36 protein-coding genes (2 of these 36 cut by a window edge) are annotated in these 57671 nt (G+C 60.5%); 24 read left to right on the forward strand and 12 right to left on the reverse strand.

Translation table 11 applies throughout. The annotated features are described in order from the left end of the window. The 3 genes in view from HII33_RS00750 to HII33_RS00760 are tightly spaced (at most 31 nt apart) and all read left to right on the forward strand, a layout consistent with a single transcriptional unit that may run on beyond the window. Positions 1-1310: the 3' portion of a glycosyltransferase gene (locus tag HII33_RS00750; protein ID WP_179393887.1), read on the forward strand. Its footprint begins 283 nt before the window's first position; 1310 of the gene's 1593 nt are visible here — the last part of the coding sequence; its start codon lies off the left edge, out of view; its stop codon occupies positions 1308-1310. A 12-nt stretch (positions 1311-1322) separates the two neighbouring features. Beyond that, entirely contained in the window at positions 1323-2837 is a 1515-nt protein-coding gene (locus HII33_RS00755) for a glycosyltransferase (RefSeq protein WP_179393888.1), read from the forward strand. Positions 2838-2868: 31 nt separating this feature from the next. Continuing rightward, positions 2869-9336 carry a KxYKxGKxW signal peptide domain-containing protein gene (locus HII33_RS00760; RefSeq protein WP_179393889.1) on the forward strand — a complete coding sequence of 2156 codons (6468 nt, stop codon included), beginning with the start codon at positions 2869-2871 and terminating at the stop codon, positions 9334-9336. A 594-nt stretch (positions 9337-9930) separates the two neighbouring features. Here HII33_RS00760 and HII33_RS00765 read toward each other — a convergent pair. Next, complete coding sequence (locus HII33_RS00765) at positions 9931-16365, reverse strand: Ig-like domain-containing protein (protein ID WP_179393890.1); 6435 nt, start codon at positions 16363-16365, stop codon at positions 9931-9933. Between the two features lie 458 nt (positions 16366-16823). Here HII33_RS00765 and HII33_RS00770 point away from each other — a divergent pair, with 458 nt between their 5' ends. The 5 genes from HII33_RS00770 to HII33_RS00790 all read left to right on the forward strand — a co-directional run bounded on the left by HII33_RS00770 (position 16824) and on the right by HII33_RS00790 (position 23573). Next, positions 16824-18680, forward strand: a complete 1857-nt coding sequence (locus HII33_RS00770; protein WP_179393891.1) for a coiled-coil domain-containing protein — start codon at positions 16824-16826, stop codon at positions 18678-18680. A gap of 15 nt (positions 18681-18695) precedes the next feature. Beyond that, the gene (locus tag HII33_RS00775) at positions 18696-19832 is read left to right on the forward strand and encodes a helix-turn-helix domain-containing protein (RefSeq protein ID WP_179393892.1); all 1137 of its coding nucleotides are present in this window, start codon (positions 18696-18698) and stop codon (positions 19830-19832) included. A gap of 257 nt (positions 19833-20089) precedes the next feature. Next, positions 20090-21571 carry an AbiH family protein gene (locus tag HII33_RS00780; RefSeq protein WP_179393893.1) on the forward strand — a complete coding sequence of 494 codons (1482 nt, stop codon included), beginning with the start codon at positions 20090-20092 and terminating at the stop codon, positions 21569-21571. A 317-nt stretch (positions 21572-21888) separates the two neighbouring features. Next, positions 21889-22800 (forward strand): ABC transporter ATP-binding protein, encoded by a 912-nt coding sequence (locus HII33_RS00785; protein ID WP_179393894.1) that lies wholly within the window; start codon positions 21889-21891, stop codon positions 22798-22800. A 2-nt stretch (positions 22801-22802) separates the two neighbouring features. Beyond that, positions 22803-23573, forward strand: coding sequence for an ABC transporter permease (locus tag HII33_RS00790; RefSeq protein ID WP_179393895.1), 771 nt, complete (start codon positions 22803-22805; stop codon positions 23571-23573). A 300-nt stretch (positions 23574-23873) separates the two neighbouring features. Here the strand turns inward: HII33_RS00790 and HII33_RS00795 are convergent, their stop codons facing one another. Genes HII33_RS00795 through HII33_RS00825 form a run of 7 tightly spaced genes read right to left on the reverse strand, consistent with a single transcriptional unit; the run spans position 23874 to position 29002 of the window. After that, positions 23874-24755: a YitT family protein gene (locus HII33_RS00795; protein WP_179393896.1), complete on the reverse strand. Its 882-nt coding sequence runs from the start codon at positions 24753-24755 to the stop codon at positions 23874-23876. Positions 24756-24770: 15 nt separating this feature from the next. Beyond that, positions 24771-25868, reverse strand: a complete 1098-nt coding sequence (locus HII33_RS00800) for an SIS domain-containing protein (protein WP_179393897.1) — start codon at positions 25866-25868, stop codon at positions 24771-24773. A gap of 17 nt (positions 25869-25885) precedes the next feature. Continuing rightward, entirely contained in the window at positions 25886-26506 is a 621-nt protein-coding gene (locus HII33_RS00805; protein ID WP_179393898.1) for a hypothetical protein, read from the reverse strand. 18 nt (positions 26507-26524) lie between these two features. Next, positions 26525-27343, reverse strand: coding sequence for a PTS system mannose/fructose/sorbose family transporter subunit IID (locus tag HII33_RS00810; protein WP_179393899.1), 819 nt, complete (start codon positions 27341-27343; stop codon positions 26525-26527). Next, positions 27343-28083: a PTS mannose/fructose/sorbose/N-acetylgalactosamine transporter subunit IIC gene (locus HII33_RS00815; RefSeq protein WP_179393900.1), complete on the reverse strand. Its 741-nt coding sequence runs from the start codon at positions 28081-28083 to the stop codon at positions 27343-27345. Before HII33_RS00815 ends, HII33_RS00810 begins: the two co-directional genes overlap by 1 nt. Before the next feature lie 11 nt (positions 28084-28094). After that, entirely contained in the window at positions 28095-28589 is a 495-nt protein-coding gene (locus HII33_RS00820; RefSeq protein WP_179393901.1) for a PTS sugar transporter subunit IIB, read from the reverse strand. Next, on the reverse strand, positions 28586-29002 hold the full coding sequence (locus tag HII33_RS00825; protein ID WP_179393902.1) for a PTS sugar transporter subunit IIA: 417 nt from the start codon (positions 29000-29002) through the stop codon (positions 28586-28588). The genes HII33_RS00820 and HII33_RS00825 overlap by 4 nt, the downstream gene beginning before the upstream one ends. A gap of 189 nt (positions 29003-29191) precedes the next feature. Here HII33_RS00825 and HII33_RS00830 point away from each other — a divergent pair, with 189 nt between their 5' ends. The 4 genes from HII33_RS00830 to HII33_RS00845 all read left to right on the forward strand — a co-directional run bounded on the left by HII33_RS00830 (position 29192) and on the right by HII33_RS00845 (position 34092). Continuing rightward, positions 29192-29908, forward strand: coding sequence for a GntR family transcriptional regulator (locus HII33_RS00830; RefSeq protein ID WP_179393903.1), 717 nt, complete (start codon positions 29192-29194; stop codon positions 29906-29908). Positions 29909-30646: 738 nt separating this feature from the next. Next, on the forward strand, positions 30647-32467 hold the full coding sequence (locus tag HII33_RS00835) for an EndoS/ChiA family endoglycosidase (RefSeq protein ID WP_179393904.1): 1821 nt from the start codon (positions 30647-30649) through the stop codon (positions 32465-32467). A gap of 159 nt (positions 32468-32626) precedes the next feature. Continuing rightward, positions 32627-32968, forward strand: coding sequence for a sigma factor-like helix-turn-helix DNA-binding protein (locus HII33_RS00840; RefSeq protein ID WP_179393905.1), 342 nt, complete (start codon positions 32627-32629; stop codon positions 32966-32968). Positions 32969-33213: 245 nt separating this feature from the next. After that, positions 33214-34092 carry a DUF4767 domain-containing protein gene (locus HII33_RS00845; RefSeq protein ID WP_179393906.1) on the forward strand — a complete coding sequence of 293 codons (879 nt, stop codon included), beginning with the start codon at positions 33214-33216 and terminating at the stop codon, positions 34090-34092. Positions 34093-34224: 132 nt separating this feature from the next. Here the strand turns inward: HII33_RS00845 and HII33_RS00850 are convergent, their stop codons facing one another. The 4 genes from HII33_RS00850 to HII33_RS00865 are packed head-to-tail and all read right to left on the reverse strand — an operon-like array spanning position 34225 to position 37127. Continuing rightward, a complete protein-coding gene (locus HII33_RS00850; protein WP_179393907.1) occupies positions 34225-35055 on the reverse strand; it encodes a transporter substrate-binding domain-containing protein in 831 nt (276 codons plus the stop codon). Positions 35056-35067: 12 nt separating this feature from the next. Continuing rightward, positions 35068-35805, reverse strand: a complete 738-nt coding sequence (locus tag HII33_RS00855; RefSeq protein WP_179393908.1) for an amino acid ABC transporter ATP-binding protein — start codon at positions 35803-35805, stop codon at positions 35068-35070. Then, on the reverse strand, positions 35798-36487 hold the full coding sequence (locus HII33_RS00860) for an amino acid ABC transporter permease (protein WP_179393909.1): 690 nt from the start codon (positions 36485-36487) through the stop codon (positions 35798-35800). The genes HII33_RS00855 and HII33_RS00860 overlap by 8 nt, the downstream gene beginning before the upstream one ends. After that, a complete protein-coding gene (locus tag HII33_RS00865) occupies positions 36468-37127 on the reverse strand; it encodes an amino acid ABC transporter permease (protein ID WP_179393910.1) in 660 nt (219 codons plus the stop codon). The genes HII33_RS00860 and HII33_RS00865 overlap by 20 nt, the downstream gene beginning before the upstream one ends. 669 nt (positions 37128-37796) lie before the next feature. On the opposite strand from HII33_RS00865, the gene HII33_RS00870 reads away from it, so the two are divergent. The 12 genes from HII33_RS00870 to HII33_RS00925 all read left to right on the forward strand — a co-directional run. After that, entirely contained in the window at positions 37797-39254 is a 1458-nt protein-coding gene (locus HII33_RS00870; protein WP_179393911.1) for an amino acid ABC transporter substrate-binding protein/permease, read from the forward strand. Continuing rightward, positions 39254-39994 carry an amino acid ABC transporter ATP-binding protein gene (locus tag HII33_RS00875; RefSeq protein WP_179393912.1) on the forward strand — a complete coding sequence of 247 codons (741 nt, stop codon included), beginning with the start codon at positions 39254-39256 and terminating at the stop codon, positions 39992-39994. Before HII33_RS00870 ends, HII33_RS00875 begins: the two co-directional genes overlap by 1 nt. Positions 39995-40555: 561 nt before the next feature. Next, positions 40556-43078 carry a prealbumin-like fold domain-containing protein gene (locus HII33_RS00880; RefSeq protein ID WP_179393913.1) on the forward strand — a complete coding sequence of 841 codons (2523 nt, stop codon included), beginning with the start codon at positions 40556-40558 and terminating at the stop codon, positions 43076-43078. Between the two features lie 321 nt (positions 43079-43399). After that, the gene (locus tag HII33_RS00885; RefSeq protein WP_179393914.1) at positions 43400-45691 is read left to right on the forward strand and encodes a SpaA isopeptide-forming pilin-related protein; all 2292 of its coding nucleotides are present in this window, start codon (positions 43400-43402) and stop codon (positions 45689-45691) included. Beyond that, complete coding sequence (locus tag HII33_RS00890) at positions 45691-46821, forward strand: pilin N-terminal domain-containing protein (RefSeq protein WP_179393915.1); 1131 nt, start codon at positions 45691-45693, stop codon at positions 46819-46821. The genes HII33_RS00885 and HII33_RS00890 overlap by 1 nt, the downstream gene beginning before the upstream one ends. Continuing rightward, positions 46811-48382, forward strand: a complete 1572-nt coding sequence (locus HII33_RS00895) for a SpaH/EbpB family LPXTG-anchored major pilin (RefSeq protein WP_179393916.1) — start codon at positions 46811-46813, stop codon at positions 48380-48382. Before HII33_RS00890 ends, HII33_RS00895 begins: the two co-directional genes overlap by 11 nt. A gap of 78 nt (positions 48383-48460) precedes the next feature. Beyond that, positions 48461-49618, forward strand: coding sequence for a class C sortase (locus HII33_RS00900; protein WP_179393917.1), 1158 nt, complete (start codon positions 48461-48463; stop codon positions 49616-49618). A gap of 570 nt (positions 49619-50188) precedes the next feature. Continuing rightward, entirely contained in the window at positions 50189-52444 is a 2256-nt protein-coding gene (locus HII33_RS00905; RefSeq protein ID WP_179393918.1) for a lectin-like domain-containing protein, read from the forward strand. Next, positions 52441-53892 carry a SpaH/EbpB family LPXTG-anchored major pilin gene (locus HII33_RS00910; RefSeq protein WP_179393919.1) on the forward strand — a complete coding sequence of 484 codons (1452 nt, stop codon included), beginning with the start codon at positions 52441-52443 and terminating at the stop codon, positions 53890-53892. The genes HII33_RS00905 and HII33_RS00910 overlap by 4 nt, the downstream gene beginning before the upstream one ends. A gap of 20 nt (positions 53893-53912) precedes the next feature. Next, a complete protein-coding gene (locus HII33_RS00915) occupies positions 53913-55016 on the forward strand; it encodes a pilin N-terminal domain-containing protein (RefSeq protein WP_179393920.1) in 1104 nt (367 codons plus the stop codon). A gap of 60 nt (positions 55017-55076) precedes the next feature. Then, positions 55077-56156, forward strand: coding sequence for a class C sortase (locus HII33_RS00920; protein WP_179393921.1), 1080 nt, complete (start codon positions 55077-55079; stop codon positions 56154-56156). Between the two features lie 204 nt (positions 56157-56360). Next, a protein-coding gene (locus HII33_RS00925) for a lectin-like domain-containing protein (protein ID WP_179393922.1) crosses the window boundary here: on the forward strand, positions 56361-57671 show its start. Its footprint extends 1662 nt past the window's final position; 1311 of the gene's 2973 nt are visible here — the first part of the coding sequence; the start codon lies at positions 56361-56363; the stop codon falls past the right edge of the window.

Consider the following 57671-nt stretch of genomic DNA (forward strand, 5'->3'; position numbering starts at 1 on the left):
AAGCGAACCATCGCTCGCTGGTCTACGATGCGGACAATAAGCTGGTTGCACGGGTGAACTACTTCAACGAAACGACGACGGTTCGCTCGGTCGAGCTCTTCGACAGCTACCTCAACTTGTACCGGGTGGATAACTATGACGAACGCGGCTTCGTGTCGCTGTCGCAGCATTACACCCCAGATAACAACATCGGGACCGAAACGTGGTACACGCCCAACGGCGACCCGGTCCTGGAGACGTTTAACCGGGACAACATGGCCAAAAACTTCGGCAAGACGGGCTGGTTCCTGCGCGACTGGCACGGGCAGGACTTCGTGTTCGACTCGATCGAAGAGCTGACGAAGCACTTCTTCGATGACCTGAACGAGGACAACTGGTCGGAGGCGCACCCGAATGTCTTCATCTTGGATCGGTCACACCTCGGAGACTGGGGCCTGACCGACTTGAAGCTGCCGGCGTACACCGTGATGCATCTGCACAACTCGCACACGGGGGACGCGCAAGACCCAGAGACCGCCACGCTGAACAACCACTACGAGTACGCGATCAATGCGATCGACGACTACGATGCGGTCGTTTCGGCGACCCAGCGGCAGACCGACGACGTGCGCCGGCGTTTTGCCCCGCGCGCCGAGCTGTTCACCATCCCCGTTGGGGTCGTGCCGGACGCCGTGCTCAACGAACCGCGGGTCCCTGTGGCCGAGCGCCAGTTCGGCAAGGTCGTGGCCTTTGCCCGAATCGCCTGGGAAAAACGGCTCGAGGACTTGGTCAAGGCCGTAGGGATCGCGCGGCAGACGGTCCCAGAGCTGACCCTCGACTTGTACGGCTACGCGGATAGCAGCGACAACTACAAGGCGCGCCGGGCAGTCGAAGACGCCATCCAAGCGTACGGCCTGGAAGACGTCGTGCAGCTGAAGGGTTACACGACCGACGTGGCGAAGATCGAGCGCGAAGCGATGGTCTTTGGCCTGACCTCACGCATGGAAGGGTTCAACCTGGCGATCCTTGAAGGGATCTCCCACGGGTTGATCGGGCTCACCTACGACGTGAACTACGGCCCTAACGAGATCGTGCAGGACGGCCACAACGGGCGCGTCGTGCCGTTCGGCGACAATGAGGCCCTGGCGCATGCGCTTGTGACCATCATGCAGTCGCGCCAGCTCGCCCAAGAATATTCGACCGGCGCCTACGATTCGGCGGAGCGTTACTCCGAAGCGAATGTGTGGGCAGCCTGGCAGTCGTTACTCGATGACGCAGACAAGCGCTGGCCAGTGAAGCTGGCTGCTGCTCGTCTGACCACGACCCGCTAAAGGAGGCCAATGATGATCTACTCAATTCTTGAAAACGTCTTTACCTTTAACTCCGGCACGGAGCACGGCGCGATCCGGCGCACGCTGGCCCTGACGCAGACGGGCACGCCTGCCAAGCTCTTGCTCCGCAACTACAACCGCTTCTTGGCGCGCGACGCGGCCGCGGTATCGCTGAAGGCGGCCGACGTGGTCAATATGTACGATTTTTTCCAGGGCACACAAGACGTCGAGCGCGAAGAAGTCGAGCTGCGCCTGCTGCCGCAGCTGCCGCTTGAGACCTACCACATCGTCAGCATCGACGCCAACGTGTCGCGGCTGCTGCGCCACGGCAACGAGATCGGCCGGATCACGGTGATGCCCGGCACGGTCGGGCTGGTCAACGAGATCATCTACACCGACCGCTACGGCAACCGGACGGTCCGCGAGAACTATGACTGGCGTGGGTTCAAGTCGTCCATCGACTACTTCCACCCGGACGGCCAGCTGGCGCGCCAGTACTTCCTCAACCGGGAAGGCGAGATCGTCCTCGAGATCACCCACATGTTCATCGGGGACCAGGTCCGCCCGACCATGTGGAAGCTGCACCACTACCGCGGCCGGGATTACCGCTTCAACACGGAAGACCAGCTGTTCTTGTTTTTCCTGAATGAGTACCTGAAGGGCCAGTCGGAGGTCACATTGATCTCCGATCGGCGCAACCTGGACCATGTCGTCGCCGCCGTGACCGGGGCTGAGGCGAAGTACGCCTACTTCCATGACACGCACCTGGACCTCGGGCGCAACCGCGTCCTGTCGGCTTACCAGCCGGTGCTCAAGGAGCTGGCCGCCAAGTTCGACGGGATCCTCGTCGGGACCGCCGGGCAGCGGCGTGCGCTGCGCAATCAGTACCCGCAGCTGAACGTGGCCGTCATGGCCGATAGCTTCGTGCCGCTGGCGAACCGTGCCGTCCAGGAGACGCCTCTGGCGGTACGCGACCACCGGATCGTCATGGTGGGGCGGATCGCCGCCGATCGCCGGCCGGCGGATGCCGTTCGCGCGATGGAAAAAGTGCTCGCGCAGGTCCCGGATGCGCACCTGGATTTTTACGGGTACGCCGAGTCACCGGAGATGCGCGAGCGCATCGAGCAGTTGATCGCCAAACACGGGCTGACAGACGCCGTGACGATCAACGACTACCAGTCCGTGACAGAACTCGCGGCGCAATACGCGAACGCCCGCGTGCTGCTATCGCCAGCGGCGCATGAGGGGCTGGGGATGACCCTCCTCGATGCGATGGGCACCGGCACGCCGGTGGTGGCGTACGACGCCCCGTACGGCCCGCAGGAGCTGATCCGCCCGGGTGAGAACGGATACCTGGTGCGTTCGGGCCAGGTGGCTGCGCTCGCGGAGCGCCTCGTCAAGCTCCTGACGAATGATCAGCTCTGGCAACAATTCCACGACGAAGCGATCGCGACTGCCGCTGCGTACACGGAAGACGCGATGGCAGCATCAGTTAAGGAGGTGGTGGCCCGCCCAGTTCATCAGTAACACGGAATAGAATTAAAAGGAGACCAAAACGATGATGAAATTAATTAATCTCAGGCGCGCGCGGGGCAGTAAGAATACCGGGTTCCGTATGTACAAATCCGGTAAGAACTGGATCTTCGCGTCCCTGCTGATTGCGGGCGGGCTAGCAATGGGTGGACAAGCCCTTGGGTTGCCGCTCCTGAGTGAGCCTGGGGTGGCCGTTGCGGCCGCCGTCGACTCACCGGCCGTTAGCGCCGAAGACGCAGCAGCCACAGCGGCCGAGTACGGATCGTTGGCGACCAGTTACGCCGCGCAGGCGGGGGACAAGGCGAGCGCACAAGCCGCGAGTCAAGCCACATCGGCCGCCGTGGCGGCGCAGGACCAAGCGAGCTTGGCCGCGTATTACACGGACCTGGCCACCCGCAATTCGGCGGCTGGCAACGCGAGTGCGGCTAGCGACAATCTGTCGCAGGCCGCCGTGGCGACCAGCACTGCCGTGTCGCTGGCCTCTGTCGCCAGCGTTGCGACGCAGAATACATTGAAGACCGCGGGCAGCGCGTTCGTCACCCAGGCGAATGGGCTGTACACCGAGGGGATCACCACTAGCCAGACGGCGAAGCGCTACGCCACTGATGCGAGCGCGCAGGCCGCCGATGCTTACAACTCGACGCAGTATAACGCCGCGAACACCACGGCGTTCGCCTCGTATCAAGATGCGAGTGCGGCTGCCGTGCAGGCCGAGACTGCCGCGAGCGCGGCTACGCAGCTGGCCAGCGAGCTCGCGACCCAAAGCGTGGTCGCGAGCTCTGCTGCGGCCAACGGTGACTATGCCGCCGCGGCCGCTGCGCTCGCAAAGGCTGAGAGCCTGAGCGCGGCACTCGCCGATCAGGCGACGGCGGCATCGACCGCCGATTCCACGGCGACGTCTGCCGCCGCCGTGGCGTCTTCGCTGATCCGTCAGGACCTGGCGGACACCGCCGCAGACAGCTTGGCGGCGGCGAACTCAGCGGCCGCGGCCGCACAGTCCTCTGCCGCGGCCTTGGGCCAGCAGGGGAAGAACTCACAGGCGACCGCGTACGCGAGCCAGGCTCAGTCTGGTGCGAGCACCGCGGCCAGTGCCGCGGCCCAGGCGAATAGCTACGATATCACCGGGGCGCTGACCGTTGCGAGCGCCTCATCACTGGCGTCGCAAGCGGCGTCCGATGCGGCCGTTGCGCTGAGTGCCGCCAGTGTGGCGAACTCCAATGCTTCGCTCGCGACGATCCTGAACACCGCGGCGCAGGCGACGAACCAGCAGACGGGCCAGAGTTTAGCTAACCTGACGCTCGCCGTCGCCCCAGACGCGACGACCCTAGGGAGCGCCGTGGCGTTGACGGCGACTGTCGGCTCGCTGGGCAGCGAACTACTCGGGAGTTACTCAGTCGACGCGACGAAGACGACGTATGCGTGGTACTACTCCACCGACGGGATCAACTGGCAGAGCGCAAGCACGCTGGCCGGCTTCACCGCGAACGCCAACGGCACCGCGACCTTCAACTCGACCTACTCTGGGACCTACTACTTCCAGGCGGTCGTGACGGGGCAAAAAACGGCGCCCCTCTTTGAACGGAAGGACTTCAAGGCCGCTTCCAACGTGATCCTGGCTGTGTTCCAGAATCCGAGTGGCAGCTACCCGAGCCAGGCGTCGAGCGCCGCCACGAAGGCGTCCTCCGCGGCGTCTGCAGCCTCTAGTTCAGCCAGCCAGGCAAGCTCTGCGATCACCCAGATGCAGACGATCGGGAACATGACCGGGACCACGGCGTCCTTTGCGGCGAGCCAAGCGGTCGTGGCACGGGATCAGGCCAACACCCAGAGCAGCCTGGCAGCCAGCCAGGCAACCGCCGCCTCAACCGCGTCTTCCAACGCGACATCGGCTAACGCGCTCGGGAACTACTCGGCCGCGTCCAGTTACGCCGCTGTGGCTTCGGCGGCAGCTAGCGCCGGCCTTCTGGCGCAATCCAGCGCCTTAGTCGCCGCTGCTGCAGCGCTGAGCTACGCGAACCAGGCGCTGAACAACGCAGAGGTCGAGAACCCAACGGCGTCTAACGCCGCGTACCTGGCCAGCAGCGCCGCTGCGCAGGCGGCGATCTCGACGTCGCAAGCGAGCGTCGCCGCCAGTCTGGCGACCTCGCAAGCGGCGAACGTCTCGAATGCGTTCGTCCAGCTTGATCCAGCGTTCACCTCGGCAGCCGCGACTTACTCGTCGGCGGCCCGATCCGCGGCGTCGTCCGCGCGGTCGCTGGCCAGCGAGGCGTCTTCAGCTGCCTCTGCGGCGCAGGCGACCGGTAACTACCAGTCGGCCGCGTACTATGCGACCCTGGCGCAGACCAAGGCCAGCCAAGCGGTCGAGGCACAATCCGCCGCTAACGTGGCCGAATCGACTGCGATGCAGATCGTGATCGATGCGCGCTCGGCCGCAGCCGCTCAGCAGACGCAGGCCGGCACGGTCGGCGCGACCTCTGCGGTCAGCGTGGCCGCCAGCGTCGCGACGATCACCAGCTCCGCGGCCGCTTTAGGTGGGAACACCAGTCTGGGGACGCTGTACACGTCCCAAGCGAACGCCGCCGTTGCGGATGCGCGGAACTACGCGGCCCTGGCCCAGGCGAACGCCGTGAAGGCCAGTGAGCAGACCTCGCTGGCGATCGCGGCGACCAAGGTGAACAACCTGACGGCCGCGAGCTCCTACGCGAACGCTGCGAGCCTGGCGGCGTCGCTTTCCGCTCAGCAAGGCTCGACCGCCCTGTCGGTGGCCCAAACAGCCGCGAGCCTGGCAGAAGACGTCAAGTCCTACTCTGAGGACACGACGAAGAACCAAGGCACCCCAGATGGTGACGCCGCCGTGACCGGGTTTTATACCTGGTGGGGCGGGAACCGTACGCAGCCTCAGGACACCTCCACTTCTGTTGGCGGTAAGACGGTCAGCCTGTCCGGGAGTTGGTACCAGGACAGTAACGTCGGGGTCAATACCGGTGTCGGCGTGGCCTGGTACGTGCAGGTGAACAGCGTCTGGATGACGGTGGACGCGGCCCAGAAGCTAGGGTACATCGCGAACGTCAACGTCGTGAACACCCAAGATGGTGGGGTGTTCGGGACCCAAAAGCGTTACACCACCCTGACATTCACCACGACGAACTACGCCGGCGCGATCCGCTTCCAGATCAACTACACGCCGTTCCTAGCAAGCAAATTCTCTCAAGTCGCGACCGTGAACATCTACAAGGATGACATCAAGGCGACCGACTTGCAGATCGATGGTGCGGATTATCTGGTCGCTGGCGGCAATGCGTCGTACAAGGCAGTGACCAACCCAGATAATGCGACCGGAACGGTCACCTGGACGAGCAGCAACCCAGCCGTCGCGACCGTTGACGCCGGGGGCAATATCACCGCGCTGACCAACGGCGTGACGACCATCACCGCGACGATCACGAACGCGGACGGGACGACCGCCACGGATACCCAGCTGCTGACCGTCGGGAACGGGCTGGTCGATCAGACCAGCAACGTCGGCGACAGCCTGAGCTGGGCGCCTAAGGGGGCAGACCTGACAGCGCTGAGTGGGGCGACCTACCAGTGGTACAAGGGTACCTCTGCGACGGACACCAACGGGACCGCGATCGCGGGCCAGACCGGCCAGACCCTTGACCTTGCCAGCGTTGCGACCACCGATGCGGGGTACTACTACCTGAAGGTCACTGCGACGGCGAACAGTCAGGCGCAGACGCTAACGTTTGGCCCGGCCAAACTGACCGTCACGAGCGCCTATGGGATCGCGGCTAGCCAAGCGGCGTCCGAAGCCTCTAATGCGGCGCAAGCGGCGAGCTCCTTTGCGGGCGTGGCCGATGACTACGCCAGCCTGGCGACCGCAACACCAACGCCGACGCCATACCAGCAGGATCTGATCGATCAAGTTGGGAGCGCGGCAGCGGCGGCATCGAGCGCAGCCGTTGCGGCGAGCGAAGCAGCCACCGTGGCCTCCAGCGCGGCCAGCCAAGCGATCGCATACGAAAACGCGGGGAACAACACCCTGGCGTCTTCGTACGCCGCGATGGCGTCGTCTGCCGCGGCAGACGCATTGACCGCCCTGTCGACCGCGTCGAGCGCGGCCTCCGATGCCGCCAAGCTGATGTTCGATCTGAATAAGGACATCTCTAGCTACGCGATCGCGGCTGGCAGCTACGCAAGTGATGCGACCAGCTCGGCCGATGCTGCCTCAAGTTCCGCAGACCTCGCGCAGAGCAATGCGGATAAGTACCCGGATGCGACCGACGTCAGCGATGCGGCTTCGACTGCGTCCAGTGCAGCGGCTGTTGCGTCGAGTGCGGCCAGCGTGGCCTCCAGTGCGGCGGCGGCAGCCTCCAGCGCCGTTTCCCACGGTGATGAAAGTGCCGCCAGTGAAGCGGAAAGCATCGCGAGCGAAGCAGCCTCGACGGCCTCGAGTGCAGCGAGTGTCGCCTCGAGCGCCGTCACCGATGCGAACAGCCTGGCGGATAGCCTGGCTTCCAGCGCCGCTGCTAGTGAAGCATCGAGCGCCGCGTCTAGCGCGGCTTCTGAATCGGCAACGAATGCAGGGAGCTACGCCAGCGACGCCGCCAACTCGGCAAGTGAAGCTTCGGACGCGGCAGCAGCTGCCAGCAGCAGCGCCAGCCAGTACCCAGAGAACTCTGAAGTGAGCGAAGCGGCCACCACGGCGTCTAGCGCAGCGGAAGCGGCCTCGAGTGCAGCTGAAGTGGCTGAAAGTGCAGCGATCGCAGCATCGAGTGCGGCCGCCGCAGGCGACGTCAGTGGTGCGAGTGAAGCAGAAAGCATCGCAAGTGATGCGGCTTCGACGGCCTCGAGTGCGGCTAGTGTTGCCTCGAGTGCAGCGAGTGTCGCAAGCAGCGTTGCGGATAGCTTAGCAGCGAGTGAAGCTTCCAGTGCCGCATCTAGTGCGGCCTCGACGGCCGCCTCTGAATCGGCAACGAATGCAGGGAGCTACGCCAGCGACGCCGCCAACTCGGCGAGTGAAGCTTCGGACGCGGCAGCAGCTGCCAGCAGCAGCGCCAGCCAGTACCCAGAGAACTCTGAAGTGAGCGAAGCGGCCACCACGGCGTCTAGCGCAGCGGAAGCGGCCTCGAGTGCAGCTGAAGTGGCTGAAAGTGCAGCGATCGCAGCATCGAGTGCGGCCGCCGCAGGCGACGTCAGTGGTGCGAGTGAAGCAGAAAGCATCGCAAGTGATGCGGCCTCCACGGCCTCGAGTGCGGCTAGTGTTGCCTCGAGTGCAGCGAGTGTCGCAAGCAGTGTTGCGGATAGCTTAGCAGCGAGTGAAGCTTCCAGTGCCGCATCTAGTGCGGCCTCGACGGCCGCCTCTGAATCGGCAACGAATGCAGGGAGCTACGCCAGCGACGCCGCCAACTCGGCAAGTGAAGCTTCGGACGCGGCAGCAGCTGCCAGCAGCAGCGCCAGCCAGTACCCAGAGAACTCTGAAGTGAGCGAAGCGGCCACCACGGCGTCTAGCGCAGCTGAAGTGGCCTCGAGTGCAGCTGAAGTGGCTGAAAGTGCAGCGATCGCAGCATCGAGTGCGGCCGCCGCAGGCGACGTCAGTGGTGCGAGTGAAGCAGAAAGCATCGCAAGTGATGCGGCTTCGACGGCTTCGAGTGCGGCTAGTGTTGCCTCGAGTGCAGCGAGTGTCGCAAGCAGTGTTGCGGATAGCTTAGCAGCGAGTGAAGCTTCCAGTGCCGCATCTAGCGCGGCCTCGGAGTCGGCATCGAACGCCGGGAGCTATGCGAGTGATGCGTCTAGCTCGGCCAGTGAAGCCTCGAATGCGGCAGAAACTGCGAACAGCAACGCCAGCCAGTACCCAGAGAACTCTGAAGTGAGCGAGGCGGCCTCCACGGCGTCGAGCGCCGCATCAGTGGCCTCGAGTGCAGCAAGCGTCGCTGAGAGTGCGGCGAGCGCAGCCTCTAGCGCGGCCGCTGAGGGTAACTCGAGTGCGGCCAGTGAAGCGGAAAGCATCGCGAGTGAAGCCGCCTCGATTGCTTCCAGTGCAGCATCGGAAGCATCTAGCGCTACGAGCGTTGCCACAAGTATTGCGGATAGCTTAGCTTCCAGTGCGGCGCAGTCTCAAGGGTCATCTAGCGGTTCGTCTGCCGGCTCCTCGGCTGGGTCTTCCGCTGGGTCGTCTGCTGGTTCCTCGGCAGGCTCTTCCGCCGGTTCCTCAGCTGGCTCCTCAGCTGGGTCAACTGCCACGAGCTCCAGCAGTGTGACGAGTGACGCGACCTCTTCCAGCGCTACCGGTAGCCAGTCCGCCACGAAGGGGACTGACAAGGCACCGACGACCGTTGTTCGGTCAGGGGCCTTACCACAGACCGGTGACGCAGATAGCACAGGGCTTGCCGCCATGGGGATCATCCTTCTGAGCTTAGCGGAAGGTGGCATGCTGTGGGCAGCAAAGAAGAAGCGTGATGATGAGGAAGAATCGGATTCCGATAACTCATTGTAAACGCGACTCAAGTCGGTTCTAGGCCCTTGGCCTTAAGCCGTCGAAATTAAGAAAGGTGCGTTGAGAGAACCCTCTCAGCGCACCTTTTTTGCGACCGCGAAGCCAACGATCGCTGGGGGCTCAAGCATAGCGCAGCGATAAGGCCGGCTGACAGCGCGCTGGAGGGCTTCAAACCTGGTTGCGCCAATCCCTCTGGGCCATCGCCAAAGCGGCGCATATCGCCACGCAAAGGCAAGCAAGCGGGCACCGCTGCCGACGTGCTAGCGGCCTTGGGTGACTCGCTGGGGAAAAGGACCGGGATCGCGGTCCCTAAGACCCGTCAGCGGGCTCACAGTGCGGTTACGGGCTGCGGTTCGCCGCTTCGTCTGGCAAACCCCGGTGGCTGATCGTTGAGCTTCGGGTGTGCCATACGGGCGCATCTGGCCACACATTTAGAACGCAAAGCGTGGGCTCACCGTGTTTGGCAACGCTAGCCGACCCGCCAAGCCCACGGACCCTGCGCTTTGGGGAACAAAAAAACAGCATGAGCTTGTTAGGAGTCAAGCTCATGCTGCGATATGAGGATCTCGGGGTCAGACTAGGGGAAAGTCAAACTCAGAGGAAGCGGCGACGGCTTTCGAAGCCGAGGAGGCCGATGAGACCAAGGACGATCGTCCCTGCAAGGGCCATCTGGGCGTTGATGCTGTCACCAGTCTGTGGCAGGGAACGGCCGGAACCGTTGCTGGAACCGTTAGAGCTGCCGGTCACGTTCGAAAGGTTCTTCGTCGTCCCAGTAGACCCGTTGCCAGCGTTGGTCGAGTTACCGTTGCCAGATCCGTTCCCATTGGCACCGTTGTGACCACCGTTGCCGTTGTTCCCGGAATTGCCATTGCTACCGTTGTTGCCGGAGTTACCGTTATTACCAGAGTTCCCGTTGTTGCCGTTATTACCGTTGTTCCCGCCATTCGTCGAGGCCTTAGGGACCGTGACGGTGGCTGGACGGCTCGCGACACCATCGGTGATCTGAACGGCGCTCAGCTTATCACCAGGAAGCATCGTGCCAGTTGGGACCTTCAGGGTGAATTTCCCATCAGTGCCAACTTGCGCTTCGCCGACGAACTTACCATTGCCGTCAGCAACGACGACGGTGGAAGCAGGCGTCCCCTGACCGGAGATGGTGATGTTCTTGCCATCGTTGGTGATCGTCAGGCCGGCCGGCGTTTTGGCCGGAACGGTGACTGCGATCGGGTCACTATCGACGCCATTCGCGGTCTGGGTGACGGCCACCTTGGTCCCAGGCTTGAGGGTGCTATCCGTGAGCGTCAGGGAGAACTTCCCGTCGGACCCAACAGTGGCACTGCCAAGCTTGTTACCCGCGGCGTCCGTCGCGGTGATCGTGGCGCCTGCAACGCCGGTCCCGGCGATGGTGGTGCCTTGGGCGTCGTTAGAGACCACGATGTCCTTCGGTGCTGGTGCCGGTACGATGATGCCCATTGGGACACTGAACCCGCCGTCGGTCGCCTGAACGAGGACCACTTTGGTGCCCGGCTTGGAGCTCGCGGCCGGCAGCGTGATATCGAACTTGCCGTCGGTCCCGACCTTACCCGTTGCGATCGAATCGCCGGTTGGGCTCATCACGTAGACGGTCGAGCCTGGAGTCCCAGTCCCGGTCACGTGTGCGCGGTCGCTACTATCGAAGGTGACACCGACGTTGGTCGGCTGGGTCCCTGGAATCAGCACCGATGCCGCGGCACTGCGCTTACCATTCTTCGACTGGATCACGGAGACTTTATCGCCAGCCTTCGCGCTATCCTTAGACAGCGTGATGCTGAACTTGCCGTCAGTCCCGACCGTGCCGGTCGCAAGCGTCTTGCCTGCGGTGTCCGCGATCGTGACGGTGGCGCCTGCGATCCCGTTACCGGTGATCGTGGTGGACCCGTCCGTGTTGCGCGTCGCAACCAGCGAGGTCAGCGCCGCGAGGCTACCCGCAGCGGCTTCAGAGCTTGCGAGGCTGTTGGCCGTGCTGTTAGCGGTGCTTGCAACGATTGCGGAGCTAGACGCATCCTTAGCCGCAGATTCAGCGAGGGAAGCGGCACTCGAGGCCTTGGCTTCATCGCCAGCCTTGGCTGCGTCGGACGCTACGCTTGCGGCGCTCTTGGCGACGTCGGCGGAGCTGGACGCATCCTTGGCGGCGGAATCAGCGATCGAAGCAGCGTCGGAGATTGCAGAGTTATCCGGGTACTGCGAGCGAAGGTCGTCAGCGTTGCTTGCGGCGCTACTTGCGAGGCTTGCAGAGCTCGAGGCGTTGCTTGCCGAAGTGTCAGCGTTGTTTGCGTAGCTGGATCCCTTGCCGTTGGCGTCAGATGCCAGCGTTTCCGCCTGAGAGGCAGCGACTTGCGCAGCACTCTTAGCGACTTCAGCGGCAGAGGAAGCAACGACGGCAGCGGAGGAGGCGAGGGCGGCAGCGGAGCTAGCCCCGGCCTTGTCGCCGTTCTTAGCTGCTTCAGAAGCAGCGGTGGCGGCAGAGGACGCTTCCTTAGCTGCGCTAGCAGCTTCGGCAGACGCACTCTTCGCACGGTCGTTGGCTTCAGAGATCACCTTATCGTTCGGGTACTGGGAAGCCTTGTCCTTCGTCACGTCAGCGGCAGAAGATGCGACCTTCGCAGAGCTTTCAGCGTTTTCAGCGTACTTGCCGGCGTCTGTCGCAAAGCTGCTGGCTGCTTGGGAGTCGGTTTGACCACCGGACGACCCGTTGTTGCCGTTGTTAGCCAGGGAGTCTGCCTGAGAGGCAGCGACTTGCGCAGCGCTCTTAGCGACTTCAGCGGCAGAGGAGGCAACGACGGCAGCGGAGTAGGCGAGGGCGGCAGCGGAGCTAGCCCCGGCCTTGTCGCCGTTCTTAGCTGCTTCAGAAGCAGCGGTGGCGGCAGAGGACGCTTCCTTAGCTGCGCTAGCAGCTTCGGCAGACGCACTCTTCGCACGGTCGTTGGCTTCAGAGATCACCTTATCGTTCGGGTACTGGGAAGCCTTGTCCTTCGTCACGTCAGCGGCAGAAGATGCGACCTTCGCAGAGCTTTCAGCGTTTTCAGCGTACTTGCCGGCGTCTGTCGCAAAGCTGCTGGCTGCTTGGGAGTCGGTTTGACCACCGGACGACCCGTTGTTGCCGTTGTTCCCTTCAGAGGCCAGGGAGTCCGCGGTGCTCTGCGCGTCACTGGTGGCAGAAGAAGCCACAGAGGCAGCAGAGGAGGCGACAGAGGCAGCAGTGGACGCTTCCTTGACTGCGGAGCTGGCGGCGGAGTTATCACCCTCGGCTGCGTAGCTCGACGCGGCGTCGGCGGCACTGGAGGCATCCTTGGCGGCACTGGAGGCATCCTTGGCGGCACTTTCAGCGATACTGTTCGCGTTCGAGATCGCAGAGTTATCTGGGTACTGGCTGGCCAGGCTACCGGACTTATCCGCAGAGGAGGACGCCTTGTCAGCGGAGCTAGACGCGTTGTCGGCGTAGCTCTTGGCATCGGAGGTGTCGTATGGGTCGGCCGGAGTGGTGACGGTGATGGCCGTCCCTTTCTTGCCGTCCTTGGTCGGCGTCACAGTCAGCGGCTTTTCAGCGCCAACGCTGCCAGAGACCTTCACGGCGTAGTTCCCGTTCGCATCGATCACGCCGGTCCCGACAGCCTTGCCGGTCCCGTCGGTGATCGTCACGGTCGCGCCAGGGGTCCCTTGACCAGAGACGGTGTAGCCCTTGAGCGAGGTCCCAGCCACTTCAGGCGTCCGGGAAAGCTCGACCCCACCGATCGTAACGAAGACGGTCCCGATGTCGTACTGGGAAGCATCCTGCTTGGCGCGACCGTCGCTGTAACCATCACCATCGGTGTCGATCATCAGTGGGTTCGTGCCGCGCAGCTTCTCTTCCCCGTCGAGCAGGTTGTCGCCGTCGGTATCCGGGTTGGTCGGGTTGGTCCCGTCCTTGACTTCTTGGCCGTCGGAGACGCCATCGAGGTCGGTGTCGGCCTTCAGCGGGTTGGTCCCGTATTGCTTTTCGGCAAAATCATCGAGGCCATCGCCGTCGGTATCGGCCTTGTTCGGGTCGGTCCCGTCTTTGAGCTCGACGCTGTCAGGCACGCCGTCGCTATCGCTGTCGACTTGCCCGACCCAGGTCGCGTCGCCGCCAAGCGGTTCGGTGTCCTTGCCGTCAGGGATCCCGTCGCCATCGGTGTCGACCATCAGCGGGTTGGTCCCGGCGGTGATCTCCTGGCTATCGGTCAGACCATCGCCGTCGGTATCCTTGTTCGTCGGGCTGGTGTGGTACTTGGTGACCTCATCGAAGTCACTGAGCCCGTCACCATCGGTATCCTGAGCCTGCTTCAGCGAAGCCTCATTGCCAGGGACCCGGTCGTTCGGGGTCCCGGCGTTGGTCCCGTACTGCTTCTCTTGCAGGTCGGTCAGCCCGTCGGCATCGGTATCCTTACCGTGCTCGTTGGTGTGATCGATGTACATTTCGATGAAGTCAGAGACGCCGTCGCCATCGGAATCGATATCGATCTTATCCGGTGAGTTGGCGTTCAACGGGTCATCGTCGACGTACTTGTCGGCGCTGAGATCTTGCAGGACCAAGCGTGCGGCGGTCCCGGTCGCGCTCATCTTTTCCTCGTCGGTCAAAGACGCGTACTGATCGGCCAGGTGAGTCTTGTTGACCCGCTGGTAGATCACGGACGTCTCGATCGGCGTGGTCGGGCTCACCCCATAGAAGGACGGGGTGGAGGTGAAGACGAGCTGAGCGAAGTCACCGACACCAAGGGTCGCTAACTGCTCAGAGCCGTCTGTCGCCTTCTGGGCGGAGAAGTCCGGGTCGGTCCAGCTGACCGGCAGGATCACCTTCTGGGTCCCACTGATCGCCAAGTCGGCGACTTGACCAAGCGCCTGACCGACGGTGTCGGCGAGGAAGTTGGTCACGGCCTTGAAGGCATCCTGGACTTTGTTGTTCAGGGTGTCTGTCAGCCCTTGCAGCAGGCCACCGACGATTGGGATCCCACCCAGGGCCGTGTTCCCACCGTTGACGGATTCGTTCGACATCCCGATCAGAGAAGCGATCATGTCGTACGCGTCGACGAACCAGGTGTTCACGGCGGACTGCAGGTAGTTGGTGACGGATTCGGTCAGCGACGAGTTGTTCGTCACGACGTAGGTCCCGTCAGCCTGCTTGGTCGCCTGAGCGATCTTCGTGATCGCGATCGAGCTGCCGCCTAAGGCTGCCAGTGCAGCCTGGTCATCCTTAACTTTCTGGACGGAAGCCTTCAGTCCAGCATAGTAGGAGGAATCTGCGACACCAGGCACGATGCTGATGATGTTCGCCAGCGTGTCTGGGATCAAGGCGACGACCCCACCGGCACTCAAGATCCCGGTGATGCCAGCGGTGAAGATCCCGAACAGGTCCTTGATCGCGCCGCCGGTGTAAGTGGTCTGGACAACGGCGTAGTTGCTCAGCTTGTCGCCAGCCTGCAGCCCGCTGTCGCCGAACAGGACATTGGAAGTGGAGGACGCATCAGTGATCTGGAACGTCTCACCCGTCTGGTCGTTCTTCAGGATCGCCCCGGCGCGGTTGGCGCTCATAACGGTCCAGTCGCCGACGGACAGGGTGTTGTTGATCCGGTTATCGAAACCGAACGTTGCGCCATTGGTGGTGGAACCGATCAGCTTCGCGGACAACCCTGGGTTCTCGGCTGCGGCGATGATGTCCGCGTAGCGCGTCTTGAGGTTGTTCGGATCGGCGCTGATCGCGCCTTGGTCGTTGAAGAAGTCGATCACAAGCGAGGAGACCTTGTCGGCACCGGAGACATAGGACTTGCCCCCGAACCGAACGTCATCGTCGTAGTTATCGTTGTTGTCATTAGAAGACGAGTTGGTCGGGCTGAGCACAGTCCCCGTCATGTCGGTGATCCGACCGGAGTCCTGCTTCTGCTGGTTCGCCTGGTTGGCCTTCTTGACCATATCCGCAACCGCTTCGGTCTCGCCAAGCTGTGCGGTGGCGGTGTTGTCCAGCGCGTAACCTGGTTCGCCGAAGATCTGGCCTTCCAACAGCCCAGTCTTGTTCTTCGCGGAGGTGTCGGTGGTGTTGTTCTTCAGCACCATCAGCTGTGCCGCGGAGGTGACGCCGTCTTTGGCGACAGTCACGGCGACCTGGGTGCCGGAGGTGATCCCGGTCAGCACCGCCGTGAAGGTCCCGTTGGCGGCCGTGTTCACGCCGACGATGGTCTCACCCGTCGTCGTGCTGAAGGTCACCCGGGAACCGGCCGTTGCGGTCCCGGTCACGGTGAAGGTATTGTCCGTCTTGTTGTAAGTCTGCGTCGGCGTGGACGTAAGCCCGACGCTGGCAGCTGCAACAGGTGCTTCAGACGCGGCGCTGCTGGTCGCAGTCGTCGTGGTGGTGGCTGCCGCGCTGCTGTCCGCCGTGGTGGTCGCAGCGGAAGCGACCGTGGTCGCCTCGGCACTATCGAGGTCGGCGGACGTCGTCTCTGCGGTCGCTTCAGGTTCTACGACGCTGTAAGCGATCCGGGCGGCCGTCAACGAGGCCGTCTCGCTGGAGACGCCGTTGCGTGTGGCCACAGCGGTGATGGCGACGTCACTAGCCGTCTGGGATACACCGGTATCTACAGAGAAGGCACCGGTCGCGGAAGCGATGGTGGTGAAAGTCTGGCCGTTAGCGGTCACCGTGACGGTCGCGTTCGGCGTCGCGGTACCGGAGACCCGGACCGTCGCGTCGTCCAAAAGCGTGTTGGTGAGGCTGTCGATCGTTGGCGCATCTTCAACGGCAGACGTTGCGACGGACGTGTCCGTCAGCGTGTCATCAGTCGTGGCGTCATCGGCCGTCGCGGTCGCAGTCGCGTCATCGGTCGTGTCCGCCTGAACGGTGTTGCCTTGCCACATCGGTAACGTGACGAAGAAGGTGGTCAACAGGCCAGCGTAGACCCATCGTTTACCTGACTTGTACATTTTGTAGCGCTGTTTAGTCTCGGTGGTGACTCGTTCGGTTGAACGTGTACCCTGGTATTTCATTGCTCTACCCCCTGGTTTGATTTGCACGAACAGAATTTGGCAACCGCAGCATTGAATCTAGACTGCGCCCCTGGTTCAAGGCCGGTTGCTTATGGGTAAGTCTACCGACTTTTATTCCGGGTGAGCGTCAAAGAATACAAATTTCGCAGGAACTTGGTCGAATTGGTATAGTTTTTGCGAATCAAAAAAATAAAAAAGTTTAGTAATGGATAAAATAAATTAAGATAATCATGCATGGTCACAAAAAGTCAGTGACAAGAAATTATGTCGGTTACAATCGATTTATATATTTTGACGCCGGCCGCGTCGTCATCCATGATATTTTGTTAGCCATAAGACAAGTGAACGTGTTCGTACCTGTTGCGTCTGTTGGGTTACCCACTGATTGCCGATGCGTTGCACGCGCACTCGAAACACGCGCAATCTGTGCACGGCCACATGGAATAGGAGGAAGCAATATGGGTTTTTTTAATCGTGGACGCAAGGCGACGGCACCGGAGGAATCGACCGACACGCCGATCATCGAGGCGCCTATCGCGCAGGCCGACCCCCAAGAACGGCGAATTGGTCCGGCTCGTTCGCTAGAGGAATTGGTGACCGATCTCGCTCAGGCGGCGACCGCATATAACCGGGCGCGCCAGGGGCTGCAGTCCCACCTGATCGACCAGGTGGACATTCAGCGCAAGGAGCGGATGACCCTGGCTGAGGAGTGGACGGCAGCTAAGACCGAGCAGGAAGCCGTCTTGGCCCAGCTGGAGGAGCTTGAGACGCAGACGGATGAGTCGCTAGCCACGACGCAGGCAGACCTGGGTGAGCGGCAGGCCGCGCTGATGGCGACGCGCCGGCAGCAGGAGGCGCAGTTGGACGCCGTGACGGCGCAGATCACCGGGGTGGCCAAGACGGCGGCCGCGGAGGCGGCGGCGCGCGACGAGATCCAGGCTCAGGTGGATGCCCAGCTGGCCGCGATCCGGGAGGAGACCGACCCGCTGAAGTTAGTCGCCCACGCGGCCGCGGCCCAGTCCAGCTTGGAAAAGTTCGGCCGGCAGCTCCAGCAGATCGAGAAGCGCTACGACCGAGCAGTCGCTGAGCGCACGGCGCTTGAGCACGACCAGACCGTGGCTGAGCAGGCGCTGGCGGAGTCGACGACCCGCCTCGCTGAACTCGATCAAGCGCTGCAGCAGGCCGCTGCGGACATGAACGCCCGACAGGTCCAGCGCAAGGTGCAGCGGGAGAAGCTGATGGCGGAGAACACCCGCCTGACCGCTAAGCAAAAGCAGCTGAGTCGCCTCCTGGACCAGGTCCACGGGACGATCGACACGGGTGAGCGTCAGCTGAAGGACTGGTTCGGGACGTCGCACCATGTCAGCGGGCTGCAGGTGGCCGCGGGGCCGACCTATGTCATCGTGATCGACTCCTTCCTGCCCGACGACAGCGATCTGATGGCGGCGATCGTCGGCCGCATCCTGGAAGCAGGGGCCGCCTCCGTCGGGCTGTACTCGGAGTATTTTGACATCAACCTAGCAGACGAGGTGGCGCTGTGGATCACCGAACACCACCTGCCGATGAACCGGATCAAGATCTACAACCCGCTGCACATGCTTCAGTCGCAGGGGCAGCCGGCCGGCGCGGCGATCCAGCTCCCGACGAACCTCACGACCACCGGCTGGACGGACGATCACCTCACGCAGACGCTTGCGCTCAAAGACAGCGCGCGGGTGCTGCGGGTCACGTACCGCGAGGCGAACGCGAAGTCGATCCGCGACATCGCCTACCTAGAAGATGGCCTGTTGACCAAGCGCAGCTTCTTCAACACGGAGGGGCGGCTGTCCGCCAACGCCTTGTTCGATGAGACCGGGGAGCTCGCGCAGGAGGTCTTCTACCGCCAAGACGGCTTGACGGCCTATACGGTGCAGTACGCCGAGGGAGCGGTGTGGCGCCTCGATCTGTTCGACGACCACGGGATCTTGACGGACAGCTTCGCCAGTGTCGCCGCAATGACCGACTGGTGGCGGGCGCAGCAGTTCAATGACGGCTTCGCGTTCGTCGGCCAGCTCGATGATGCGAAGTACCGCGAGTTCGTCCAGGCGCATGAACTGACGGCGGTGCCGGTCGTGACCGCTAAAGCGGGGGCGCAGATCGCCGATTTGAACTGGCAGATGACCACTGAGGTGGCCCGCTTCTTCGTCAGCACCCAGCAGGTCGCCCAGGCCCTGATCCAGGCGACGCCGGTCGACCTGGAGATCCTGGAATTGAATCAGACCTATTTGCCCGGAAACATCGAAGCACCGCTTTTGCCTGCCGGGGAGGCCAAGTAACAGGAGGGAATCATCGTGCAATTCGAACGAGACTTTCTGGAGAAAAAGGATTTTCTCGAGTTCCAACTCTATGTCCAGCTCGAGGCGCATCAGTTCAAGAACGTGTCGATCAAGCAGTTGAACGACGAGCTCGGCTGGAAGTATCAGTCCGCGTACCGGACGTTCAACGACCTGGTCGACGACATCGGCCAGATGACCCACCGCGTCCGCAACACGGTCAAGACCCAGCTCAAAAAAAGCGGGCGTGCGCTCGTCACCCAGGAGGAGTTGCGCTCGCACCTGCTACGCAGGAGTCTGATCTACCGCTTGCTCGACTACCTCGTGAAGACGCCGAACCCGCAGATCCACCGCTTCTGTGAGATGAACTTCGTGAGCGTCTCGACGACGACGCGGCGCGTGCGGCAGCTAAACGTCTTGCTCAAGCAGTTCGACATTCGGTTGCGCATGCAGCCGCTGGCCTTGGTCGGGGATGAGCTGCACTGCCGCTTCTTCTTGTTCATGCTCTACTGGCAGGCGCAGCACGAGTACTTCTGGCCGTTCGAGGAGGCGCCGACATCGACCGAGGACCTGCAGACGCAGATGTTCGAGAAGATCTCCCACCTGCGGCGCGGTCAGCGGCGGCCGATCACCCCGAACCGCCGCCTGGAGGTGTTCGGGGACAAGGCGATGCGGATGGGGTTCGCCCCCCAGCACCGCTTCAAGTCCGGGCCGTTCTGGGAGAGCTCAGCGTTCGCCTTCTTTCAGATGAGCCGTGTTCAGCTCGACCAGCCCGTTGGCACCTTTCAGGACCGGCTGGCCATCGAGCTCGTGCTATCGACGCCGGAGACCTACCAGATCACCGAGCCGCTGCGCGAGCTGTGCCTACGCGACGCGCGGCTCGAGTGGACGGATGAGCTGGACCTGGACGTGTTCCGGATCCTGTCGAACTACGCGATCATGGGCAGCGCCGTCGGCCAGTCCGAGCTCTATTTTTCGGACGTGCAGCCCGATCCTGAGCTGATGGTGAGCCTGACTCGGCTTCTGGAAGAACTCCCGCGGACGCCGAACTTCATGCTCTTCCACCGCCGGCCGCAGCCGGTCGTGCAGCTGCTGGCGACGCGGATCGCGATGGCGAGCGACACCTTATGCCTTGAGGCGCGCAAGGCGGAGTGACCGGGGCGGTGTTTCACGTGAAACTGATTTAAGCCGGCAATCATTGATTGATCGGCTTTTGCTGTGTTCTGGCACAAAACCGGCGCACTCTGGTGAGGTTCATGCTTGCCTGTCTCGCAAAAGTTACACCGACAGCGGAGGGTCTGTTGAATGGTAGAACGCGGATGATTATTGCGACGACATGCACCGGATCGTGGCTGATTTTTGGTATAATCAGTTAACAACTTATCTTCATTCTCGCATTGGGAGGTGCCAACATGCTCGACATGACTGACTTTCGCTATCGACCGGTCACATCTAAGCTTGATATCACGTTACTCGTTGGGAATGGGTTTGATATCCGGATGCTCAATCGCTTCCGCCGGCCTGCCACAACGTTCAGTGCATTCTTGGACTACGAGCGCATGGTCCTGAATCGAAAAATCGATGACGATCCGATCCTTGCGCATCTCAGCAAGGGGCTTGCAGCCAAGCGAGATCAAGACACCGTGTCGACTGAGCCACCTGCACCGGATGACCCGATCCACTGGGCTGACGTCGAAGCTGCGATATTAGCCTGCATTCAGGAGGTCGAAGACCAAGTCGCGCCCAACGATGACGCCCAACGTGAGCAACTGGTCGACCTCCTGAACCGGGTGGAAATGCTCCGTGCTGACTTCAGCGACTACCTCGGCGAGATCGTGACGGCCCCACTGCTCCGCAGCATCAACCATTGGGCCAACCAGCGGCCCGATAACCAAGAAGATCTGACTTCTGCGGTGCTCAATCAATCGCGTGGCGGTGGGGTACGCGCACCCAAGGATGCGTCTAGTAACCTCAATACCTTGCGCTGCTTCAACCGGGATTTGCGCACACTGGCCCCTGAGGCATACGCCCACTTCCGGTTTGATTCGCTCGCCAACTACTACGACATCATGGCGGTAACGGTATTCAATTTTAATTACACAACGCTCCTTGATAACTACTTGGCGATGACTAAGGCGAACTTTGACCCCCATATTTTCCCTCAGGCGCCCACAAACTTTGTTTACCAGGTCCCCGCCCAAACTAAAGGCGGCCACTGGAAGACTTACCATGATTACTTGATCACCACAGTCATCCACCCCCACGGGCTTGCGGCCGTACCATCTAGTATGATGTTCGGGATCGACAACATCGATCAGCTGAATCGTCACGTGGCGCTCAGCGAGATAGATCGCCACGCTGGGTTAGCCGGTATCGAGCAACTGTTCGCCAAACCATACCTCGTTCAAGATGAACTCAATTACCGTCAGCAGTTGCAGGCGACTGAGCTCTTTGTTGCCTTCGGTCTGAGCTTTGGCAGGTCGGACGACTGGTGGTGGCGACAAGTGTTGTTACGTATGAGCCAAACCATCAGCCCCGAGGCGCTGATCCCGCCATACGGTGATTCGATACACCGGGATAAGCAACGTCACAAACCCGCTTACCAACCCGAACTGATCATCTACCACTATGCACCAGAGGCAAGCAGTGAACTCCTAGCCTTAGAGGGTGTGTATTCACGACTACAAGCACAATTAGATGCCGAGACGGCGCAACTGGTCGCGCAACGGCGTCTTTTGGCGGATAAGGGGGGAGACGTCGACGCGATCGACGCCCGACTGGCCCAGGCCGACCAGTTGACCCTGCTCCCATTCGAAGTGCTAGCCCAGCGCATCTATATCATCCCATTCGATGATGATACCCCGCTGAACTGTTTCGATTTGCCGCGCAGTTGAGCCAGTCGGCGGAATATCACTCAGGGCATTGATGTCTTTCGCGAGCTCTAGCACGCTTTGCGGGTCACCCGCGACACCGAAGCGCGTCAAGACGTTGCGGAAGCGTCAATCGTTGCAGTTTAGCCTGCGACGAGGCTATTGGCGCAACTGATCTGCCACTGGCGCTGTGGGCTTCGGTGCGGTGACGATGCGGACGCTGCTTGCGTGAAACTCGTCAACCCCGTTGCTTTTGCCGGTCTCTAGACCGATGCAAGCGGCCGCAAGTGTGCTATTCTCAACACATGGGTGCGCACAGACGCACCGGAGGAGGAAAATGGATGAGTACGATTCTAACAGTCGATCACCTCGATAAGTCCTTCAGCGGACGCCAGGTCTTGCACGGCGTCGACTTCTTCGTCGAAGAAGGGCACGTTGCGGGGCTGGTCGGCCCCAACGGTGCGGGGAAGAGCACGATCATGAAGGCGATCTTGGGCTTGATCCCGATCGACGGTGGCGGGATCGAGATCGCGGGGCAACCCGTGTCGATCACGAGCCACCAGGCGCTGCGCAAGGTCGGGGCGCTGATCGAGTACCCGGGCATCTACCCGTTTTTGACCGGGCGCCAGCACCTTGAGCTGTTTGCGGCCAAGCACCACCAAGCCGACAACATCAAGCACATCGTGGACGCGCTAGGTATGGGCAAGTACATCGACACCAAAGCACGCCTGTATTCGCTGGGCATGAAGCAGAAACTCGGGATCGCCCAAGCCTTGGTCAACCAACCGAAGCTGGTGATCCTCGATGAGCCGATGAACGGGCTCGACCCGCAGGCAGTCAAGGACCTGCGTGACATTATTCGTGATATGGCGGCAGCCGGGACGAGCTTTTTGATCTCCAGCCACATTTTGTCCGAACTCGAAAAAGTGGCCGACGACGTGCTGATCCTCAACCACGGCCACATCGTCCGCAACACCAGCATGGGCCAGCTCGCCGAATCCGGCGGGGTGACCTATCAGATCGTGCCGGACAACCTCGCGCAGGCCAAGGCCGCGCTGACACTGGCCAATGTCACCTTCACGCTGGAAGGGGCCGGCATCGTGCTGCACGAAAACGCGGAAGATACCGCGCTCAACGCGGCGCTCTATGCGCTGGTCCAGCAAGGCGTTGCGATCCGCAGCGTGGACCGCAAGGCGCGTGACCTCGAGGCGTCGTTCCTCGCCATGGTCCAAGCAGAAAAGGGGGAGGCGTAGTCATGGGCACACTGATCAAGCAAGAATGGTACAAGCTGGCGCACAAGAACGGGACGTGGATCGCCATCGGCGTGATGGTCGCCATTCAGGTGTTCGTGGCGGTGATGGGGCGGCTGTACCCCGACGTTGCGCTGCTGAAGCCGGAAGTGACGACGATCGTCGACTACTACGGCGGCGGCCTCGTGATCTTCATCGCGATCGCTAACGTCGCCAGTACGGTCTCCATGGAGTTCCAGTACGGCACGATGAAGCAACTGCTTTACCGGCAGTACTACCGCAGCCAGGTCTTTATGAGCAAAGTGATCGTGGCGATCTGCCACTTCGTGCTCCTGCAGGCGATCGCCAGCGTCGTGACCTTTGCGCTGGCCGCGGGCCTCAACGGGTACGACTGGATGGCCGTGCACCAGGGGCGCAGTAACCTGGCCGCCTATGGGCTGAGCCTTGCGGGCTTCATGCTGATGGGCCTGATGCTACTCAGCTGCGCGCTGATGCTCTCGACGGTGCTCAAGACCAACGCCGCGGCCATCATCAGCGGCTTCGTCGGCTACTTCGTCGTCGAGATCGCGTCGAGCATCCTGACCGCGTTGATCGCTAAGTGGGAGTTCCTCAAGTGGAACCCGTTCACCTTCCTGCTGGTCGGCCAGCAGCTTACCAGCGACAGCGTGCGATCGCTGACGCACCTTTCTGATCCGGTCATGATCGCCGGCAGCCTGATCTACACGCTGGTGTTCGGCCTGATCGCGTACGCGAGCTTCCGCAAGCGAAGCATCTGAGTGGCTTACGTCACCGGGCGAACAATACCCACAGTAGAGTCGTCCGTCATGTGCGACGACCTGATGAAGAGTTGGTGGGATGCTTACGGTCAGAGTAATCGCTGGCACTCACTGTTTTATTGGTCGATGTCAGTACCCTTTAGTGGAGCGGGTACAGTGTGATATAAAGAAAATGAGATCATCTGAATTAAAATAAATAGGATCCTGCAGTTTGGCAACGGGCCGTTCTGCAGGATCCTGTTTTTGGGTACGTGACTTGGGCAAACTCGATTGTGGTGATTACACTTTGAATCACACTATTCAGCGAATCGATGACTCCGCAAATTGACCATCGACTCGAATAACGGGGGAGATTGAGATGAAAGCGGCCGGGTCGACTTGGCGGACAATGCTGATCAGCATATCTGCTTCGGCTGAGGAGATGACTGTGATTAACACGGTTTCGCGCTGATTTGAGTATCCCCCTTGGGCGTTGTGCAATAGGGTGATCCCGTGTGCAGAGTCGCGGTGCAAGGTGTGAGTAATCGCGGTGGGACGCTGTGTGATGATCAGTGCTTGTAGCCGGTGCTGTTGCGTATATTGGGCGTCAATGACACGTGCGGACACAATGATCGACAAGGCGCTGACCAATGCACCTTGCCAACCGTAACACGCTCCTGCAATCAAGAGCAATCCGCCATTGAAGATCGTGTTGATCGTGCCCACTGATAGTTTAGTCGATCTGTGAAGCAGGAGCTCAATCACGTCTAACCCGCCGGTCGAAATGTTAGTGCGTAAAGCAACACCGGTGCCAAATCCCCAGATAAGCGCTCCGAATACGCCGCAGAGCAAGGGGTCGTGAGTCAATGCAGGCAACTGAAATAGATCGATAGCTAAACTGGATAGAATGACAGAAAGCATGGTATACAGCGTGAATCGATGACCAACGAAGTGCCAAGCTAGCCAGAATAGAGGAAGATTTAGCAGTAGGTTGATATTACCTGTCGACAACAGAATAGATTTATCGAATTGCTGGCTTAGTCGGGCAATAAGCTGTGATGCCCCGGTAATCCCAGAAGTGTATACGCCACCGGGAAGCAGGAACATATTAAGCGCGATGGCTGAGCTGAAGTTGTAGATAATTGCGGCCCCCACAGCTGCTAGGTCAGGTTGTTCGCGGATGCGTTTGTCCACCTGAAGCATGCGCAACCTCCAATATCAGTGATTCATGTGGCCAGAGATTGACTTATCCTTGACGGGAGAAACGCTGGTGTCGATCCCGACGGCTTCCGATAGCTGGGCTGATAGAACTTGGAACGGAACAGTGTAGAAAATTGGAGATAAAAGTGGAGTTGTTTGAATGCTGAACTGAAGATCTTTGCTGGTTGCGTCGAAGGGTTCACCTGAGATGACGAAAACATGTTCCGTCCATGCTCGACGATAATAGGCCGCGATATCTTTCATGCGGTTGAACTCAGGACCCGCGTTACCTCCGATGAGGAAGATGTAGTTGTCCGCATCATAGGCGCGTAATGGACCATGAAGTTGTTCTTCCATCTCGTAGGCGGTGCTTGGGCGGCCAAACGTTTCGAAGAATTTGAGTCGACCTTCTTGAGCAGTTGGGAAGTTATAACCATAGCCTGCGATCGAAGATTTCTGCATTTTAATTAGCTCGTCTGCATTGGCAGCATACCAGGCTTTGCTTTCGGCGACTATGGTGGCATAGTTGGTAAGCGCCTGTTTGGCGTCAGCATCAAGGCGCTTGTATTTTTCGCGACCGATCAAGCCCTTGGCTTTAGCGACCTCGAGTGCCAAGATGTAGAACTGGAAAAGAGTCTCGGTGTACCCGCGTGTTTCAGGTCCGATCTGTTCCTCTTCGCAGACCAAGTGTAGATAGTGATTTGCAATCCGTTCAATCGGTGATCCAAGCTGTTCGGAGACGCCAACGGTGGAATACCCTTCATCCGCCGCTCGTTGTAGCGCTTCACAAGTAGACAGCGAATCCCCGTGCTGTGACAGACCAATTACTAGGATCTGATCTGGGCGAAAGATGCTGCTTGGGTTGATGCTTTCAGAGTAGGTGAAGACGGTTGGCTCAATCGCAATGCCTTCCACGTGGAGCAGTTCGACGAAGGTGTTTCGGACGACGCGCATTGCATTGTAAGACGTGCCAGAGCCGGTGAAGTAAATTTTCTTGTAGTCACCTTCAGTCAGCAGTTTAACAAAGTCTTTGCCATAGTCCGTTCGTTCGTCATAGGCACGTTGTAGTACACGTCCAGTATCCTCAATGTGATCCATCATCGTTAACTTAGCCATTAGTAAAGTACCTCCGATTAATTTAGTGGTTTAGCTTGCTGTTGCGCCAGTTGACGCAGTTGTTTCATATAGGTTGCTTCGATCAACGGTTCATCTAGTAGGGCGGTGAGCTTAGCGAGACGGTAAAGAAGAATCATTCGTGCCTCTGGTGTCTGAGCTTCTGCCAGTTGTCGGGCGAGTATTGGTTCAAACTTTGGATCGTGGGTGACGTAGATCCCGTGTAGTGTGGTCAGTTCAGTTCGAAGTTCGGGAAATCGGCTTGCCAGTGGTTGTAACACGAGTTCTAGCGCCGAAGCAGCGGCCTGCTCACCTGTTTCTAGGTCGTAAGTGTATGCCTTCATTAAGCAGATCACGGTATCCCGATTACGTACTGGCTGTGCAGGCAGTTGTGCGATCGAGGCATGTAACCGTGTAGTATCTTCCCATGCCAAGTCGTAATTGACTTGCATGATCAGGCGAGTGACCCGATTAAAGAAGAAGTGGGCTGCAGGTGCAGAAAGCAATGCAGTGTATGCCCGAAGGTCGCCGTGCTGCTGTGCGTAAAGCATTTTTTGCAGTAGGTGGGCGCGGATCTGGCCTTGCGACCAGGCAGTTAGACCAACCATAAACATAATCAGCATGACTAACCAAGGTGCCATCACGCTACCTCCGTATGCTTATAGAAGACCGACTGCAACGGCGAGAATCGCCAAAATGATCAAACCGATCAGAATAGCCGTCCCATTCATCTGTTTTTTAAGCAGTCCATAGCACCCAAAGGTCAATAGCAATGGGAGTAGGTCAGGCGTCAGGGAATTGAGCGTGGTTTGTAGGCTGACCGTCGTTCCTCCGAGATGCAAGACGAGTGGTACTTTGATGACCACCATGGAAGCAATCATTGCGCCAATCACGACCAGCCCTAGAATCTTAGCCGCTTCAGTCAGTTTTTCTAGCGTGCCGTCTTCTTGGATACGCGTGAGAAATTTGCTACCACCTTGATAAGTCAATTTGAACCCATACCAGCGAAGAAGTTCGCTCGGAATGACGTTGGTTAAGAAGTACAGCAACGGACCAAGGAGGCTTCCTCTGACAGCCAGTGGTGCGCCAACGCCGACCCCAATAACGCGTAGCGTCCCCCAGAACATCGAATCACCGATTCCGGCCAGCGGCCCCATAAGTGCAGACTTGACGGCGTTGATCGATGTGGCATCGAAGTCTGGGGTGTTGGCGTTTTGCTCTTCCATTGCGCAACTTATTCCGAGGATCATCGGTGAAGTGGAAGTCGTGCAGTTGAAGAATTCAAGGTGACGTTTGTAGCCGGCCTTGAGGGCCTCGGGGTTATCTCCGTATAGACGCTTGAGAACTGGCGTCATAGACCAAGCGTACCCGAGCGACATCTGACGTTCATAGTTGAATGCACCCAGTAATTGATAGTGGCGCCACATCACACGGCGTAGATCTTTTTTTGTTAGTTTCTTTTCACCGCTCGTGTCCATTAGAGTACCTCCTCGTGTTGTTGTGGTTTGAACTGGAAGTAGATATAGGCGATGATGCCACCAAGCATCGCAGCACCGATCATTGGAACTTTTAGAAACGCAACCAGTGAGAAGCCCAGAAATAGGAACGGTGCGTATTTCTTGTCATACGTCAATAGCATCAGCATTGCAATCCCCAGTGCGGGTAGAAGGTTACCAGATTGGGTCAAGCCATCTTGAATCACTTTAGGGATCGTCTTGATAATTGCTTTAACTGCGGGTGCTCCAACAGCGTACCCGACAATGATTGGCACAAATTTGGATAAGAACATGATAGTAGAGCCAGCCCATTGCCCGATTGGAAGAGCCTTCCAGTTGCCTTGATCGATCTGGTGGTCAACATAATGAGCAAATAGCGCGTTGAAACTGCCCGCAGCGATTGCAATCATCTGCGCAATAAGTGCGATTGGGACGGCTAAGGTGAGTGTAGTCTGCCAGTTTGCGCCTGTACGTATTGCTAGGGCAGTTGCCAGTGCGGAGCCAACGACGACGTCTGGTGGTGTCGTGGTGCCGATCCCAACGAGGCCCATCCAAACTAACTCAAGTTGACCGCCGAGAATTAACCCGGTGTGGAAGTCACCCATGACCAATCCGACCAGCGGTGCAATGATGATCGGGCGGTCCAGCATGTGTTGCCCACCCAGTCGGCTCTCCATGTAAACTAAAGAGCCAACAAGGGCAACTAAGAATCCTTGGAGCATATGATCCCTCCTTAATGTGAAAAGGCTTTTTTGATCTCTTCAAATCCGACACGCTCTTGTGAAGGAGCTGTTTCGGCAAAAACCTCGATTCCAGTAGCATCTAGTGCACTAGCAGCGGTGAATTCGTCGGGGGTCATTTTGACTCCTGCGGTGATGGAGACGGCTTGATCAGCGTCATAGTGAATCCCAGCGGTGCCGATGTTTACTTTCTGAATGCCTGGGACGGTTTGCGCGAGCGTTAAGGCATCCGAGACGTTGGCGGTCACGACGAAGATCTTGCGGGTGGCATATTTTGAATTATTCAGGATGGTCGAGGCATCGACCAAGCTCTTGATGGCCATCGTGACACCTGCGGGTTTGGCCATCTTCATAGTCATCTGTTGTAGACGGTCACCGGCCGCAATATCGTTGGCGACAAGTAAAATACTGGGTTGCAAGGCATTAGTCCAAGAGACCGCTACCAGGCCGTGAACGAGCCGATCATCTGCACGAACTAGTTCGATCATAGATCCTCTTCTCCTTCCTGTGTTTCAAGGGCGTCATTCATATACACAAGTTGCGTCCGCGCGTTCTTGATCGCTTCGCGGATAGCGGCATCAGTAATCGGTGTCGCATGAAGGATGAGTTCTAACAACAATGATAGGTTGATGCCACTGATCACACGAATGCGACCGAGTTCAAATTCAAGTTGTTCGCAGACAATGCGATTTACACTGCCGCCGGGGATGTCCGTAAAGACGGCAATCTCTGCGGGTAATAGCGTGCTAATCAGAGCGCGAAGCCGGCTCTCGAATGATGTGTCTCCATCCACATAGGCGGTCAGTGTATGCAAGTTAGAGATATCAGGCGCAAAAAAGCGAACAGCTTGCTCGAAACCTAAGGCCAACGTGCTGTGTGTGGCAACGATAAACTGAGTCAACTGCAGGCCTCCTTTCTTATGGGATTTTAAAACGCCTTCATAGTATCACGGTATATACATTTGTCAATGACGTGCAAAAAAATTTCTGCCGTGGTATAGTGGTCGGGGTTCGAAAAAACCGCATCATTATGCGATTTTTCCAACGTAAAATCAAACAAAAAATGTATATACCACAAAGAGGGACGCGAAATGATGCCAAAGTACAAACAAATTGAGGAGCGATTTATTCGTGAGATCAATAGCGGTAAGCTCGCGGTCGGGGCACAGTTACCGGCCGAAACGGCAATTACTGAGGAAACAGGTTTCAGCCGGATGACAGTCAATAAGGCGTTGAAGCAGTTAGAGCAGCAGGGCTACATTACGCGAGTGTCGGGGAGAGGATCATTCGTCAAAGCGAAGGCGATGACGCGTAATGTCACGGATACGGTCGGATTTTCTGAGTACATGCGAAGCAGAGGGATGACGCCGGGGTCCCAGCTACTGACCTACGCGTTGGTAGACTTGGCGGCAGATCCAGCGCGTCGGGATGAGCTTGAGTTGGCAGAGCTCGACAAAGTTCATCGAATCGAGCGTCTCCGAACCGGTGATGGCGCCCCTATCGCCATCACAGAGGATTACCTTGCTGCCAACTTGATCACGACGTTTAACCCTGAACTGCTCAGCCGGTCGTTGTATGCCTATTTAGACCGATTAAAAATTCCAATCATACAAAATTTCGTTGAGATTAAAGCTTGCAAAGCGACGGCACGGCAACAATCACTCCTTAAGCTTGAAGATGACTTTGTACTTGAAACTGTGGCCAATGTCGATACTATTACTATCGCAGGGCAGAGGCAGCGTCTGGGTCGTTTTGCGTCGTACTACAACCCCAAGCGCTTTACGTATCGGTTTGTCGCAAATAACTGAGTTTAATGATGCGCCGACGTGTTCATTGACACGAGGAAGGTGAATGCGACTTAACCGCAATCTGGTGAAGTTTGATTATAGTTCATCCGTGACGGGCGCATCCTGCGGTGGCTGAACCGGCTGGCGGTGTTCGATAAGGCGTCGGCATGACTAGTGGATAATTGAGGTAAGGTCCTTCCCGTGGCGTTGCTACGAGCGGGCCCTTTGGTGAGTGACGGCCTGGCAATGGTGGGGTGCCGTCTAACGCCTACTGAGGGCCTTCAGCCGATCGGGTATGCGGCACCGTGTACGCCGGTGGATCACTAGGTCGCGGAGACCGCATTGCACCAAGTGGTGGTCCTTCATTCAATCCAAGCGCGGAGCTGGGACAAGGGTCGAACTTGTTCCGGCTCCGTTTTGGTCTCCGCGCTTGGTTGTCGTCGGTCTGGTCTGTATTCGGATTGAGTGTGTGGTGGCCGACCAGAACCCAACTGTTTTTTGATCTATGCGGCGACTTGGATTATCTTACTATATCAGGAATCTTAAAAAAAGCGGTGAACGGCACCAACACCGATCAGAAACCGGTTACAATTTATCCCATAGGAGGTGTTTGACGGAGATGGATGACGTGCTCAGCGCAAGATGGCGCCTAGATAATCAGCTATCATTATCAATTAATTTATAAAATATTTATTTTATATAATTTATCGCTTCATTGGTCACTGAGGATCCGAATATCAACGAAAGGTCGGAGGATAGATGAAACAGTTAGGTAATGGGATCAAATGGGCGATGGCGGTCGTGGGGATCGGCCTAGCCATCGTGATCGGGTTAACCCTAGGGGGACCGCAGCGAGCTATCGCGGCGGCGGCCCCGAACGATAAGACGTTCATGGTGTACTACCGGGCGTGGCGCGATAAGACGATGAAGGGGGTCAACACGGATATTGCGGACCCGAACACACAGACCATGCTGGATCTGCCGGAAGGGATCGACATCGTCAATGTCTTCAGCTACGTGCCAGGTGGACAGGAGAAAGCGGCTGCCCCCTTCTTTGAGGCGCTCAAGACGACCTATGCACCAGAACTGCATAAGCGCGGCGTTAAGCTCGTCCGCGCACTGGGATATGGTGGCATGCTGAGTGATTGGCGCCAGTACTATGCGGGGTTAGGGGACACCAGTCAGTACACCGCGGCACAGGAGCAGGCGGCCATCGACGCGTGGGCCAAGCAAGAGGTCGAAACGCTCTCGGGTCAGTATGGACTCGACGGGTTGGATATTGACATGGAAGAGTATCCCTCGACTGCGACGGCCCAACTGTCGGATCGCTTGATCAACGCCTTATCTCAATATATCGGCCCGAAGGCGAACAACGGGACGCTATTCATCTATGATTCCAACGGGTCCAACATGGTGCCGTTCAAAAATGTTGTGTCGGCTTTCAGTTACGTTGGGTATCAGCAATACGGTAGTACGACGAGCCGGACTGTTGCCGCGGCGAAAGATTATGCGGCGGTCGGGTTTGACACGCGGCACTTCCTGGCGGGGTTGACCTTCCCGGAAGAAGGCGATCACAACCGCTGGTATGATACTAATCCGGCCGATTTTACGGGGAGCCATACACACCAAGAAGCTGAGTTCATTGCAGGCAGTGACCTCGGCGGGATGTTCATGTACGCGGTCGATCGTGACGGGCGAACGTACAGCCAAGAAGACCTTAATCACGTGATGCCAACGACGTACCGGTGGACTAAGACCGCTATCGCCGAGATCAAGGGGTATACACTCGCGCAAGTACAGGCGGCGGCCCGTCAGCATGTCGAGCGTGTGGGTGCGCGATCAGGCTGGTCCGAGGACACGATTAAGCAGACTAACGCGGCGATCGATGCCGCTCAGAACGTCTTTGAGGTCTACAGCGCGTTCATGTCTGATGACTATGCGACATCGCTGGACCCAAGCTTTGACGCACTCAAGGAGATCGCCAATCCGCTTGGCGACATAGAGGCGTTGCAGCAAGCGCTGACGGCGGCCCAAGCGTTGGTCTCCCAGGTTGCGGAACCGACCGCTTTGCAGGCTGCGATCAGGCAGGGACAAGCGGTGCTTGACACGGCGTGGGCGTCTGTAGCCGATGTCAACGCGGCGACGGCGGCGCTCAACGCGGCGATCGCTGCGGCGAAGGACGCACTTGCGGCGGCGCAGGCTAAGGCAGATTATCAGGCTGGGTACAAGGCGGGGCAGCAAGATGGCCTCGCCGGTGCGCCTGACCGCACTGCCGCACTCGAGGATCAGTCGGCGCGCTACCGCGCAGGCTATGTCGATGGGTACAAGGCGGGTGCGACCGCGCGTGCACAAGCGCAAGCCGACGGCGATAAAAAGCAACCTAAGCCAAAACCGGCGGGTCACCAACAGCCGACTGTGAAGCCTAAGCAACAGGTCACTAAGCGCCACGGTGCGATCGATCAGCGCAAGGCGCTGCCGCAGACGGGTGCAGTTGTGAACGTCACGCTGATGGCATTAGGGGCAGGGCTGATCGCACTTCTTGGCGCGGTAGCCCGTAAGCGACACACATTGAGCGATTAAGGTCTATAAGTGAATGAGCCTTCCTGTGTTGACACGGGAAGGTTTTTTGATTGGACTAAGGCGATCACTTGCCGGTGAACCCCAGCGCTGAATGCGCTACAATAGGAGGTGAGCGACTGACTGGCTGTGCCTGCGGCCTAATGTAAGGGAGGGATCACCATGGCGATGGCGACGCGCTACATCGTAATGAACGCACAAGGCGAATTCTTAGAGGACGACAACCTATTGCTGTTGCCAGCGTGGACCGGTGACCTTAAGCGCACCTGGGTGACCTTCAGTCAGGTTGAAGCGGAGCGCGTGGCGCATCAATCTTCTGGGTATGCCTGCGAGCTGCGACCGGTGCCTGTCGAATCTGACGGCACCGCGGTGTCGCACCGGGGCTTGCCGATCGCGGTGCAAAAGCAGGTGATCACGTTGCGTCAGCAGGGGATGTCTTACCGCCAGATCGCGCGCTTGCTGAACATCTCTAAGTCAACGGTGGGGAACATCATCAGTCGATGAGCGTGCGGCGCATGCTGCCGCATGGCCAGCGGTAACGCGGACGCGTGAACGAGCTGATCAGAACAGAGACTAGCCATGAAGAACCGCTTTGTGGCTTTTTTGGTGTTGCGTCGCATGGCATTGGGCGCCGGCGTGGCTGGTGCGATCGGGATACACCGGTGCGCAGCGATTGCTTGCCTGTATACTTCAGAATTAGATCAAGTTATAATTCTTGGCGGGGGAAGCACACACAAGGAGGAATCGGGATGATAAAGTATGGACAACTGGCGGCGGCGCTGGTGATCGGGGTGACGCTGCTGAGCGGTTGCGGGCAGCGTGCGTCGGAGGACGCGACCAAGTCGAGTGGCGCGACGACGAAGCAGTCGGCTCGCACCAAGTCAACGACAAGCAGCAAGCGATCCGCCAGCAGCAAGGCGACCAGTGCGAGTCAGGCCGCGCCCCGCAAGCAGACGACGTTATGGGATCAGAGCAAAGACGAACAGCTCGCCCAGTTCATCACGCAGTGGGCGCCGACGATGGGGCAGGTCTATGCCCGGTACGACGGGCAGCACCCGCTAGAGGTCTCAACGGGGGTGACGTATCCGACGGGGCTGGCCCAGCAGCTTGTCTCGGGTCAGTCCGGGCAGATCGGGATGAGCACGGACGGCAAGGGGTCGAACGCGTATAACATCGTGGCGATCTATAACTACGATCAGACGGAACCGCCGCTGCCAGGCCGCATCACGTATTTCTTCGGCTTCCATAACGGGCAGCCGGTGGTGTTGGCCGATCAGAGTCGGGATGGACAACCTAACGCGGGGCCGACGCAAAACACGGCGATCCGCGACGGCTTCACCCGCATCGCGGCCAGCACGACCCCGGCTAAGCCGAAGGGCCTGGCCCAGTCGCGCGCCACCATCACGCAGCAGGAACAGCAGAATCACAACATGCCGCTTGACTTTGAGCCGGTCCACAACGCCGACCAGGCGATCAAGCTGGTCGCCAGCAAGTACGGCAACAAGCAGTGGGTGGCGGTCCATGGCACAGCCGGGGTCTCGGCTCCGATCACCTTCACCGTGAGCGTGGACGGGGGGAGCGAGGCGTACCTCGTCTACGCGACCGGCGTTATCGCGCCGTTCCAATAGCACCAGTGAACTGTGCTGCCGCGGCCATGGCCGCGGCTTTTTTGCGTCCGATTGCCCGGGTAATAAAAACCCAGACCCGTCGAGACGGGTCTGGGTGAGGCATGCGGCTTTTGGGTAACGCATGCGGATCAATTACTTGGTGATGATGATGTCTTCTGGCTGGATGTCGCGGCCAAAGTACGGGGCCAGGGTCTGCTCGTAGTCGGTCTTGAAGAAGCCGTTGCCGTTGAGCTTGGTGATCTCCTGGTTGACCCACTTCAGAAGCGCCTTGTTGCCCTTCTTGACCGCCGGCGCGATGTAGGAGCTTGGCCCGAGCGTCTTGATGCCGACGGTGTAGGTCGGGTTGTTCTTGACCCAGGCGTAGAGGTAGGAGTTGTCATCGGCGAGGGCGGCGGCCCGGTCGTTCTTCAGCGCGTTGAACTGCTGGGTCTTGGAGTCGTACTTCTGAAGCGTCACGGCTTTTTGCTTCTCCGTGAAGTACTGCTCGGCGGTGGTGCCCTTGGTGACGATCACGTCCTTGCCAGCCAGCTGGCTGACCTTGGTGACCGGGGCGGTCTTCTTGGACACGACGCCGACGGACACTTGCATATACGGTTTGGCGAAGTCGACGACCTCCTTGCGGTCCGGGGTGACGGTGAAGTTGGCGAGCACGAGGTCGACTTTGCCTGCCTTGAGCGCGTCGACGCGGCCGTCGGCGTTGACCTGAACGAACTTGGCTTTGACCCCGAGGTCCTTGGCGAGCTTGCGGGCGAGGGTCAGGTCGTAGCCGACGCGCTTACCAGACTGGTCGATCCAGCCGTAGGGTTGTAAGTCACCGAAGACCGCGATCTTGATCTCGCCCGCCTTTTTGATCTGAGCGACGGTGTCGGCGTTACTGGACTGGTTTTGGCCGCAGCCAGCCAGAGCCAAGAGCGCAGTGGCCGTGACGGCGAGGGTGCTGAGCAATCGAGTCATTTTTTTCATCAATAAGTCTCCTTAGTAATTCATGCTGGCCAAGAACGCCTTGGCTGAGTCGGTCGGTGGGGCGGTGAAAAAGGCTTCGGCGGGCGTGTCCACGGTGATCACCCCGTCATCGAGGAACAAGACGCGATCGGCGACCTGTCGCGCGAACCCCATCTCGTGAGTGACCACGATCATGGTCATCTCGCGTTGGGCGAGGGCGGTCATCATGTCGAGGACGCCGCGGACCATCTCGGGGTCGAGACTGGCGGTCACTTCGTCAAAGAGCATCATCTCGGGGTGCATTGCCAGTGCGCGCACGATCGCGACGCGTTGCTTCTGGCCGCCGGAGAGCTGGCGCGGGTAGCGGTCGGCGAAGTCCGCAAGTCCGACGTCGGTCAGCAGCGTGCGGGCTTCTGGCTCGGCGTCTGCGCGCGGGCGCTTGGCCACCTTGACTGGCGCCAGCAAGACGTTCTCCAGCACGGTCAGGTTCGGGAACAGATCGTAGCTCTGGAACACCATGCCGATGCGTTGGCGCAGGGCTAACCAGGTCGCCGGCGTGGGGTCGATGGGGGTGCCGGCGAAGGCCAGCGTGCCGCCTTGGAAAGGCTCCAGGCCGTTGAGGGTGCGGATCAGCGTGCTCTTGCCTGAGCCCGACCGGCCGAGCAGGGCGACCACTTCCCCCTTATGCACCTGGAAGCTGATGTCCTTGAGGATCTGGTTGTGCTGATAGGCTTTGCTCAGGTGTTGCACGTCTAGTAATAAGTCAGCCATTGGCGACCTCCAATCTCTTCTTCTCGGTGTGCTTGGCCCACCACGACAGCGGCGCGCAGAGCACGTAATACATCACGAACATCGTGCCGTAGACCCAAAAGGCGAAGGCGGGATGCTTGTGGGCGTTGGCCTCGACTAGCGTCTGCCCGACGTTGACGATGTCCATCACGCTGATCATCAGGAGCAGGCTGGTGGTCTTGATGATGCGCGTCGCGAGGTTGATCGTACCCGGCAGCGCGATCGGGAGCGCCTGTGGTAACAGGACGTAGCGGAACTGCTGGGTCCGGTCTAGTCCCAGTGCTTCCGCGGCCTCGAGCTGGTGACGGGGGACTGCGATCAGCGCGCCGCGCACGATGTCCGACATCTCCGCGGCGGTCCACAGGGCGAAGGTGACGATTGCCACCGCTTCTCCGCTAAGGTTCAGACCGAACGCTTGCGGTACGATGTAGTAGACTACGAACAGCAGGACGACTGTCGGCACGATGCGGAAGACCTCCAGGTAGCCGCGCAGGAGGACCTGTAACCAGCGGCGGTTCAACGTCCGTAGCGCCCCGAGGACGACGCCCAGCGCGCCGCCGATCAGGAGCACGATCACCGCAACACGCAAGGTGACGCCGAAGCCCGCCAGCAGCCGGTGGAAGTTCTGCCCTTCGAATAGAATGCTAATGCCCGAATGTGCCATAACGCACCCGCCTTTCTAGCGTCGTCAGCCCCCAAGACAGGGGGATCAGGATGATCGCGTACGCCACGACCAGCGTGAATAGGTACTCGCTGCTGCGGTAGTAGAGCCCGATCAGATCCAGCGCCGTGTTGGTCAGCTCGGGGATCGCGATGACCGTGAAGATCGACGTCTCTTTGATCAAAAAGATCACGTTCGCGGCCAGCGCCGGGACCGCCGCGGCGAGCCCCTGGGGGATGACCACATAGCGCGCGAGCTGGCCGTTCGTCAGCCCCAGCGCCGCACCGGATTCCAGCTGGCCGCGGCCGATCGCGTTATACCCGCTGGTGAAGGCCTCGGCCATGTAGCTGCCGCCGAGAAACACCAAGCCGATCAGGCCGCTGGCAGTGGCGCTGAGCTTGATGCCCAGCCCTGGCAGACCATAATAGATGAAAAATAGCTGGACCAGAAGTGGCGTGTTACGCGCCACATCGATGTAGCCGGTGGCGAGCTGGTGCAGGCCCGGCAGCCGGAAGAATTGCGTAAGGCTGGCCGCGATGCCGACCACCAGCGCGCCGGCGATGCCGACCGCCGAGAGCCACAGCGTTAACCAGAACGCGGCGGCAAACTGCGGTAGGCTTGATTGGATCACTGACCAGTCCATGGGCAGGCCTCCTTGACTAATGACTGAACAAACAAACGATGGACCTCCTTATGTTTACCAGAGCGAAGCGGGGTGGGTTTAACGCACCGGCGCCGGTATCCGGTGAGTCCTTCATCACGGATTACTCACCGTATTTTAATTTAATGGACCGAAAAAGGCGGTGTGTCTAGTTGCTCCTAGACACACCGCCAACTTGGTCCGATTCACTTCGGGTGTAGGGCTACACGCCGGTCGGGACACCAGTTTGAACATGCGTAAAAGAGCCGCTATGCATTGCATACCAGTGACACATCGCCATACACATGTTCATCCGTTCCTGAGCCATCGTGAAGTTGCCCCCTTTCGTGAAATTAGTGTCATGGTACACCGCGCGTGTACAGGTGTCAACGAGAAAGTTTGCGTGGACCGCTGTGCGGATCTGCGGCGCAGTGATCCGCCGCCCAGTCGTACCGCAGCGGTCAAGTCGCGTCAAGCCAGCGCTTGGCCTAGCCCCGCCCTGACTAGTTTCATGACTATCAGATGGCTTTTCGGTCAGACACGCGCCGGCTCAAGTTAACTTTTCGTGGCATTGTTAGGTTACCTAACACGTTTGCTCGACACCTGTCACGGAACCAGCTATGCTCATCTTTGTGCATTGACACGAATCCCAAAACAGAAAGTGGTGTGAGTATGAAACGGAAGTGGTTCTGGACCACGATGTTAGCTGGCTTGTTTGCGATCATGACTTGGGGGATGCCCCGAGAACAGGTGCAGGCGGCCGAGACCTACACCATTGGCACGGATGTGACGTTCGCGCCGTTCGAGTTCGCGGATAAACACAACCAGTACGTCGGCATCGATATCGATCTGCTGAATGCGATCGCGGCGACCGAGGGCTTCAAGGTCGAGTGGAAACCGGTGGGCTTCAACGCGGCAGTCCAATCGCTGGAAGCGGGGCAGGTCGACGGGGTGATGGCGGGAATGAGCATCACGCCGGAGCGTCAGGCGAAGTTCGCGATGTCGGACCCCTACTACCAGTCGGGGATCGCCATGGCGGTGGCTCGCGACGCGACGATCAAGGGGCTCAAGGACCTGCGCGGCAAGCGCGTGGCGGTCAAGACTGGGACGGCGTCGGCGGATTTTGCCAACGCCAACAAGGCCAAGTACGGCTTTACAACGGTCACCTTCGATGATTCCAACAACGTCTACCAGGACGTCACGACGGGCAACTCGCAGGCGTGCTTCGAGGATTTTCCCGTCATGCAGTACGGGATCGCGACCGGCGTGGCGCTGCGCGTGACCAACAAGACGCCGTATGCGGCGAACAACTATGGCATCGCGGTCCTGCAGTCGCACCGCCAGGACCTGCTGGTGAAGATCAACGCGGGGCTCAAGAAGCTGCGCGCCAACGGTCAGTACGACAAGATCGTGGCGAAATACCTCGGCGACGGCTCTCAGGCGTCCCAAGCGGCCAAGACGAAGAAGACGCAGGAAGGTGACCGGAGCTTCTGGGGCCTGCTGCAAGCCAACCGCGCCACCCTGTGGGCCGGGCTGGTCCAGACGCTTGAGCTGACCGTGGTCGGGATCCTCTGTGCCACGGTGGTCGGGATCCTGGTCGGCCTGCTCGGCGTCGTGCCGAACAAGGTCGCCCAAGGCGTGGCGACAACGTTCATCTACATCTTCCGCGGCCTGCCGATGATCGTGCTCGCCCTGTTCATCTACACCGGTGTCCCCGGGTTGATCCACACGAAGATCCCGGCCTTCGTTGCCGGCATCATCACGCTGACGCTGAACGAAGGGGCCTACACCGCCGCGTTCGTCAAAGGTGGCATCGGGTCGGTCGACGGCGGTCAGATGGAGGCCGCCCGTAGCTTGGGGCTACCGTGGACGAAGGCGATGAGGCGCGTGATCTTGCCGCAGGGGCTCCGGATCATGATCCCGAGCTTCATCAACCAGTTCATCATCACCCTGAAGGACACGTCGATCCTGTCGGTCCTCGGGCTGCTGGAACTGACGCAGACCGGGAAGATCATCATCGCCCGCAACATGGAAGGCTTCAAGATCTGGACGATGGTCGCCTTGATCTACCTGGTGATCATCACGCTGCTGACGTGGCTGTCGAATTACATTCAAAAGAAGGTGCGCTAATGACTCAACCCCGGATCGAGATGAAGAACGTCCGCAAACATTACGGCCACAACGAGGTCGTGCAGGGCGTGGACCTGAAAGTCGAAGATAACGAAGTCGTCGTGCTGATCGGCCCCAGTGGTGCGGGCAAAAGCACGGTGCTCCGCATGATGAACGGGCTGGAAACCACCACCGCCGGTGAGATCCTGATCGACGGTACCGACATCGCCAAGCCCCATGTCAACATCGACAAGGTGCGTGAGAAGATCGGGATGGTGTTCCAACACTTCAACCTGTTCCCCAACCTCAGCGTCTTGGGCAACGTGACGCTGGCACCGGTCGAGCTGGGTCTGATGGACAAGGCGCAGGCCGACCAAGAAGCGCGCCATCTGCTCGACGTGGTCGGCCTAGCCGACAAGGTCGACGCGCGTCCGGCTAGCCTGTCTGGCGGGCAAAAGCAGCGGGTCGCCATTGCGCGAGCGCTGGCGATGCACCCGGACATCATGCTGTTCGACGAGCCGACCTCGGCGCTTGACCCCGAGATGGTCGGCGACGTGCTCGCAGTCATGCGTAAGCTGGCCGCAGACGGCATGACCATGGTGATCGTGACCCACGAGATGGGGTTCGCCAAGGAAGTCGCGGACCGGGTCGTCTTCTTCGGCGATGGCCAGATCCTCGAACAGGGGACGCCGACGCAGCTCTTCGAGCACCCGCAGCATGAGCGGTTGCAGAGCTTCCTCGAAAAAGTGCTCGAGGCGTAGTCACGGGTGACTGCGGTCCGTTGGGCAATGCCGATCAGGCGGCCGGGCAGATTGCTTGGCCGCCTTGTTTGCACTCGGCGGACCGGTGGCAGTGATCGAGGTTTTTATTATTATAAATTGTTACAAAAATATGATTTTTTTGTGACGAGTACGCAGATTCTTGAATATATTTTTGAGTATTTTCGCGGGAATGCACAAAACGAAATTTTAGTTCACACGATATTGAATTTTTATGAAATGTGGTTGCGTTTTGACCGTTGTTATTGAATCGGCGCGACCACAGGGTTGGCGAATGATTGGGTGTTTTTACTCACCCGGTTTTAATAATCAGCCGTTTATGGCTCGCCCCCGCTTTTATTGATGCTTCAGTCTAGACCACCGCGGTTTGTTCCTAGCGCATGTGAATGCTATATTATGGAGCGTTATCGCCTTTGGGGGAAGACTTTAGCGGGATCACGGGCTTCGTGCGCCGTGTGGCACCATGTACCACGCCGTCTTTTCCCAACGCTTGAGGTTGGGATTTTTTTGTGTCTGCGGCGGAAAGGGGGCCCCATCATCAACTTGATCAAGAAGACGGCGGGTCGCCTGGTGCGGGTCGCGGCGGTGGCGGTGATCGCGCTCAGCAGCTGGCCGGGCGCGCGCACGGCCGCCGATGGGGTCGGTGAGATCCAGACGCAGACCCAGACGTACTACGCGGAGCACCCGGATGCGCAGTATGACGTCCTTGGGGCGGCCCAACGGTTCCACATTTTCGGCCAGACAGTCGACCTGGGCGTGTCGGAAAAAGGCAACATCGCGGCCGAGCACTTCACCGGCACCAGCGACTTCGGCACCGCCGGCAGTGATGTCGGGGTCCAGGCCGATACCGACCTGAATTACCTGCGTGATGTCACCCAGATCAGTGGCTCGGCCTTCAACTCGGCGCTGGCCACTAAGTTTGTCACCGGGACCGAGACCGCGTTCACCAGTGAGGACAACGGCAACGCCGTCGGGCTCGCTGGCCAGAAGCTGGCGCTCGTCCCAACGTCGATCTACCGGGAAGCGGCGGGGGTCCAATACATTGATTTTGATGCGGAGTACGCCAAGCTGGCACAGGTGTCTGCGCTGTTTGCGGGCAAGGGCCAGACGGTCGAGAAGACCACCGACAACGACCTGACGATCAACGTGCGGGCCCTGCGCACGGCGAGCGTGCGCTACCCACTGCGGCTGACGAAGGTCAACGACGCCGGTGAGCCGCTGGCAGGGGCGACATTCAAGCTGGTCGCCGCGGATCAGTCGACGGCGGTCGCCACTGACGAGCTGTACGATGCAACGGATCACCACCCGCAGACTAATGCGTTCACCACCGACGCGGCCGGTCGGATCGACCTGTCCGTCGCCCAGGCCGGGACCTATTACTTCGTCGAGACCGAGGCGCCTAGCGGCTACGTGCAAGACGCCACCCCTCAGCGGGTGACGACGGGGCAGACGCCGGACGCGGTGTACGTGCGACTATCCTGGCAGCAACTCTACGGCTACGGGGATGAGGCCAGAAGCAAGATCAACTTCACCGGGTTCGACTTCGATGATCCCGCCGCCGCGCCGCTGATCGTCGATGTCGATTTTACCGGCTTCGACCCTAGCGCCGTGACGGCACTCGGCAACGCTGGTAACATCACGTTCGACGGGCTGTCGGCGGCTGACACGAGCGACTACGCGAAGGCGAAGATCCTCTGGAATTTTTATCATTATCCGACCGGCACCACCATTCCGATCGCCAACGACACCTTCTACGGGACGATCCTCGCCCCGGCGGCCAACCTTGACATTGAAAGCGCGCATGTCTACGGCTCGATCATCGGCCGGACCGTCAAGATCACGAACAGCGATAACAAGCGCTGGGACCTGAACTTCAAGGCGTACTCCGGAGATAACGACATCACCGTTGTCGATCATGCGCTGCCGACGACCACCGTGACTGCGGCCAAGGTCTGGCAACCATTGGTCGATGTCGCCACTGCAGAAGGAACGGCGACGCTGGCCTTGCACCAGCAAGACACGGCGAGTGGGACCGACACCGTGGTCGCAACGCGCACGCTGAGCGGGGCGTTGAACGACCCTGAAGCGTGGACGACTACCTTCACCGCGCTGCCCGCGGTCGACGCGGCGACCGGTGCCCCCCTGACCTACACTGTGCGTGAGACCGCTGCGACCGTGGCCGGTCAGCCGGCGCTGACCTACCAGGCCACGCAGACGGCGGCGACGGTCACGAATACCCAGTACGGGGTGACGGTCGCGAAGTATGACGCGGACACTGGCGCTGAGCTGACCGCCGCAAGCGGGGTCACGTTCAACGTGACGACCTGCGACGCGGATTGGCAGCCGACCGGGGCGACTCAGACCCTGACGCCGGCGCAAGTCGCGGCATTGGCGCCGGGTCACTACCGGCTGCGTGAGGCGACGCCGCCGACTGACTACCAACTCGATGACGCGCCGCAGTGGGTCACACTGACGGCTAAGGGCCAGTGGTTGGCCCGCGACGGTCAGGCGCTGGGCACGCAGGCGCCGATGGCTTCGGGCCGACCGGTCGACGGGCTCTATGTCGACGCGGCGCGGCCGCAGCTGTTGCACTGGGTCAAAGTTGACCGGCGTACCCTGTCGCTCACGTTGATCAAGCGCGACAAGCAGACGCACGCGACGCTTCGAGGGGCGACCTTCACCCTGACGCCCCAGGCTGCGGCGGCCAGTGACCTGACGACCGCCGCAGACGGTCAGGTGGCCACCGACCTGAGCCCGACGACGCGCTACGTGCTGACGGAGACCCAGGCGCCGGCTGGCCACGCCGCCTTGACAGGCAGCGCGACGATCCAAGGCACGCAAGTTACCCTGACCGGCGACTTTCGCGGGAACGTGACGGTGGCCGTCAAGGGCAGCGCGTTGACCCTGACCATCGATGATCCGCCGACCGGCGAACTGCCGGCAACTGGCGGGACCGGGATACGGGGCCCAGTGGTGCTCAGCAGCGCCGCGGTGGCGATCGCACTCGGCCTGTTCGGCCTGGCAGCAGCACAGCGCCGGCGTACGCAAAACACGAAAGAAATTTGAATTAAAAATGAGTAAGTGATATTATCATTCGACGTAACATATATATACTTTTTTGAACAAATGATGTGAATAAAAGTCTTGAGTGAACGCGAACCGATATCGGGTTATGGGAGTGGCCCGACATCGCGACGCGACCGCATCGGCGCGGGGATTATGGGAGTGGTGCCCGCGCAGCCAAGACGACAGGTGTAAGCGGCGCGTCCGGTCGGGGGATCGGGCGACGCCAAGTTTGGGGGACTGACGATGATCGATGGCCGATGGTGGCGTAGATCAAGACGGCGAGGCCCCCATGCGCAGCGGTTGCGTGTGGGGGTCATTGGCGTGACCTTGGGATTAGCGGTGTTGTGTGCGCTCGTGGCACCGGGCTCGGCTCGCGCCGGGGCGACGGACACTGACCAGGTCAGCTATATTCAGGGCACCGACGGGCAGCCCTACGTGTTCGACGGCACGCGATACCAGGCGGCGACAGACGCGCAACAAGCGGAGATCGCCCTGGCGCGTCAAAGCGGGCGCTTGAAGACGGATCAGCCGCTGAGCAGCGCCGCGCAGCAAGCTCTCATCGACGGGGAGCAGGCGCAGACGCTGCCTAAGGGGTTAGCTGCTCGGCTGACCTGGAACGACCAACCGGCGGATGCTGTCAAGACCGATTACCTTTACGACGGACAGCTGGCGATGCCGGCAGAAGGCAGCACGCCGACCGGGTACGTGCGCAAGGTGAGCGAGACCCCGCTGCCGGCAGGAGTGCTCTCGCAGCCGACGAACGTCGTCGAGTTGCTCGACTTTAACAATCCGACCGACCCGCGGCATCCCTACCTGCAACCGGTGGCAAATGCGACGGACATCTACAAGTATGAAGGCAAGACCTATAAGGCGGAAAAAGACCAGACCACCGGCGTCTGGTTGCTGGTCCAGGTCGCCAACGAGCCGCCTTATCGGGACATCGACGACCCGGCAACGTTTCAGATCGTCGCCGCGGCGACGGATCCCGACCGTGAGACCTACCTGACCGATCAAGCGGCGCTGGCGCAGCAAGTCGAGGCGATCGACGGTGATAGCGGCGCGAACCCGTTGTTTCAGGTCAATGGTGAGTGGTACCAGCTGATCAGCACCAGTGATCTGGCCGGGGTCGACACCGACGACCGGGCGATCTACACGGTCGATAACCCCGGACAATCAGCCGTCGCGGTCCACATGGCCGATTACTGGACCGGCGATCGGGCTGGCGACCGGGAGAACGTGGAAGACGGGGGCATTAACGCCGGCCATACGCTGAAGTTCGATAAGGGGCAGTGGAACGGTGACCGGACTGGGCTCAATACCTGGACGGGGGCTGGCAACGGGCCGCGTCAGGGCATCGTCCAGCCGCAGCTGGACGACGCGGGGTATCCGGTCTTGGCCCAAGACGGCAGTTCGCTGCAGTACCTGTTTGCGCCGGTCGAGGGGCAGACCCAAGGAATCAAGTTCTACGGGAGCACAGATGATGCGTCTGATGACCATGATCTGTTCGACTACCAGGACGGCACGTATTCCTTCGACAGTGCGACGGGCACCAAGCGCTTGAATGACGAGTACCGGTTCGAGACGGACCGGCGCAACCAGGGGCAGTTTTTCCCCTTCGACCAAGTCCAGTCGGTCAACGGGGGCAATGACCACTGGTTCGGCTTGAGCATGAACTTCGACTACCTGATGCCCGAAGGTGGGCGGATCCAGAATCGCGACGGCAGTAAGACGCCGATGATCTTCACCTTCAGCGGGGATGATGACTTCTGGCTATTCATCGATGGCCAGCTGGCACTTGACCTCGGAGGGATCCACGACGCGGCCGAAGGAAGCATCGATTTTACCACCGGGACCGTGACCGCTGGCAACAAGGCGGCGATGGACGCGGGACATCGGCGGCAGGTCACGACGACGCAGTTGAGTGCGGCGCTGATGAAGCCTGGCACGCATAACATCAAGATCTTCTACATGGAGCGGGGGAACAGTCAGTCCAACTTGGCGGTCCACTTCAACATGCGGACGCCCGAGCACTTCTATGCCCGCAAGGTCAGCGGCCAGCTGACCAGCTCGAAGCTATATGAGTACTGGGAACACTACCTGCACCTGCCGACTGCAGTGACGTACTCACGGCAGGACTTGCCGAAGTACCAGCTGCACGTTGACAAAGTCGACGCCGATTCGGGCCAGGCGCTACGCGGCGCGACCTTCACGCTGACAGATCAGGCCGACCGCCAGCAGGTGACCCAGACCGCGGATGCGGCGGGTCAGCTGACCTTCAAGGACCTGAAGAACAACGGCACCTATACCTTGACCGAGACGCACGCACCGACGGGCTACCAGCGGTTGACGGGGCAAGTGACCGTGACGATCCGGGCGGGAACGATCGCCGTTCAGGCACGTGACGGGGACATGACGCCGACCAATACGGTGGCGCACGTCAGCGATGACGCGACCACGCTGAGCCTGACCGTGCGCGACCGGGCGCTGGGCGTGCTGCCGGCGACCGGCGGCACCGGGCCGCTGCAAGCACTGCTGATCAGCAGTCTGGCCGGTCTGATCGCCGTTGGCCTGTTCGGCTGGGCAGGCGTGCAACGCCGAAAGGAGGACGCATGATGAAAAAACTGATCACATGGTTCACCGTGCTCCTCGGAGCGCTGCTGGCCTGGGCGGTGACCCCGCCGGCGGTGACGGCGGCGAGTGCGGTCACCGTCACCTTGCAACACGAGGTCCACGACCAGCAGGCCCGCGGCCACCCTGGCAGCCCTGGCGCATACGCCGACTTCACCGTGTACGACCTGACCGCGTATTATCACCAGCGGGCAGCCCAAGGCACGGCGATCGACACCTTGGCCAAGCAGTTGGGGCAAGACGACGACCAGGCCATCGCGGCCTTCATCGCCGCGCACCACTTGCGCGCCGTGGCACACGTCGAGACCGACACGACCGGGCAGGCGCGCTTCTGCGTGGACGGTGCGTGGGGCAACGCCTTTCTCGTCGTCCAGACCACACCGGGTCACGACCCGGTCAACGCGCTGGCCGTCAACGAAAAATCGATGCCGATCGTCTTTAGCCTGCCGCAGGCGGACCAGGCCGCCGGGATCACGCTGGCGACCAAGGCGGTCCGGACGCAGCGCGCCGTGTACTTCTACAAGTATGGGCGCGATGGGCGGGTCACCGCGCCACTCGCTGGGGCGACCTTCGCACTTCGCCGCGGGCCCGCGTACCTGACGACCAGCGGCGCGTGGCGCACGACGGTCCACCCGCTGGCCGATCCGCAGGTCCTAAAGCTGACCTCCGCCGCTGACGGCCTCGTCCTGCTCAAGGACGTGCCGCTGGCCGTCGGGCGTTACGTGATCACCGAGCTGAAGGCGCCGGCTGGCTACCAGCTGACCCGCCAAGCGCGCCAGATCGCGTTGCAAGTGCCTCAAGCGGACACGGATGCGGCGATCACCCTGAACGGGGCGGCGTTGCGGCCACTGCTGGCCGACCAGGTCCAGGCGCGAGAGGCCAAGCGCACCGCGCTGCGGGTCTACAACCCGCACACACCCGATCAGCCCAAGACGCCTGGGGGGATCACCCCGGGGACGCCGGGCAACCCATTGACCCGCCTGCTGCGGCATCTGCCCCAGACGGGGGAGGTCAAGACGAGCCTGGCGCTGCTAGGCCTCGCACTGATCGGGCTATCACTGAGTATTGGCAAAAAAATACACGACATTGGGGAGCGTGAAATTAATGAAAAGTAAGCTGAAACATATTCTCGCCGGGGCACTCTTAGTGCTACCACTGGCATTGCAGGCATTCACCGGGCTTCAGGCCGTTAACGCGGCGGATGCGCCCGCGACCGATCCGAGCAAGACCCAGACCGTGGTCCTGACCAAGCTGGTCTTTCCAGACGGCAAACAGGAAGACACGATCGATAAGATCGCGGCCGGTGATGGGACTGAGCTGAGCGACGCGGATCTGATGGGCGGCCAGAAGCTGGCCGGGGTCGAATTCACCGCCTATGACATCACAGGGATCAAAGTCGATCAAGAGGCCTTGAAGACGGCGACAACAGCGCCGGACGGGGCTAAGGCGGTCACCGCGCATGTCACCAACGTGGCCGGTCAGGCCAGCTTCGGCCTGCCGACTGTCGATGCCAACGGGGACTACAAGACCTACCTGATCCTTGAGACCAAGTACGCCGATCCCGAGATCAAAGACGGTACCATCGACAACGACGCATCGATCGTTCAAGCCGCGGCACCGCTGATCTTATCGATGCCACTGGCGACGAGCAAGACCGGGAACACAGTCTACCTCTACCCGAAGAACTACGACAAGAAGACCACGACCAAGGATCTGACCACGCCGACCGACGCCAGTGCCGGGCTGGGCGATAAGGTCGGCTACACGATCACCGAGACCATTCCGTTCGATATCGCGACGCGTGACCACTACAACGTGATCGATACCCCAAGCAAGGGCTTGGACGACCTGCTGGACACGGTCAAGGTGACCGCACCGGATGGCACTGAAGTCGACGCGTTCACCCCAGCGGCGACGGCTTCGACCGACAGCACCGGGGCTGGGTTCCAGCTGACCGGGGATATCACCAAACTGGCCAAATACGCGGGCCAGACACTGACCATCACCTATCAGGCGCAGGTCACGACCGCGGCCGTCACCGAGCTCAACAACAAGGTGACGACGGATTACAGCCACAACCCCCACACCGAGACCGGGACGACCCCGCTCGAAGTCGGTGGGGCGAAGTTTATCAAGGATGACGCCAACGATAAGACGAAGCTGGCAAACGCCGTCTTCGTGCTGGAAAACAGCCAGGGACAGATCGTCACGATCACCCAAGATGACGCGGGCAAGGCTGTCTACAAGTACATCGATGCCACTAAGCTCGACGTGCAGGCGCTGAGCGCCGCCATCGAGGGCCAGACGGGGGCTGATAAGCAGGCCGCCGCACTGACTGAATTAACGAAGCAGCTCGGTGCCGATGCGGCGCATGCCGTTGTGGCTGTCTCTGACGCCAACGGGGCCTTCGCGTTCACCGGCCTGAAGTACGGGGAATACAAGACGGTCGAGCTCGCAGCGCCGAAGGGCTACGCGGTGTCTAACGCCAGCCACGACTTCACCGTCAACGCTGAGAGTTACGAGGAGACTCAGGTCAACGAGATCACTAACGCACCGAAGGGGATCCTGCCACACACCGGTGGCATGGGGATCTACCTGGTGATCCTCGCCGGGCTGGCCGTGATGGCTGGGGCCTTCTTCTTCCTGAAGAAGGGGAGCCGGCGCGAAGAAGTCTGATCGCCATTGACGTGAACCGCGGATCGGCGCTGCTTAGGCGGCGCCTTTTCGCATCATCATAAGAAAGCAGGGATCGATATGGCGAAGCGCCACCCGCGCCCGCGTGCGCACCTTGTGACCCAGATCATCGCGTTCCTATTCCTGATCTTCGGGGCCGCCGTCGCACTGTACCCGTTCTACGTCGGGGCGCTGAACGACATGATCGATAATTATCAGCTCACCAAGGTCGAGCAGGCGAACCGGGCCAGCGGCGCCAAGCGCATGGCGGCGATGGCGGCGGAGAACCGGCGGCTCAAGCGAGAGGGCCTGAACGCGAACGCCGATCCGTTCACGGGGATGGCGAAGCAACAGAAGGCCGACTTGAACAAGGACATGCTCGGGACCGTTACGGTGCCCAAGCTGAAGCTGACTGTGCCGTTGTTCCAGACGTTGAGCGAGCAGACCCTGGAAGTCGGGGCCGCCGTCGTCCCGGGAACGTCGATGCCTGTCGGCGGGGCGAACACGCATACCGTGATCGCCGGGCACCGCGGGCTGGTCGACCGCCGGCTGTTCTCCGACCTCAACCGGGTCCAAAAAGGGGACGTGTTCGTCCTCAAGGTGTTCAAGAAGCCCCTGGCCTACAAGGTCTTCCGCATCCAGGTCGTCAAGCCCGAGGACACCAGCATCCTGAAGATCGAGCCGGGGCGCGACCTCGCAACATTGCTGACGTGCACCCCGTACATGGTCAACAGCCACCGGCTGCTAATCACGGGCAAGCGGGTGCCGTACACGGCCAAGGTCGCCAAGTCCGTCGCCCAAGCCCAAAGCAGCGAGCGCTGGCAGCAGTTGGCGATCTTCGCGGCGGCGCTCGGCGCGCTGGGACTGCTGGTGCTTGCGATGGGCAAGCGGATCCACACCTTGTTGCTGCGGCGGCACGTGTTCAACCTGCTGTTCTACCGCGTCGACGAGACAGGGCGACCGCTCGCTGGCGTGCGCTACCGGCTGTGCAAGAAGAACGGTCAGCCACTGTACCGGCGTGGCCAGATGCTTGAGATGACGACAGACGCGGACGGTCAGGGGTTCATCGATCACCTGCCGGGCGGTGTGTACACGCTCAAGGAGCTGACGCCAGTGCGGCCGTGGGCGGTGCGTGTGGGTAAGAAGAAGCTGCGTCAAGCCAAGATGCGCTTCTACCCGACGAAGGCCCAGGCGCGCGCGGTGCGTGATGAAGAAGGGCGCTGGGTGATCTGGCGATAAGGGGCTGGCTCAAAGGGGCTGACGTGTGTCAGGCCCCTTTTTGCGTGGAACGATTTGTGAATTAGTTGTTTTATTTATAAAAAATGTCACAAAATGTAGGGTGTTTTTGGATTTGTTCTCACAAATACAAAAATCATTTTTCGACTGGTGTAACTTATCTCGGTGACGAATTAATCGCGCAAGGGCGAATAAACCGGCGTCTGGTTATGCGATTCGGTGATCATTTGTTATTTATTGGTAAGGGACTAGTCTTGACACGCTGAGCCTGTTCTTTATTCCAGGTTTATGATAACGGTTTATTTATGAAGTACGGGTAAAACTATTAATGGTGGGCAGAACGGTAGCTTGATTTCACAATTATTTATTGGAGTTGTATACAAAGAAATCGAATGCTATATTATCAACGTTGTTTAAAGTCTTCGGGGGAGGACTTTTTGGAGAGTGTAAGGTTTTGCTGTATTCGTGTACCCTTTGCGTAGTCTTTTTGTGTGCCGACGCCAGTGACCCTTACAATCGATTGAGCGCTTCCCAAGTTATTTGGGAAGCGCTCTTTGTATAAAGGGGGTAAGCATGATCGAGAGACTGGGGCATCACGACCACGGGCAGACGCGCCAGAATCGTCGCCGCCAGCGCCGGCAACACCGGCTGCAGGCTTGGTTGATGCTGACGATCATCCTTGTGCCATTCCTACAAGTTTTCGGTGCACCGGCCCGACCGACCGCTGCAGGCACGAGTGATATGACGCATGTAGATAAGGATAATTTTCGGGAGTTTTTCGCGCTTAACGGCGATGCACGCTACGATCCGGTGAGTGGGATCGTGACCTTGACGCCTGACCGTAACGATCAGATCGGGGAGTTCTCGCTCAAGACAAAGATCGATATGGGCACGAGCTTCACGCTGACCGGTGAGGTCAACCTCGGCGACCGGACCTCGAGTGAAGGGGGCGCTGACGGGCTGAGCTTTGCGTTTCACGCCGGTAACACTGATGATATCGGGAATGCCGGCGGGAATCTGGGCCTTGGTGGGCTGCAGCGCGCGACCGGCTTCAAGCTCGACACCTGGCACAATGATAAGCAGTTGCCGGATAACGGGGTAGATGGTGCGCAGGTCGATCCCAAAGATTCTAACGGGTTCGGCTGGGATGATGATCCCAATGGCCAAGACTTTGCACAGTTCGGGGCGTTCGTGACGACGACCAAACAGAAGATCCCGTATCAGCAGCGCAACCGTCGAAGCCGAGACGTTCAGCGGTGGTGGGCACAGACCGATATGGGCAGTGCACAAGCGCTGAAGCCTGAGGACCTGGACAATGCCTTCCACCCGTTCGTCATCAGCTACGAGGGGAAAAAGCAGGAGCTGACCATTAAATACACCGAGTCCGACGGCAATGTCATGACGTGGTCGAAGCAGATCGACCACGTTGACCCGGCGATGGCGATGATCGTCAGCGCCTCCACGGGGAGCGCCAAGAACCTGCAACAGTTCAAGATCACCAGCTTTGACTTCAAGCAGGCGGCGACGGTCGACGTGAAGTACGTGGACACCAAGGGCAACCAACTGGCAGTCGGGACCCCGACTTATCCAGACGGGCCATACGTCGACCATGACTACGCGACGACGTACCCAGAGACGATCCAGACGGACGACGGCACGTATTCGTACTTGAAGCCGAGCGATGGCAGCTTTCCAGGGCTTGCGCTCAGCCTGCCGACCAATGGGACCCTGGCCGATCCAGGGTTCAACGGTACGGTCATCTACGTCTACACGAAGGGGATCCAGGTCAGCGGCCAGAAGCGCTGGCTCGACAACGACGATGCCTACGAGACGCGGCCGGAGACGCTGACCTTCCGGCTGCGACAGAATGGTCAACCCTTCCGCGAGACGACGACGAATGAGGCGGCCGGCTGGCGGTACGCGTTCGATAACTTACCGGAGGAAGACGCCAGCGGCCAACCCTACCACTACACGGTCGACGAGGTCAGCGTGCCGGGCTATCAGACGACGCGGTCGGGAAATGACTTCACGAACACGCTGGTCGGCACGACGGCGGTCACGGTGCATAAGACCTGGGCGGACGCGGCCGATCAAGACCGGCTGCGGCCGGCGCAGGTGACGGTGGCCTTGTTGGCCAACGGAACGCCGAGCGACACTGTGCAGCTGAATTCGGGCAACGGGTGGCAGGCGACCTTCGGGGGGCTTGCGAAGTACGACGCCACGGGGCGCTTGATCACGTACACCGTGCGCGAATCCACGGTCGCCGGCTACACCGCGACGTACGCGACGACCCCAGATGAGGCCGGTGGCACCATGACCGAGATCACGAACACGCACACGCCTGAACCGGTGCTCCACCTGCAGGTCATCAAGACAGACCCGCAAGGCCACCGATTGACGGATGCCGAGTTTGCCCTGACCGGGCCTGATGCAGATGAGACGGTCAAGACGACACTGGCGGCAACGCCGTTCACCACGACGCTGCGCGCCAAGCAGACATACACGGTCAAGGAAACGCAGGCGCCGGCTGGCTACCAGCGCAACAAGACGCGCGCCAAGATCACCGTGAACGACGCCGGCACAGTGCCGACCGTCACGCTGGTCGATCAGGCCGGCAAGGGAATCAATGCGACGACCGATTACACCTATACGTATGACGCGGAGAAGCGCACCCTGACCCTGACCGTCACCGACCAGCCGCAGACGGTCCTGCCGCACACCGGCGGTCCCGGCTCGCGGGCGACGCTACCAACGGCGCTCGCGCTGCTCGGGCTGGCGGTCGGCTTGGCCGGGCTGGGCTGGCGCCGCAGACGGGAGGTGCGCGCATGACGAAGCGACTGATGAAGTTACTCGGCGGCCTGCTCGGCCTGCTCGCGCTGGTCGTCGGGCTCGCTCAGGCGCAGCCGGTCCAGGCGCGCAGCACGAAGACGGTCGAAGTCGTCTTGCACAAGCTGCTGTTCGACGGCGAGATGCCGGCGCAGCAACGCAACGACGGGCAGGCCGAACCGAACTTCGGTGAGGTCGGCCAGCCGCTGAACGGGGTCACGTTCACCGCCTACGACGTCTCCGCGGCGTTCTGGGCGGCGGTGGCCGCCGACCCGGCGCATGATGTCGCCGCGGCGCAGGCCAAACTGGCGGCAGATACGGCCCAGCCGCGCACCGCGCCGGTCGCCCGGGCGGTCACCGCTGGGGCCGGTGAAGCGGACTTTGCCGCCTTGCCGCTACACCACGGCAAGCACTACGCGGTCTACCTGTTCAAGGAGACCGGTGCACCGGCAGGGATCACGGCTAGCCAGGATCTGGTGGTCGTGCTACCGGGGCCGGCAAGCGGCAAGGTGCAGTCACGGTTGGACCTTTTTCCGAAAAATCGGATGACGGCCGGCTACGCGACGATCGATAAGACGATCACCAACGGCCAGACGAGCTTTAGCTACGGCGAGGCGATCCCGTACCAGATCCAGGTCAAGGTGCCGGCCAATATCGGTGCGCTGACCCGCTTCGTGGTCACGGACACCGCAGATGCCCGGCTGGCGCGCCGCGGCCAGCTGCACGTGGCGATCGGCGGGCACGCGCTGACAGGCGCCTACCAGACGACGTTGCCGGATGTACACCGCTTCACGCTGACCTTCGATCCGGCTAAGCTGATCGCGTACGCGAACCAGACGCTCACGATCACGTACCGGATGCAGATCGACGCTGGCGCTGCGCCGGACGCGCCGCTGGTCAACCGAACGACGCTCTACCCGGGCACCGCCGCCCCGCAGACGGACACCGCAGTGGTGCTCACCGGTGGCAAGCGGTTCGTGAAGGTCGACGCCAAGCACCACGCGACCACGCTGACTGGGGCGACCTTCGCCGTGCGCAATGCGGCGGGGGCCTACCTGGTGCGCGGCACCGATGGTTGGCAGTGGCGCCGGAGTGGGAATCCGACGCACACAGCGGGTCTGTACACGCTTCGCTCGGACGCGCAAGGGCGGTTCGCCGTCGCGGGCTTGAAGGCCGGCGCTTACCAGCTGGTCGAAGTGCAGCCTCCGGCGCATTACCTGCGCAGTCGCCAGGCGATCCCGTTCGCGGTGGTCGCCGGGGAATACACGCGCGGCCAGACCACGCCGTATGTCGTGGTCAACGTGCACGCACCGGCGACGCCAAGGCGGCCGAACATCTGGGGCCACCTGCCGCAGACCGGCGGCGAGTGGGCCGCGTGGCTCTCACTACTGGGCATTATCCTGATCGCGCTGCTGACGGTGATCAGAGTCAAAACCAAACAAGCAAACTAGGGGAATAAGGGAGAAAGCTAATGAACAAGACATTTTTGAAGAAGGCGCTGACGCTGGTCGGGGCCGCGATCTTGGCACTGCCACTGGCGCTGAGCGCGAACACCGTTCAGGCTGACACGACGGGCACGCAGAACGTCATCGTGACGAAGTACGGGTTCAAGAGTGACGAAGACGAGGCCGCCTCGAACGAAGTCGGGCTGGACGAACCGGGACAGGCGCATGATGGCAACGCCCCGAAGTTGGCCGGGGCCGAGTTCACGGTCTACAACGTGACGACCGCGTACTGGCAGTACGTGAAGGACAATGGGTTGACCGGCCAGGACCAAGACACGCTGTCGACAACGATCAACGCGGCCGCGAGTCAGCTGCGTGACGGGGCAAAGCTTGCAGCTGATCCGCAGACTACCGACGCGAACGGTCAGGCAACCTTTGCGGACCTGCCCCAGTACACCGACGGGCAGCCATCGGTCTACGTTTTTGCCGAAACGAAGACGCCGGAAGGTTACCAGGCAGACAAAGACTTTGTCGTGTCTCTGCCATACGGTGATGGCCAACAAGACGTCAAAGTTTTCCCGAAGAACTTGTTCGACGAGAACGCCAAGCTGTCGCTGAAGTTCAAGAAGGTCGACGCGAACGCGACCAAGACCACACTGGCCGATGCTGAGTTCTACATCACCCGCACGGGTGCGGACGGCAAGCTCTACGCGAAGGTCGCGAATGCCAACGATCAGACGACCCTACAGGACGTTGAATGGGTCGCCCAAGCAGACGCCACCACCTTCAAGACCGGCGCAGACGGGCTGTTCGGGTTCACCGCGTACACGGAATCGACCGTCAACGGCGCACTTCACGGTCTGACCCAGAAGTCTGGCGTCTCCTATACGGTCGAAGAGGTCACGGCGCCTGAAGGCTACAACAAGGACGCGCAGATCAACGGTAAGGACGCGACGACGGTCGAGAACCACGCCGCCAAGGGCGCAGACGTGGTGATCCCAGTCACCGATACGCCAGAAGGCATCCTGCCACACACCGGTGGGGCCGGGATCGTTGCCTTCGTTGTCCTCGGCGCGGCCCTGCTCGTGCTGGGTGGCGTGGCGTATAACAAGCGTCGGGCGAACTTCTAAGCAACTGTCATGCCGAGATCGGGGCGTTCACGACGCCTCGATTTTGTGCTAGAGGAACTTATGCGCAATCAGCCAAAAAAACCGCTCGGGGTGATCGACCTCGTGATCGTCGTGCTGATCGTGGCGGGGCTGGGCGTGCTCGCCTACCCGTTCGTCAGCGACGCGGTCGTGTCCTACAAGAACCAGCAGGTGATCGACCGCTACCAGGTGCGCGAGACGCGCAAGAATCAGGCGGCCCTGCAACGTGACTATCAGGCCTATCAGGCGCGCAACAGGGCGATGGCGGCAGCCACTGCACCGGGCGTCAGTGGCTTCAACGCGGCGGTCAACGCGCAGGGCACGGCTAAGGCCGATGCCCAGCGTGACCAGAAGAAGCTCACCAACGAGACGATCGCCCAGCTGACCATCCCGAAGATCGGGGTCAGCCTGCCGGTGTTCGACCACACGACGGACTGGCTCCTGCAATTCGGGGCGTGCCTGCTGGATGGGACCAGCTATCCGACTGGCGGAGCTGGCACCCATGCGGTGATCTCGGGTCACCGCGGCCTGCCCAACGCCGAGCTGTTCACCCGGCTGCCTGAGCTGGCGGTCGGCGACAAATTCTTCATCAAGATCGGCAGCAAGCGCCTGGCCTACCAGGTGTTCAAGCGTACGGTGATCGAGCCGACCGACGTCAGCAAGCTCACGGTGCGTCCGGGCCAGGACTTGGTCACGCTGATGACCTGCACGCCGTACATGATCAACTCGCAGCGCTTGTTGATCACCGGGCGGCGCGTGCCGTTCACGCAGGCCGACGCCCGCGCTGCGGACCGGGCGACGTGGTGGAACAAGCTGAAGTTGTTCGTGTGGGCGTTGGCCGCACTTTTGCTGCTGGCCGTGATCGCCTGGCTGATCCGGGGGCTGATGATCGGCCGGACACGCTACCGGCTGGTGCTGCCACCCGATGCGACCACGGCGGTCGTTCGCCGCGGGCGGCGGCAGCGCACGCTGACACCAGACGCGCAAGGCCGGTTTGACGTGCAGCTGCCGGGCGACCGGTACCGTGTGACGGTGACCACGCCGACGGGCCCACGGCACTACCGGGCGGTCATTCGCCACCGCCGAGACCATCAATTCGGGCTGCGCTTGACGCGCCGTTAGTCCCACCAAGAGACGCGACACGACTACACGTGTCGCGTTTTTTGGCCCATTGAGGCGGTGCGCACGGTTGATCAGATTAGTGAGTTAAAACCGAGCGTCGCCGCTCGGGGCTTGGGCGGGCGTGACGGCCAGACTAAGCCATCGTTGCACAGGTAAACATCGTGTCGGCCGGGTACCGGTCGACAGATCTGGGGGGATAATCAGATGTTGAGACAGGAATCTAAACTGCATTACAAGCTATACAAGGCGGGCCGGCAGTGGCTGGTCGCCGGGATCGCGGTGGCTGGGTTAGGCGTCGGGCTGGCGCAGCTAGATAACCAGCGCGTGGCCGCCGCCGAGCAGCCGAGTGCCCAGGCGGGCAGCCCAGCGACCGCGGCGACATCGACCCCGAGTGCGGGCGATGCGGCTACGGCGCCAGCGGCCGCGCCCGGTGAAGGGACCGAGACCCGCGAGGCGCCGTCACCCGAGCCGGAGACCCCGGCGTCTGCGACCGTGACGCCCGCCCCCGAGGCCGAGACGCCAGTGGCCGCCGCAGTGACCGCAACCTCGCAGCAGGCCCTGACGCCAAGCGCGCCGCAGACCACCGCGGTCACCGGCACGCCATCGACGCAGCCTGCTGAGCCGGCAGATGCGGCGGCGCCCGCTGATGATGCGACGGCGGTCCCGGACGATCAGAGCCAGAATCTCGACTTGACCGGGTCTAAGGCCGATGTGACGAACAACTTCAAGGCCAACGGGGATGCGACGATCGGTGGCGCGGATGAGTCGGCCACGGTCACGCTGACGCCGAACGCCAAGCGGCAGTCCGGCAACCTGACGCTCAACTCGCAGATCGACCTGGGCTACGATTTTGACATGACCGCCCAGATCGACTTCGGTAAGGCAGACGGGGTCTCGATCGGATTTCACACCGGCAACACCGACCAAGTCGGCCGCAACGGCGGCTCACTCGGGTTCGCCGGCTTGCCCGGCGCGTTCGGCTGGAAGGCGGACACGTACAACAACGCGAACGGGGGTGAAAACGCCAACGATACGACGGCGGACGGGACCCAGTACTTCGGGGCGGACCCCAAGGGCCTCGATCAGTTCGGTGCCTTCGTCTACACCGGCGCCAATGGGATCACGATCGAGACCGATACCGCGCAAGCGCAGGGCATCGATTCGAGTTACAACCAGTTGCATGTGCACTACGACGCGGCGTCGTACCAATTGACGGTGACGCTGACGCGGCCGGCAGTGGCGGGCGACCAGTGGGGCTATGGTCGTGTCGAAGCGGACACGCTGACTTGGACGGCCGACATCTCGGCGTACATTCCGGCGGATCAGCTGGTCTCCTTCTTCGTCGCTGGTTCGACTGGGGATGCATATCAGACCCAGACGTTCACGCTGAACGCGTTCAGCTACCACGCCGTTGGGACGGCGCATGTTCACTATGTCGATCAGGATACCGGCGATATCCTCGCCAACAAGGATATCCGGGGGGCGCTGAACCATACGGTCACCCTGCAGGACACG

Origin of the sequence: Lacticaseibacillus absianus, from assembly GCF_013407595.1 — a bacterium.
GTDB lineage: Bacteria > Bacillota > Bacilli > Lactobacillales > Lactobacillaceae > Lacticaseibacillus > Lacticaseibacillus absianus.

Bases quoted from the DNA above. Each gene is read 5' to 3' on its own strand.
- HII33_RS00760 (WP_179393889.1), top strand. From the start codon at position 2,869: ATGATGAAATTAATTAATCTCAGGCGCGCGCGGGGCAGTAAGAATACC.
- HII33_RS00830 (WP_179393903.1), top strand. From the start codon at position 29,192: ATGATGCCAAAGTACAAACAAATTGAGGAGCGATTTATTCGTGAGATC.
- HII33_RS00910 (WP_179393919.1), top strand. From the start codon at position 52,441: ATGACGAAGCGACTGATGAAGTTACTCGGCGGCCTGCTCGGCCTGCTC.
- HII33_RS00895 (WP_179393916.1), top strand. From the start codon at position 46,811: ATGAAAAGTAAGCTGAAACATATTCTCGCCGGGGCACTCTTAGTGCTA.
- HII33_RS00860 (WP_179393909.1), bottom strand. From the start codon at position 36,487: ATGGCACATTCGGGCATTAGCATTCTATTCGAAGGGCAGAACTTCCAC.
- HII33_RS00865 (WP_179393910.1), bottom strand. From the start codon at position 37,127: ATGGACTGGTCAGTGATCCAATCAAGCCTACCGCAGTTTGCCGCCGCG.
- HII33_RS00815 (WP_179393900.1), bottom strand. From the start codon at position 28,083: ATGCTCCAAGGATTCTTAGTTGCCCTTGTTGGCTCTTTAGTTTACATG.
- HII33_RS00810 (WP_179393899.1), bottom strand. From the start codon at position 27,343: ATGGACACGAGCGGTGAAAAGAAACTAACAAAAAAAGATCTACGCCGT.
- HII33_RS00805 (WP_179393898.1), bottom strand. From the start codon at position 26,506: ATGGCACCTTGGTTAGTCATGCTGATTATGTTTATGGTTGGTCTAACT.
- HII33_RS00920 (WP_179393921.1), top strand. From the start codon at position 55,077: ATGCGCAATCAGCCAAAAAAACCGCTCGGGGTGATCGACCTCGTGATC.
- HII33_RS00840 (WP_179393905.1), top strand. From the start codon at position 32,627: ATGGCGATGGCGACGCGCTACATCGTAATGAACGCACAAGGCGAATTC.
- HII33_RS00790 (WP_179393895.1), top strand. From the start codon at position 22,803: ATGGGCACACTGATCAAGCAAGAATGGTACAAGCTGGCGCACAAGAAC.
- HII33_RS00780 (WP_179393893.1), top strand. From the start codon at position 20,090: ATGCTCGACATGACTGACTTTCGCTATCGACCGGTCACATCTAAGCTT.
- HII33_RS00870 (WP_179393911.1), top strand. From the start codon at position 37,797: ATGAAACGGAAGTGGTTCTGGACCACGATGTTAGCTGGCTTGTTTGCG.
- HII33_RS00915 (WP_179393920.1), top strand. From the start codon at position 53,913: ATGAACAAGACATTTTTGAAGAAGGCGCTGACGCTGGTCGGGGCCGCG.
- HII33_RS00765 (WP_179393890.1), bottom strand. From the start codon at position 16,365: ATGAAATACCAGGGTACACGTTCAACCGAACGAGTCACCACCGAGACT.
- HII33_RS00905 (WP_179393918.1), top strand. From the start codon at position 50,189: ATGATCGAGAGACTGGGGCATCACGACCACGGGCAGACGCGCCAGAAT.
- HII33_RS00755 (WP_179393888.1), top strand. From the start codon at position 1,323: ATGATCTACTCAATTCTTGAAAACGTCTTTACCTTTAACTCCGGCACG.
- HII33_RS00850 (WP_179393907.1), bottom strand. From the start codon at position 35,055: ATGAAAAAAATGACTCGATTGCTCAGCACCCTCGCCGTCACGGCCACT.
- HII33_RS00890 (WP_179393915.1), top strand. From the start codon at position 45,691: ATGAAAAAACTGATCACATGGTTCACCGTGCTCCTCGGAGCGCTGCTG.
- HII33_RS00770 (WP_179393891.1), top strand. From the start codon at position 16,824: ATGGGTTTTTTTAATCGTGGACGCAAGGCGACGGCACCGGAGGAATCG.
- HII33_RS00845 (WP_179393906.1), top strand. From the start codon at position 33,214: ATGATAAAGTATGGACAACTGGCGGCGGCGCTGGTGATCGGGGTGACG.
- HII33_RS00800 (WP_179393897.1), bottom strand. From the start codon at position 25,868: ATGGCTAAGTTAACGATGATGGATCACATTGAGGATACTGGACGTGTA.
- HII33_RS00835 (WP_179393904.1), top strand. From the start codon at position 30,647: ATGAAACAGTTAGGTAATGGGATCAAATGGGCGATGGCGGTCGTGGGG.
- HII33_RS00820 (WP_179393901.1), bottom strand. From the start codon at position 28,589: ATGATCGAACTAGTTCGTGCAGATGATCGGCTCGTTCACGGCCTGGTA.
- HII33_RS00795 (WP_179393896.1), bottom strand. From the start codon at position 24,755: ATGCTTCAGGTGGACAAACGCATCCGCGAACAACCTGACCTAGCAGCT.
- HII33_RS00785 (WP_179393894.1), top strand. From the start codon at position 21,889: ATGAGTACGATTCTAACAGTCGATCACCTCGATAAGTCCTTCAGCGGA.
- HII33_RS00875 (WP_179393912.1), top strand. From the start codon at position 39,254: ATGACTCAACCCCGGATCGAGATGAAGAACGTCCGCAAACATTACGGC.
- HII33_RS00900 (WP_179393917.1), top strand. From the start codon at position 48,461: ATGGCGAAGCGCCACCCGCGCCCGCGTGCGCACCTTGTGACCCAGATC.
- HII33_RS00855 (WP_179393908.1), bottom strand. From the start codon at position 35,805: ATGGCTGACTTATTACTAGACGTGCAACACCTGAGCAAAGCCTATCAG.